The sequence below is a fragment of the Streptomyces sp. NPDC060366 genome (assembly GCF_042725135.1).
In the GTDB taxonomy this organism is placed as follows: Bacteria; Actinomycetota; Actinomycetes; order Streptomycetales; family Streptomycetaceae; genus Streptomyces.
Window position 1 is genome coordinate 1 of sequence record NZ_JBHXDC010000033.1, and the last position, 45,609, is coordinate 45,609.

A 45,609-nucleotide genomic window follows, 5' to 3' on the forward strand; every position below is an offset into this window, starting at 1 on the left:
GGGACGGATTCGCCAGGGCTTGACGGCCGGGGCTCCTGGAGTGCCGGGCAGCAGAATGGACCGGCGAGGACCAAGCGGCGCAAGCCCTGGCTCTGACCTGAGAGGCAGTGAGTACGTTCGCTCGCGTGGGGGGCACTTGCGACTTAGTTATGGGGTGGCAGCCGCGGAATGTGACGCGGGATCCCGCGACCGACCCCTTGTTCACGTGCCGACGGCCCTTCGGCCTCGCCTGGCAGATCGGCTCCTCCGCCCGGATGAGAGGCAGTAGGTACGCCGCCCCGTGCCACCGCGCAGAGGTACTCACGTGAGTACCCGTCCCGCCACCGCAGGCCACGGCTTCCTCGGCAGCCTCGCCGCCCGGCCGCAGCTTGCGGCCGGGCCAGCCCTCGAGTCGCGGCGTGGCGTACCCGCCGCCGCGAGCGGGGTTGTGTGCACACGACTTGGCCACCAGGAAGCCGGTGCCCATGGTCGTACTCAGCGCCGGTGTCCGGGGCACTACTTGAGCAGCAGGTGCAGAAGAGTCATCACGCCGATGCCGACAAGGAGAGCGACGCCGACGGCCGGGTGCAGGAACGCGATGTAGGTTCCGAATCCGCCAGCGAGAAACAGCAGCGCCGTACGCAGGTCGATCCCGTTTCCGTTGTTCATCGGGCACCCGCCTTCGGTGCGGAGAGTCGGCCGTAGAGCGGTTCGATCTCGCCTTTGGCGACCAGGAGCCTGACGCGAGCACGCAGCCGACGCATGTGTCCTTCGACGGCCCGGGAGGTCATCCCCAGCTCGTCGCCGATCTCCTTCTGGGACATCTTGGTCTCCCAGATGCACCCGCAGATCGCGCGGACCTCCGGTCCGGCGTTCTCCAGAATCCGTTGGATGGTCTCCTGGAGCACCGTGGCGTCCTCGTACGAGCCATAGGGGGAGTACAGGTCGGCGTGGACCAGGGGGTCGGCGGCGGAGAAGAGGTTTCGGCGGTACCTGTGGGACCAGTCCTTGAATGCCTCTCGGAAGGCGTACATGCAGGTCCGGATGAAGTAGGTACGCATCGTGGCGCCCTTGCCCGGATCCCAGCGGCCGTCCGGGAGGTACTCCTCGGTGAAGGTCCTCACCGCCAGCTCGACGGCGTTGTGGGCGACCTCGTCACGGAGGTCGCCGCGTCGGGCGAGCGTCTCGGCTTCAGGCCAGCGGGCGGGGACGGCGATGCCGCGTTCACCGCACTTCGCGAAGATCGAGCCGTCCTTCATCCATGCGCGCAGGCACTTCCAGCCGTAGAGCCACAGGTCCTCGCGCAGGAGATCCATCTCCCAGCCGGTGAAGCCGCACCGCTGGAGCCTCCCGTGCAGGGCGCGGTCCGCCTCCAGTTTCTCGGAGTTGCCCTGCTTGCCGCGCTCCGCTGCAGGAGCCTCCTGGGACCCGTTCGGCTCGTAAATTTGATCTTGCATAATCGCGCATACCTCGTCCCATACATAAAGTTCTACTTGCATCGCCCTATGGAAAGTTCATCGATTCATCCCACGCACTTTCTAGAAAAATCTGCGACGAAATTTGTTCCTGCTGGTCAGGGCGCTTCTGTGGGATGTCGGTCCGTCGGAGGATCTTCGGCCGACACGGACCATGCGAGCGACGGTGGTCCCGGCGTACCCGCCGGCTGTGCAGGGATCGAGGCGTAGCAGCGCGGACCTGTTGGAAGGCCGGCGCGTCGATAGGTGTATCGGTAGGTCTATCGGTATACGGCTCACCAGATCGGCCTGTCAGTTGGCTATCGCGATCGTGGTTGGCGATGCGGGTATGGATCGCGGCATGAACCAACTCACCCAACGTCGCTGGATCTACTCGCCCATCACCTCCTGGCAGGCCAGGCGGATTTCCCGTCTGACCGGCCTGGCTCACGAAGAGGCTTGCCACCCCTCTCGAGCTCTGACACACGCAGCAGCCCCCGGACCACGGTGGTCCGGGGGCTGCTGTGCGTCTCGGGTCAGCGGCTGCTGTCGCTGGGGGCGAGCAAGCTGGTGACTTCGGCGAGGGCGGCCGCGCCGGGCTTGAAGTACTTCCGCGCGGCGCTGACGGACTTGTGGCGCGACTTCGCCATGAACAGCAGCAGGGAGACGCCCTGTTCGCCGAGGTGGGTCAGTCCGGAGTGGCGGAACTCGTGCGGGTCCCAGCCGCTGCCTTCCCCGCCGCCGACGCAGGTGTGACGGTCCAGCAGCGCGCGCAGCTGGCCGTAGGAGAGGCGGGCCAAGCCCGTATCGGGGCAGACATCGCGCGGGGTGAGGACCTTGCCGGGGCCGGGCCTGCGGTGGGTGACGAGCAGCGGGCCGCGGGTCCGTTCGCCGATCAGGCGGGGCAGCAGCCGGGCGGTGCCAGCGTCCCAGTAGACGGTCTCGGTGGCGTAGTCCTCGCGGGCGTGGCCGCGGCGGCGGACGGCCTTGGCGCCCTTGGCCTTCACCTGGGCCTGGCGGGCGGGGAGGTTGAGGTCCTCGATGTTGACGCCGAGCAGCTCGTCGGCGCGGGCGACGGTCTCGTAGAGCATCCGGTAGGTGACCTTCTCGCGCAGGGCGATGTCGCGCCGCGCGATCAGGCGGTCGATGGCGGTCTTGGAGCGGACCGGGGTGTCGGAGCCGGGGTCGGGCATCCGCTTGCACCAGGCCGGGATGTGCGGCGGCTGCAGTCCGCTCTCGTGGCACCAGGCGAGCCAGCCGCCGACCGCGCCGCGCCGTGCGTTCCAGGTGCTGACGGCGGCGGTGCCCCAGAGTTGTTCGAGCGCCTGGCCGATCTCGTCGTCGGCGACGGCCGACAGGGGCCGGGACTCGCCGAGTTCGGGGACGACCTTGCCGAGCGCCGTGGTGTAGGCCCGGCGGGTGTTCGCCACGGTGAGGGAGTCGAGGTAGCGGTCGGCGGCGGTGCGCACGGTCGCCGCTCCGGAGCCGGTCTTGAGAGGGACGACGGTCGCCACGGATCTCCTTGCCACAGATAACAGGTGCTCGCCGTGTCGGAGAACGGGCGCGTTCTCCCTGGTCGATGATCACCTTAGTGCAGATAACAGAGCAGTTATCTGCGTTATCTATGCGGGTCGGGACAGCGTTCTCCCTGGAAGACTCCACCCGTCAGAGCAGCCCGACCTCGCCGAGGTCGGCGGCGGCCGCGCTCAGGAAGGCGCGGTACGCCGCGCGCGCTCGCTTCCCAAGGAGTTCGAGATCGGGCGTCTCCGGGTCGAACCCCTCCGCCGCCAGAAGCTCGGCGTATCCGGGTGACGGCGGCGAGAGGGGCCCGCCGTCCAGGTCGTTCCCTTTGAGGTCCGCGATCGCGCGGGCAGTTGCCCGGCTGAGGAGGACACACCACTTGGCCACCTGCTGCGCGGCCTCGGCAACCGGCGGTGCGGCGTCCAGCTGCAGCAGAACCCTCTGGGTGTCGACCTCGCCCTGCCGGTACGTGAGCGCCTCCCTCCAGCGCTTGTGTGCGTTCTCGGTCCACATCTCGCGCTGCTCCGGGAAGCGCTCAACCCGGGCCAGGGGGATCAGCGTGGTGGAGAGCTTGTCCAGGTAGTGGTCGATCGTCTTCGCGTAGCTGACGTAGGTGGCCCGCCGTGACTCCCGCAGCGCCCGGAGGGTCTCGGTCCTCACCTGATGGCGGGCCGTGCTGCGGCTGAGGAGCGCCGCGGTGGCGCCGGCCGCCGCTGTGCCGACGGCTCCGACGGTGGCGCCGAGCACGGCGGCGAGTCCTGCGTCCATCGCGCCACTGTGGCGGCCGCCGTCCGGACAGCGCGAGACGATGATCAGCCATCCACATCCGGACAGCTGCCCTCCCGTGAGTCCGCGGCCGCCGACCCAGGGACGACGACGAGGGCTTACCGCACAATCTGCATGGATGTATCAGCCCCCGGAGAGGGGAGGCGCAAGTATGGTGCGGCCCTGATTGGCTCGCGATCACATTTCCGCTGGTCGCCGATTGGATGAGACGTTCCAGGGCGGCAGGGGGCGTAGGCGGCCGATTAAGCCCCCGCGACGCCCCCGCAGCGCTATGGAACTGGGGGCAGCCAAGCGGAAGAAAGGACGACTCCCGAACGAACAGGCGTGCCGACGGCAGCGAGAACCCCCTGGGGAGCCGGACCCGTCGCTGCGCTGAAGTCCACCGTGGCGCCGGAGAACCTCGCGTTAGTGAAGTTCACAGTGCTGTCGTCGGAGAACGTCGCGCGGCGGAAGTCCACCGTGCCGTCGTAGAACTTCGCGCCGCGGAATTCCACCGTGCCGTCGGAGAACGTCGCGTCAGTGAAGTCCACCGTGCCGCCGGAGAAATCCGCGACGCTGAAGTCCACCGTGCCGCCGGAGAACGTCGCGCCGCGGAAGAACACCCCGCTGTCGGTGGAGAACGTCGCGCCGAGGAAGTTCACCGCGCCGCCGGTGGAGAACGTCGCGCCGCGGAATTCCACCGCGCCGTCGGTGGAGAACGTCGCGCCGATGAAGTACACCGTGCCGCCGGAGAACGTCGCTTCAGTGAAGTCCACCGTGCCGCCGGAGAACGTCGCTTCAGTGAAGTCCACCGTGCCGCCGGAGAACGTCGCGCCGCTGAAATCCATGCTGCTGTCGATCGTGACGTCTGTGAGGTCGAGGTCACAGCCTTGCCAGGAGCGGTGGGTTCCCCGGGGGCGTCGGTAGTGGTCGCCGATGAGACGCAGAATCGTGTGCCGGACCTTGCGAAAGGCCAGGTAGCGGTGGTGTTCGTCTTGGTGGGCGGGGTCGTTGCCGGGGTCGGGGGCGAAGGGGAGTTGGAGGTAGGCGCACAGGACGTCGATGCAGGTTTGGCGCAGGTCTTGTGTGGGGGCGTCGTCGGCAAGGCCAGCCAGGGCATGGACGCCGCCGAGCCGGACGGCTGGGGAGTCGGATCCCAGTTTGTCGACGGCCTGGGAGAAGCGCTCGGTGTGCAGCCGGGTGGCTTCGCGGTGGGCGCCGGCCTCGTCGACGCGCTGGCGGCGGTAGGCGACAACAAGGGCGACGAGCGCACCGGACCCGGCGACCACCCCGAAGGAGAGCTTCACCAGGTCGAAGAGCGTCTTCGCGTCGAGCTTGGCAGTGGTGCCAATCTCCTCGACTTCGAGCAAGACCCACAGGCCGCCGAAAACGCCACCCGCGACCAGGACCGCGGCGCCGAAGGAGAAGGTCAGCGCCCGGCCGATCCTCGATAACCGAAGCTCTCGCTCATTCGGGGCGGCCGGAGACCGTCGATTGGCTGTCATGAGGATGAGGACAAAGCGTGGAAGCCAGCGGTTGCAGCCCGCCCGTTGAGCGCGGCGGTCGGGCTTAGCGACCGTTTTCGCCCCCGCTCGCCAATGGATGACCGTGCCGCCCGGCTCGGACAGGAGCACCATGGAGATATGGCCATGAGGAACGTCCGGCGGTGCAGCCAGTACGGTGCCCTGTCGTCCGAGGGGCGGCAGGAGGCCCGTCGGTACGTTCGTCGGCCTGTTGTACGAGAGCCTGGCGAGCGATGTCGGCCTGGTCCTGGGCAGGAGCAGGTCCGTCCGGCGCCCTCGTCGCGCGCCCGCGCGTAGAGGGGTCCAGAAAGTCCAAGAACCCCCGCGGCTTCGAACAGACCGCGCTCCATCCCCGCCCCGCCCTCACCGTTGCCGAAATACCCGATCTCCAGCTCCCGGCCCCCACCTCGCCGAACTCTCCACTCCTCTGCCGAACTCCCAGCCCAGCCCTGACCAACTCCTCATCCATCCCCGACCTCTGTCCTGCTCTCCGTCCCGACCTTCACCCCTGGAACCTCCGAGACCACCCACTCTCAAGGGACGAAGGGAGCGGGTGGTCTCGGAGGCGGAAGGGCGTTCGTGCAGGTCGGGACGGAGAGCAGGACAGGCCGTGTGACAGGCCGGTGTACGGGTGGCTGTACACCCCCGGCGGTGGGGCGTTCACTGCACCGCACGGCCGTATCACGGACGTCGATAGGGCTGTACCCGCAGAAGGTGCGATGAACAGGCGAAACGGCCGGACCCGTACCCCCGCTGTGCCGACTGGGGGAGGGGTACGGGGCGAGAGGGTACGGACTGTTTCCCCTGATGGACCGGGCTTTCGCGAACGCTCCAGCCGTAGAACGGCAAGACGGCGCCGACGAAGCAACAGGGCATAAGGGGATCTGATACTGAACCGCGCGGGTCGCGCCTCAGGTCGCGCCTCAGGTCGCCTCTCAAGTCGCGCCTCAGGTCGCGCCTCAGGTCGCCTCTCAAGTCGCGCCTCAGGTCGCGCCTCAGGTCGCATCGGACCATGTTCCCGGAGCAGATGAACGCGCAGGTCAACACCGCGATTCAGCGGCACGGCGGGCGCCGACTACTTACCTACGAGGGTGTCTGCGGAAGAACTCGCCCCGGACCGAGCGGCCTTCGTACGGATGTGACGGCCGCCGCCTGGTCGACGTCGACGTCCGCCAGGAGCTCGCTCTGCTCAGCGCGTTCGGCGGGCAGGAGCCGCGGCGCGGTCCCGGCCGGCGCCGCCGCCGTGGTGTTCGGGCCGGTGCCGAGAGGACGTCGCACGGTGCTCATGACGGAAGTAGATCACCGTGTGCGGCCTCGGCTCGGCGGCGGCTGCTGCTGCTCGGGGGCGCTGGGGTGTTCGACGCGGGGAGCCTTCTGGGCCTGCTGCCGCCGGAACTCGCTTCGCTGGGCGGCCTCCTGGCGGTGCAGGTCCGGGTGCTGGTCCGCGATCCGCTCCCGGAGCGCCTGCTCGCCCTGTACGCCCGTGACGATGCTGCGGTGCTCCACCGCGTCCCTGCGCTGCTCGATGGCGCGGCCGTGGGCGCGGGCGACCTTCTCCAGGTCCCGGACGTCCATGCGGTGGCCTCTGCGCGGTACGGCGACGCGCATTTCGTCCAGCTTCTCGGCGAGGTCCTCGGTGGTCTTGGGCCGGTACTGTCCGGCCACGAGCGAGCTGGTGGCCGCGTCGGTCCGCAGCAGCTCCCACGCGGCGTCGCCGGCGTCGCGGGAGGCGTTCTTGGCGCGGGCCTGCTCCTGCCACGCGGCGGCCCGCTGCCCCTGGTACTCCAGGGTCAGTTCTTTGGACTCCTTGCGCGAGGTGCCCGCGAGCCGCAGGGCCAGGCGCCCCTTCTCGCCGTGCTCTTTGACCTGCTCGATGTATCCGGTGAGCTGTGTGGCGGTGGCGGCGGCCGTGGTGGCTGCTCCGGCTTCCCGCCGTGCGGTGGCGAGCAGGTCCTCAGCTTGTCCGAGGACTTCGCGCGCTTCGCCGACGTACTTCTGGCCGCGCGTCTGCCCGTCGGCCTTCTGCTGCTCCAGGCGCTCCCGGATCTCGGTCGCCTCCCGGTCGGATTCGACGGCCGCCCGGTCGCACCACCTGGCGGCTTCCTCGTTGTCGCGCAGCGCCCCGGCGAGCCTCTGCGCGCTGAGTCGGCCGTACGGACGCGTCTCCCACGACGGGACCGCCCGCTCCTCCCGGTCCTTGTCCATCGCCTCCAGGCGCGCGAGGTGCTCGTCACTGAGCCGGTCCGTGGACGGGCCGGAGACGGCTTCCTGCGGCTCGGGGAGACGGACGGAGGGGGATGTGGCCGCCGCCGCGTCCGCACGCCGCTCCAGGGCGCGCTGCCGGGCCTCGAAGTCGTCGTCGGCGCGGACGACTTGGGCGGGCAGACGAGCGGGCTCCGGGGGCTCGCGCAGCAGATCGGACACCATGGAGTCCGGCCGCGACTGCCCCAGGAAGCGGGCGAACGCGGTGACGGCGCGCTCCAGGCGCTCCTTCTCGCTGCGCGCGGCTCCGAGCCGGGCCTGCGTCGTCTCGTCCTCGATGACGGCGAGCGGCAGCCACAGGTGATTCTCCCGGCGGGCCCGGGTGATGCCGGGGTACGTCGCGAACGCGTTGGCGCCGTGCCCGTACAGCAGCGACGTGTCGCAGGTGAGTCCCTGGCTCGCCGCGATCGTCATCGCGTAGCCGAGGGACAGGTCACCGCGTGCGATCTGGTCCGGCGTCAGCCACGCGGACTCGTATCGGTGGCCGCCGGCGGCGCGCGTGCGCCAGGTGATCTCGACTCGCCGGTCGGCGTCCATGTCGGTGACGATCGCCCGGTAGCCGTTGAGGAGGTTCGGCCCCTGGCCGCGTTTGCTGCGGTAGTCGTTGGCGCGCACCCGTACGGCGTCGCCGACCGCGAGGGTCAGCCGGTCGCCGCCGGGCAGCGCGTAGTTGTGCTCCGTACCGAGTTCGCCGGCGGCCCGCCGGATCTGCTGGGCACCGAGGTTGAGGGCGTCGACGTCCGCGTTGCGCGCGGCCAGGACGACCAGGGCGTCGACCAGGTCGTGTCCGTCGGGCCACCGCTTCCGCAGTTCGTCCCAGGCGGTGAGGATCTGGGAGAGGGCGTCGTCCGCGCTCTCGGATGCGTGGACGCGCCCGCCGGCGGCGAGCATAGTCAGGGCCTGCGCGTGGTCGCCGGTCCGCCACACCTCCAGCGCGGCCCGCTCGGCGGCGTCCTCCTGGCGGTGGTTCTCGGTGAGGGTGAGCCCGCCGACCAGACGATGCGTCTCACGGAACCACCCGCCCGGCCCGATCGCCTGAAGCTGGAGGTGGTCGCCGATCGCCGCGATTTTCGTACCGGTCTTCGCGGCCTCGGTCATCAGTACGGCGGCGGACCGGTCGTCCACCATCGTCGCCTCGTCCACCACCAGGACGTCGACACCGCGCAGGCCCTTGCCGCCGTCGACGTCCTTCAGCCAGGCGGCGATCGTCTTCGACGGAATCCCGGAGGCGTTGCTCAGATTCTGAGCGCCCACCGCGCTCAGGCAGGCCCCGGCGTAGGTGGTGCCGGTCGCGTCCCAGCCGATCCGGCACGCCTCCATCAGGGTGCTCTTGCCCGCCCCGGCGACGCCGACGACCGTGTCGATGCCGTGCCCGGCCGTCAGCAGCCGCGTTACGGCCGCGCGCTGTTCGGCGGACAGCTCGTACCCGGCGGCGACCTCGAACACGTCGATCGCCGCGGCGGCCTGGTCGGCGGACAACACCGCGGCGTTCTCGCCGACCCGGGCGAGCGCCTGGGCGGTCACGACGTCCTCGGCATCGAGGATGTCCTGGGTGGTGTAGCGGGAGGTCGCCGTCATCACCGTGGATCCGACGTCCGGCACCCGCACCGCGTAGCCCTCCACCGCGAGGACCTCGTCGGCGAGTTCGTCCAGGAGGCCCGGCTCGTCGGGGAGCCCGTACTCCAGAGCGTTGCCGACTGCGGCGAGCAGCTGCGCGCGGCTGAACGTCTTCTCGCTGCGGGTGAGCCCGGTGTCCGGGTCGAACACGATCGCGGCGAGGTCCGCCGGCGGCGGGATGCGCGGTCCGGCGGGGCCGTCGACACCCGAGCCTCCGTCGTACGGGCCGGGCGGTCCGGGGGCCGCTGCGGCGACCATCGCGTCGACGTCGATCCCGGTGTCCTCGGCACGCTGCCGCCAACTGGCGCGCATCGCCGACGCGTCCGCCGCGTGCTTGGCGCGCTTGCTCTCTGCCGACACCCGGTCGCGCTCCTGCCGGGTGGCTTCTTCCCCGGCCTCAGCCACGATCCCCTCGTGACGCCGCGAGAACTCCGATCGCAGTTCCTCCGGGATTCCGGCGACCTCCCACGCGCCGGTCCGCTCTGCCAGCTCCCGCCGCACGCCGAACCGCTCGTAGGTCAGCGCCCGCACGCGGGCCTTGAAGTAGGCGTCCAGCGCGCTGGCGTGGCGGTGGAGGTCCTTCCCCGAGTTGGCGATGCTGCGCCACTCGCCGTCCTCGCACAGCGCCATGTTGGGGATGGTCACGTGGACGTGCAGATGCGGGTCGCCCGGCTGCCCGTCGCCCAACGGCCGCGCCGACTGGTGCTCCACCGACCACGCCATCAGCCCGCCGGCCGCGAGCCGGACCGGCTGCCCGTCCTCGGAGCCGACCGCGTACCCAACCCACTCCTCGAGCTGCCGGAAGGTGTCGGCCTTGGCCTGGTGCACCAGGTCGCGGTACTCCCGCTCGCCCGGCTCGGGCATGAGGCCCTGAAGCGCGCTGTCGCTCTTGGGGAGATCCAGGACCAGGTCCCAGCCGCGTACCCGGTCGTCCGTCCGGACGTCCTTGTGCGCCCACGCTTCGGCCAACTCGGTCTCCCCGTACACGTCCGCGAGGTCGAGGCCGGCGGCACGGGCGAGCTTGTGGAGTGTGCCGACCTGCATCCGGTGCCGCTCGCCCTGAAAGTGCACCATCCGCTGCTGCTGCGCGAGGACCCTCTGCTGCTTCGGCTTGCCCTCCAGCAGAGCCGCGGGCTCCACACCGCGCTCCTCGGCGGCGGCCACGATCGCCTCGATCAGTCTGGCGGTGGTCAGCTGCGCCAACGGGTGGGCCCGTACGGAAGTCCGCGTACGGATCAGCCGGGCGCCGGTCGCCGGGTGACACCCGGCCATCAGCCGCCGGGCCGCGTCCTTGCCCGCGTCATCGAGAACCGCGCCGTCGACCAGGCCCACGGCCGCGAGACCGCTGCCCATCCACACGAGCGCCGCGTCGCCCTCCGGCCGCAGCCGGTACTCCAGCGCCTGGTCGACGTCGTCCACGGCGACCTCGGCGTGTTCCGAAACGGAACAGCCAGCCTGCTCGCGCAGCCGGTACTCCACCTGCTCATCCGCCACGATCTTCGTCAGCCAGGCCATGGCCGCCCCCCGTGTCCCGCGTTGTGTCGCGCCCTGTGTCCCACCTTGTGCGCTTGTGCTTTTCCGGCTTGCCGGGGTTCCCCGACAGGGGAACCCCCTTCGTGCTTCTCCTCTTTCCGATCATGAACCGGATAGGTCGACACGGTACGGAAAGCTGGTCCATCACCGTACGACCAGATTCCCGGTACACGAAAAAGTCGGACGGTGATGCATAGGTGTGAGGGATTCTCGACGACTTCGGGAGGCGCGTCTTATGGGGCGGTCGGATCGGGAGCTCCGGCGACGTCGGCGAGCGCCTGGTACTCGGTCTCGTCGCGCCAGCGTCGACGAGCCGGACCAGGCACACATCCATCCGGGACAAGGAGAAACAGACGATGACCACGCGGTGGCGAACCATCCTGTCCGCACTCATACCGCGGCCGCGCAGAACCGCTGACGCGGCGGCAACCGCCGTCCCAGATGACGACGGGCAGCCGGAGAGCTGGGTGTACTTCCCTCAAGTCGCCGATGGCGGCTACCACCAGATCCGGGTTCAGACCGCCGACGGCTACGACTTCGCCCGTCTGACCTGGGCCACCTGCTCACGCTGCCGGATAGGGCTCGTTGCCAAAATCCGGGTTACCGACCTCTGGCAGCGCAAGGGCTACGGCACCCGCATGATGCGGCGAGCGATGCACGGCTACGAGACCTACACCTGGGGCACCACTCCGCAGTCCCCCGACGGCAAACGGTTCTTCCCTGCCGTGGGCAAGACCACCAGCGCCGCCTTCACCCCCAGGGCCGGATGGTGCTCGCACATGCGTGACGCCCGCGGTGCCGGCCTCGGCAAGGCTCAGCCCGAACCAGCACCGACGGAGTGAACGTCGCCGATCGGTGGCAGGTTTCCCCATCACGTCCACGCTGATCACCGGTGTGCGAAAGCCGCGCACCGTCGGGAGGGAGAACACCTTGGGAATCATCAGCAGCTTGTTAGGCGGCAAGGATCCGTACAACAACTGGCCCAAGAGCTACGACAGCTACCGCAGCGACATGGCCAAAGCCGCCGGCGTCGGGGTGGCCCGGGTCCGCTGTCACCGCAACACCTGGGCCTACCTGGAGGAAAGCGTTCCCAGGGACATCGAGTCCACCATCATCGGACCCGACAGAGGCCCCGGCACCGCGTTCCGTCCGCCCGCCGAAGACGAGATCAGCTCGGACCAGGACGGCATGGTCACCGTGCCGCTGTCCGGCACCACGCTCGCCGCGGTGCTCAGCTGGTGCCGCAACGTCCAGCCGGATCCCGTCAACAGCCCGTGGACCGCTGTGGACCGGTCGATCGCGCGGCGTGTCGGCTCGGCGATCTCCCAGGCCCTGCTCAACGTGGTGCCGTCCAACGGGCAGGACGGGCCGACGGCCGTTATCTACCTCGACGACCGGATCACCGCGAGGGACAGCGCCGCGTAGACACTGTGCCGGTGCGTTCCGGCGCACGTACCCCCGGAACGCAGAAAGGCCCCCGCTCCGCACCGATGATCCGGTGCGGAGCGGGGGCCTTTGGGATACGGCGGGCTGTTACCCGACCCAGACGATGTCAATGACACGCAGGTGACTGAGGCTTCTGTTGACGAAGTAGACGACGGTCAGCGGGCCGATCGACGCGCGCCGCAGGTCTTCGCCCTCGGGGTCGGTGCGGTCCCACTGGGGCCAGGACCACGGAGAGCGGGCAGCGATGTCCAGGACGTCGCGGACCATCTCCTGGACGGCGGGATCGAGGTCGGCGAGGTAGACGGAGGCCGGTGGTGGCCAGCCGTACGGGCCAGGCGTCGGTCACGGGCGTGCCCCGATCACGTCCTCCAGGGCGACGCTGTCGGTGTCCTCGTACCCGCCCGCGACGAACGCGGCGACGGCCGGAGAGGTCGACAAGCGCCCCTGCCACTCGCGCACGACCTCGTGCAGCGGGCTGATGTCGAAGGTCTGGCGGGATTCCTCCAGCGCGTTCGACCACTCCCGCTCGAAGGCGGGCAGCCACCGCGCAGCCGCGTCGTGCTCAGCGATCTGCCTGCGCAACTGCGCGGCCGCGCCCGGGGCCGGCGGGGCTTGGTGGTGATGTACGGGCTGAGCGCTCATGCCGGGTTTCCTTCCCTACGTGCTGTCGAGTCTGGCGGGCGCGGCCGGGGCCAGTCGAGTCCCCGGCCGGGTGTCATCACCGGTACGGGCCGGGCACCTCGTACCCGTTGGCGTCCAGCCAGTCGAGCACGGCTTCGCGCTCCGCCTTGGCCTGGTCGTACTGCTCCCTGCTCGCCTTGCCGCTGATGGCGTCGGAGCCGATGCGTGAGGACCGTTCGGTGAACCACCCGGCCATCTCCCAGCCCTGCTTCATCGCGCCGACCGCCGGCGGGAGCTCCTGCCGTTCGGCGAAGGCCGCAGCCGCCTGCTCTGCCTCGGCGCGGGCGGCGTTGGCCTTCGCCGCCTCGGCGCGGGCCTGCGCGGTCCGCTCGGCGAAGAACGCGCCGAGCGACGCCGCGGCGTCGATGCCGTTCGTGTCGGTCACCGCGGTCACCACCGGTTCCGGCGAAACGGGTCGGCGATGTCGCCGCGCAGTACGCGGTGCACGAGCTCGGCGACCTCGCGGATGCCGTCGGCAGTGACCGGAGCGTGGATCGTGTGGACCGTCGTACGGGCGGCGTTGACCATCAGGTGCCATCCGCTGTCCGAGTAGAGCGCGACGGTCAAGCCGCCGTTCATTCCCCACGTCGGCCCCCCGGGCAGCGGGGCGACGCCCGTGCCCATCGGGACCTGGGTGGGCACGACCTCCAAGCCCTCGGCGATCAGCGCAGTGTTCAGCTCGCGCACGAGCTGGCTCAGCTCGGCGGACGTCCGCTCGGTCTGCGGCCGGCCGTACTTCCGGGCGATCGCCTCGGCGGCGCTTACCGCGAGCCACCCTTCCTCGTCGGCTGCCTTGCGGTCCAGGCCGTGCTGCTCGGCGGTAGCGAGGTAGGCGTCCAGCAGGGCGGCGGCCTCGGTGACGAGACTGTCCGCGTACAGCCCGGCGTGACCTTCGTAGATCCGGCGGACCCGGGCGGGTGAGTCGGTGGTCGGGGTGGGCATCGTGGTGTTCCCTTCATGGGTGAAGCCCGGGGCCGATTCCAGCGGCCCCGGGCTTCACTGTGTCGTGCTGCCGTGAGAGTGCGGAGGCGAATCCGTCAGATGCCTTCGCCCGGGGGGATCGGGACGTGCCAGGCCGCGTACTCCTGGCGGACGTAGGCCCGCGGTCCGCCGGCCCCGTCGACCTCGATCGAGTCGGCGGCGAACTCGCCGCGGCCGATGTGGTGGACACCGTCGAACGTCATCAGGATGCGCGCCTCGCGGATCGCGCGGCTCTGGGCCTCGATGTCGTACGAAGCCGCGAGGGCGAGCCTGTCGGTGAGTGCCGCCCGCTTGAGCAGTAACACCCGTTCATCGCCGACGTCTTCGGTGCCGGTACGGACGGCCTGCAGCAGCGCGGTGGACAGCTGCAGGATGTCGGCGAGTTCGCCGTCCAAAGGCAGCGCACCGGCGTACGCCTCTTCCGGGCCCGGTCCGTCGAACGGGACGGCGACCGGGGCCGGGAAGGTGAAGCGGATCGGGGCGCCGCGCTCGGCGAGCAGCGCGTTGAGCGCCTGGACGTGGTTGTCGGCCTCGCGCTTCCACGCCCGCTCGCGCAGCGTGTAGCCGTCGGTGCCGACCGGCTCGGTCGTCGGGGTGAGCACTGCGCGCGCGGTCATTCGGACACCTCCGGCAGGACAACAGCGAGGATGTCGGCGTGGTCGAACGCCAGCGGCGGCAGCGCGTCAAGGGGCCACCAACGGGCGGCGGTTGCGTCATCCCCCGCCACCGGCGGAACGGCCTCGGGCAGGGTGGCGGCGTAGGCGACGGTGACGTACCGGCCGCGCGGGTCACGGCCGGGGTTGTCGAAGGTGCCCACCTGCCGGAAAGCGGCGGTGGACAGGTTGATGCCGGTCTCCTCGGCCAACTCGCGGGAGGCGGCGGCCAAGCTGGTTTCCCCGGCGTCCACGTGACCGCCAGGCAGTGCCCAGCACCCCTCGTACGGGTTCCAGCCGCGCTCGATCAGCAGAACGCGCCCAGCCGCCAGCAAGATGACGTCGGCGGTGTAGCGGATGGTCTCGAAGGTCTCGGTCACTGTCCTGCCTCCTGGGCGTGGTCTTCAAGTGCCTGGCGGGCGCCGTCGATGCGCGGTCCGGCGTAGTCCTGGAGGTACGCGGCCGCCTCGTCCAGCTGGCCGACGGCGTCGGAGATGTCCATGTCGTCGATGTCCTCGGCGCCGATGACCGAGACGCTCAGCGCGGCCACCAGGTCGCGCAGCGGGTCGATGACGCCCTCCTCCGTAGCGGTGGCGTCGTGCAGGAGCCGCAGGATCTCGACGCGTACTGCGGGGCTGGCGGTCTCCTTCGCCTCGGCGAGCAGCTGCTGCAGTCCCAGGCGGACCACGGCGGCCGCCGACCTCACCTTGGCGATCTGCCGGTCCGCCGACAGCCGGTTCTCCTGGCGCGCGGCGACGATGTCCAGGGCGGCGGCCGCCGTGGCGGCGAGCGTGTCCCGTACGGGCACGCGGTGCCGCTCGGCGACGTAGACCAGGTAGCGGTTGCGCTCCGGGTTGGGGCAGTCGGCCGGTGCGCCGAGGACGGCCTTGCCGGTCGCCACGTCCAGTCCGAATTCGACGTTCGTGGTGAAGCCGGGGAGCGTCGCCAGGTCGCGGGGGATCCAGAACAGGATCGCGTCGGCGGCGGCGCGGGCCTCGGTCTCCCAGCCGACCTGGTCGTCGTAGTGCTTGGCGCGGATGCCGCCGCGCGACTCCGGGGTGAGCACGGTCAGCGGCTGCTCGCCGCTCCAGCGGGCGGCGAGCTCCTCGATGGCGGCGGGCCGCCAGGAGGGGACGTCGCCGCCGGCGCGCGGGGTGGGTCCGGCGAGGAAGACGCTCGGGCCCGGGGCGGGGATCGGCTCGCGGGCGTAGATGACGGTGGGCGTCAGACGGCTCATGCGTCGAACACCCCCGCCGCCTGCTGGGCTCGGACGTACTCGGCGACCGAGCGGGCGGTGCCGCCTTCGAGGGCCTCTCGGACGTAGTGGGTGCCCATCTGGCTGCCCGCGTCCTCGACCCGGTCGGCCAGCACGCTGAGCTTGTTCAGCGCGGCGTCCCGCTCGGGCACAGCCGGTCCCAGTCGGACTGGCCGGTCCAGGGGAGCGCGAGCCCGTCACCGTCGACCCGGGGCACCACGTGCACGTGAAGGTGGAACTGGGTCTGCGTGGCGATCGAGCCCTTGGACGTGATGATGTTCGCGTTCTCGTGCTCCGCCATCAGCTCGGCGGCGCGGGCCATGGTCCGGGCGGTCACCTCGGGGTCGACCCCGGCGTCCGCGACGTGCGTGCGGGGGATGACCAGGACGTGACCCTCGGTGCAGCCGCCGCGCGGCAGGATCGCGATGGTGTCGTCCCACTCGCGGACGACCGTCGCCGGGAGCTCGCCCGCCACGATGGAGCAGAACACGCAGTCGGCGCTCATCGGCGGCCGCCCTTGCGGAGCGTGATCCAGGTGGTGACCAGGGCGGCGGCGACGCCGATCGCGCGGTGCGCGGCCTGGTCCAGCTCCATCAGCGCCGTGCCGGGTCCGGAGACGTCCTGGACGGCCTTCGGGTACTCGGTGCCCTCGCCGCCGGCCTTGCGGACGACGGTGGCGTGCTTGATGTAGCCGCCCTTGCCGGTCTTCTCGGCGAGCCAGAGCAGCGGGTCGCGCCGGTCGATGATGCCGTGGGTGATCGCGTTGATCGCGGCGCCGGTGAGGAGCGCGGCCGCGGGGACGCGGTAGCCCAGCGTGCGGGTGACGGCGAGGGTGGAGGCGAGCTGCACGGCGCTGTAGCTGGCGACGTGTCGGCTCACCGAGCGCCTGCCGTAGGCGCTGGCGGTGCAGGTGCGGCCCTCTTTGCCGTGCCGCCACGGGTTCTCCTCGGCGGGGGAGCCGTCGTTGCGGTAGACGAGGTGGGAGCCGTGCATCCCCTTGGTCGTCGCGTCGTGGCTGTTCTGTACGAACTGGTCGCACAGCGGGTGGATCTCGCCGAAGACGCTGGTGAGGGTGGCGACCAGGGCCAGGCCCTCGATGGCGCGGAGTCGATCGGTCATTCTGTGGCTCTCCTGTTTCGTACGCGGGATGGGAAGGGCTCGGGGGCGGCCGGTCTGCTTGGCGGTAGGTGCGGCCGTCCCCTGGCCGGGGGTGCGGGGCCGGTCGGTCGGCCCCACACCCCCATAATGCATCCTTGGAGGATGCATTTCTAGAGTTTCGCATCTTCGGAGGATGCTTTTTTCTTGGTGCGGGCGGTGCGGGGATGGTCAGCTGGCGACGGCGAGCGGCCGGTGGTCCGGGCGCTGACGCCAGGCGGCGAGCACGTCCTTGGGGATCTGGCCCCGGTCGGGGACGGCCAGCTGCTGCTCGCGGGCCCATGCGCGGACTTCGCGGGGGTCGTAGTCCCGCTGCTTCCCGGGCTTCGCGGCGGGCCGCAACTCGCACTCGCGGGTGCGCAGTTCGGTCAGCCGCTTCTCCAACTGGGTGGCCTCGGTGGTGATCTGCTCCAGTTCGGCGTCGACCTGGCGGCGCTCGCGCAGCGCGCCGAGGACGGCGGCCGCACGCTCGCCGTCGGCACGGACCGCCTTGTCGTCGTGGGCGGCGGCCCATGCGAGCAGCTCGGCAACCCCGGGTATCGCCTCGGGGGCCGGTGCCTGCTGCTCGATCCGCTCGGCGGGAACCTGCGGCCGGCCGCTCTGGTCCGCCTTCGCGACGTCGATGATCTGGGTGACCTCGGCGCGGTCGATTCCGAGGTGGTCAGCGATCTGCTGATCGCTGTAGTTGTCGCTGTTCATGGACAGGATGACGGCGTCGTAGGCGTTCACGTGACGGTTCTCCTTGCTGCGCGGATGGATTCGGCGGGGCGGAAGTTGGGGGGCCGGCGGACGCACGACGTCGGGCTGCACCTCATCGAGCAGGAGGCGCAGGGCGGCGATCGTCATACCGCGAGGCGGAAGCGCTGCTGGATGTGGCGGCGGACCGTGGCGAGCGTGGGCGCCAGGAGGCGGCGGCCGCCCCGGGTGCGCCCCTTGATCCGGTACATCGCGGTGTCGGCCGCCTTGAGCGCAGCGGCCAGGGTCGGGGTGTCCAGTTCGGCGAGCCGGGCGGCGCCGATGGAGGCGCCGACGCGCAGCTCGTGCCCGTTGTGGTGGACGGGCTGACGCAGGAGCTCCGCCAGGTCGGCGAGCCGGTCCGGCAGGCGGACGTCGTCGGCGAGGACCGCGACGAATTCGTCTCCGCCGAGCCGTCCGGCGACGTCGTTCCTGCCGCACCAGGCGGCGAGCCGTTCGCCGGCGGCGGCGAGGACGGCGTCGCCCGCGTCGTGGCCGTGGCGGTCGTTGACGGCCTTGAAGCCGTTGAGGTCCGCAAGGAGAACGGCCGCGCGGCGGTGCCGGCGGATGGCACGGTCCGCGGCGCGGCTCCAGCCGTCCCGGGTCAGCAGCCCGGTCAGCGGGTCGCGGCGGCCGCGGTGCAGACGCTGGTAGAGGCGGTGCGCGTGCAGCGCCCACCCTCCCGCCAGGAGCGGGATCAGGAGCTGTAAGAACGGTTCCGATTGCGTCATCATGGGGTTCTCCGTCTCGTCTCGTACGGGATGGATGGGCCCGGGGCGGCCGGTCTGCTTGGCCGTAGGACGGCCGCCCCGGGGCGAACTCAGAACTCGTAGGTCTCGTGCCAGATGGCCTTTATGGCCTCGGGCCGGGCCTCAGCACCTCGGCGGTGCCGGATCGCGTCCGCGCTGTCGACGTCCCTGCGGGCCTGACGCTTGGCCAGGAGCTGCAGCGGATACGTCTCTGCGGGATACGTGAATACCTGGACGCCGCTCCGCTGGTCTGCGGTGACAGTGGGGATCCTGATCTCCCAGTGCGCCATGGCGTCCACCTCCTCTGTCTGATCTCGTCGGGGGCCGGGCTGTCCGGTCCCCCGCACCGGCCGGCCCATCAGGGCGCCGGTCGGCACGGGGCATGGACAGATCAGTCGCACTCGCAGCCGACGACCAGTTCGATGGCGGCGTCGGTGCAGCCGCTGAGTTTCGCCTCGTCGATCGCCGCGTTCAGCCGTTCCTCGTGCCACTCCTTGACCATCGGGCGGGCCAGGAAGGGATTGGCGAAGCGGCGGCAGAGGTTCTCGTGGGTCAGCGCCTCGCGGGCCTTGCGGGCCTGCCGCTCGACGTCTTCGAGCCGGTACTGGCGGACGACTTCCGCCAGGGCCTCCCACAGGACGTCGTCGCGGCCCCACTCGGGGTCGATGAGCGTGAGTTGCCATGCCCCGGCGACCTTGCCGAAAGCGCGACGGCCGATGATCTCCGGCTGCCAGACGGTTTGCAGGTCGCGGACCGGCAGGAAGCGGCCGAACCAGGTGTAGTCGTGACCGCCGGACTTGGTGACGGGGATGCCCTCGGCGTGCCGACGGGGCGTCATGTCGTGCTGGACGACGGTGAGGCCGGCCATCTTCGCGGCGGCCACCAGGCGGTCGCGCAGCTGCGGGTCGTCGACCAGGCCGGAGACGGCGGCGCGCTGGAGCCAGCGCTGCCCGTCGTCGCCGGGCCCGTCGAATCCGGGCTGGGAGCCGTCGGTGACGTAACCGAGCCGGTTGACGGCCACCAGCACCGGAATGAGGTGCCAGGTCTCCTCGTCGGGCCCGCATTTGGGCTGGTAGCCGGGCTGGCTGGCGATATCACCGATCAGCCAGGCGGCGACGAGGGAGCCGAGGTCCCGCAGTCCGGCGGCGGAGCGCCAGCACCGCTTGTCCTCGCGGCTCATCCAGGGAAGTCGCAGCTTCATGGTCACCGGCCCCCGATCCTGTGGAGCTCGTTCGTGTGGCACAGGACCGGACCGATGAAGGCGCTGATCTTCTGTACCGTCCACCGGCCCTGCGTGAGCGGGCCGGGCGGCACCTCGTCGACGACCGTGCCGGTCTTCCCGGCCGCGCGGGGGTCGTCCGCGCAGCTCACGATCTTTACCTTGTCTCCTGCGGTGAACATCGGGTTCCTCCTCTGGCTCAGGCGGTGCGGCGGTCGGCGTCGTGGACGACGGAGAGCTTGGGGAGCTGGCCGGTGGCGCGGAGCATCGCCATCGGGTCGACGGCGCCGTTCTCGTCCAGGGCGCTGCGGTGGGCGCGGGCCTCTTCGAGCGCGGCCATGGCGGCGCTCTGCTCGCGGGCGGCGTCCACCAGGGCGCTGGCCTCGACCTTCGCGACGGCCAGGTCGGCGTTGCGCTCCAGGTTCCGGGCCTGCATGTCGCTGAGGTGGGCCCGCCGGACGCGGTGGTCGGTGCGGTGGGAGCGGCCGATCATCACGCAGGAGGTGATCAGGGCGACCGCCCAGATGATCAGGGCCGGGGTGATGGGGTCGGAGTAGACGCCGACCGACAGGGCGCCGAAGGTCATCGCGCCGGAGGCGAAGACGGCCTGTGCGGTCGGGTCGTCCAGCCGGACGGCGAACAGGGCGGACGCGCCGCCGAAGGCGAGCATCAGGGCCGCGGCTCCGACGCTGTGCTCGGCGCCCTGCTCGTTCCAGATCCGGGCCAGGGCCAGCAGGGTTCCGGCGGAGACGGCGGTGGTGGTGTAGGCGGCGTGCTCGCGCAGGAAGGTGGCGGGCGTCTTCGGGGCCGGCATCTCGCCGGGAGCCGGGGGGTACTGGGGCATCGGGCCCTCCTCGGGGGCGTCTCCCGGCGGGTGCCGTCCCGGCCCGAGGGGGGGCGGGCCGGGACGGCGGCCGGGGGTCAGTCGGCGGCGGGCTGGTCGGCGGACCGGTAGCGCTTGGTCTGCCGCAGCACCTGGTTGCGCTTGATCTCCAGGGCGTCGGCGATGTCCTGCTGAGCGCCGTGGTAGCTGCCCTGCAGGGCGTCGATCGCCCGCCAGAACTCGGTCTCGACGCGCTCGTGTTCTTGGTCGCGGCGCTTGCTGGCCTTGGCGACCAGGTCCCGCAGTTCGGTGCGGTCCTGCTCGTCGGGTCGCGGTGTCATGGGTGGCTCCATCTGGATACGAGGGACGATGTGTCTGCCCCCTGCTCCTCTTGGAGCGGGACGGGAGGCCCGGGGCGGCCGGTGAGTTTGGCGACTAGGCGGCCGCCCCGGGGCGAAGTCACCGGCTGCGGTGCTTGCCGGAGACGGTGCGCACGCGCTCGTGCAGCTGGCCGGTGCCGCGCGTGGTGACGTCGCCGGAGACCGTGGTGGCGTCGATCGAGCCGTCGGCCAGCGGGGTCGCGCTGACGTGGATGTCGCCGCTGACCGTCTTGGCGCGGAACTCGGTGCCGTTGTACGCGCCGATCTCGATGTCCCCGGAGACCGAGGTGACGTCGACCCGGCCGTCGACCCGCTCAACCTCGACGTCGCCGGAAGTGGTGCTGGCCCGCAGCGTGTGCACGCCCCTGGCCTCGACGTCGCCGCTGACGGAGTGGACGTCCAGGACCTGGAGGTCGCCGTGGACGGTGAGGTCGGCGCTGGTGGTCTCCAGCCGGAGCGAGGACAGCTCACTCGGCACCCTCACGTCGACGGTGATGGTGCCCGCCCCGCCGCCGCTGACGACGGTGCCCTGCTCGGCGACGACCCGGCCGTTCGAGACGACCTTGCGGCCGCCGATGATGACGTCGCCGTTGCCGACAGTCATGGCGGACACGGAGCCGCGGACGACACCGAAGTTCTGGCCGACCACCACGCTGCCGCCGTTGAAGCTGAAGGTGGAGGTGCCCATCGTCATCACGTTGCCCCGGACCTGGGGAACGTCGACGGTGAGGCAGTCCAGGCTCTTGTACGTGCTCTCCCTCATCGTGGTGCCGCGCACCGCGTCGGCGAGCGGGCCCTCGTCGTCGCCCGTGCTCACCGTGACGACCGTGTGCTTCAGGGTCTTGTCGATGGTGACGGTGACCGTGCCGACGTGACTGATGACGTCGGTCCAAAAGGCGCCGGCGGCGGTGGCGGTGAAGGTCTGAGAGGTGGTCAAGACGAACTCCTTGGTCCGGAGAGTGCGGGGCCGGACGGCCCCCGCACATCAATAATGCATCCTTGGAGGATGCATTTCAAGCTTTCGGCATCTTCCGAGGATGCTTTCTTTGTTGGTGCAGGTCAGGCCGCGTACGCGAGCGGCACCTGCGGAACGGGCACGGTGGCGTGGGTCGCGGCGGCGAGCTCGGCGACGGCCCCGTGCAGCGTCTCGGCGACATCGACCAGGCGCTCGGCGAGCTCGGTGTGGCCGTTGCTGCGGGCGGCGGTGACCAGCGCTTCGGTGTACAGCGCGAGGTCGGCGGCCGTGGCGCGGGCGTCGACCAGGCCGGGCTGGAAGGCGAGCAGCTGCTCCAGGTGCGCGGTGCGCTGCAGGTGGGCCGGGAGCCGGGTGTCGTGGACGCGCGCGTACTGCTCGTCCAGGAGCTGGATGACTTCGCCGGTGGTGTCGTACGCGGCCCGCTTGCCCTGCAGGCGGGCCAGGATCTGGGAGACGGACACGGTGCTCCTTCATCGGTGTGAAGGGCGCGTCGGTCGGGGTGACCGGGCGTCCCCGCCGGACCCGGAACGGTGAGAGGCGCTCCGGGGCCGGCGGGATCGGCCGGGCTACGGCGCCGTTCGGCTGACGCTCACCGACGGCGACGGGGCGGGCGGCTGCGGACCATCGGCGGAACCGTTCTCACGGCCCTGCAGATAGACCACGGCGGCCACCGCCAGGACCACGACGGTCCTGAACTTGTTGCGGGCCCACCAGCCGGGCGGATCGGGCTCGACTATCACGTACTTGACGCCCACGAAGGGGGTCTCCTTCCGATACGTGGCACGGGGTGAGGCGGAGCTGAACAGGCGGAAGACGCCTGTCAGCGGATCACTGACAGATCGGAAAAAGGCTGTCGTCTATGCCGTCTGAATCGCTGTCGGTTGCGCTACCCAGTCAGGTAGCAGCTTCGAAAGCTGATCAGCACGTTGAAAAGAGATCCTTTCCGCTAGCAGAAAGGCGAGAGTTGAAGCTCGCGTGCTTGCTTGTCAGAAACGGATCTCGGCGAGCATCTGCGCGGCGCTCTCCAGGCCGCCGTAGAACGAGGGGCCCGCTGACGTGGCCGCGAGGTAGAGGGCGGCGATGTTGCAGACCGCCGCGTGCCAGAACTTCAGCCCGCCTTTCCAGATCAGGCCGATCTCGGCGGCGATGAACACGGTGACGGCGGAGACGGTGATCACGGATTTTCCTTCCGGGTGGCGCGGGTGGAGTGGGCCTGGTCGCCGCCGACGACGTTGTTGACGACGCTGTTGTTCTCGCCGTGAATGCGGACGCCGCTGCCACCCATCTGCTGGGTCTGGCGCTGCGCGTCGCGGACGGCACGCTCGGCGCGGGCGGCGACCTTGCGGGGCACCCGGCCGCCGGAGGTGACCGCCTGGCCGCCGTTGTTGCTGATGACCTGCTGGTTGTCGCCGACGACCACGATTCCGGTGTTGACGATGCCGTCGTTGCGGTAGACGCGGGTGCCCGGCGCCGACCGGGTCACCTCGTCGGCGGCCTGGCGGGTCGCGCGCTCCGACGCCTGGGGTGCGGGGCGGCGCTTGCCGGTGGTGCTGCCGGCCGTGGCGCGGGCCGGTTCGGTGACGATCTCGCCCCGGCCGACGACGATCCTGCGGTTCTCCGTCCGGCTGCGGTGACCGGTCCGCATCCGCGGGGCCGTCGCTTCCCCGGGGGCCGGGACGGCCTTCGGCTCAGCGGGTTCGTCGGGGGCCGGCGGCAGCGGGCCGGTGGCCCGGTCGGGGTCCTCGGCGTGGACCTTCGCCGTCCAGGCCGGGTCGGTTTCCTCGCCCGCGAGGAACGCGAGCCGCTGCTGGAGGTCGTAGCCGAGGATCTCCAGGAGCTGGAACTTCCTGCCGCAGGTGCAGGTGATGTCGGCCAGTTGATCGAGCCGGGAGGAGTCCGTTTCGAAGATCAGGCCCTTCTGGTTCTCGCAGAACGGGCAGGTGACGTACTCGCCGAGGAACGGTCCGAGGACGTCGGCCAGGCGCCACCTGCCGTCGACCCGCAGCCAGTACGGGGTGATCGCGCCGAACGGGTTGTCGGGGCTCCAGTCCTCCATGTCAGCGCCCCGCGTCCGGTCGGCTCTCGCCGAGGGCGAGTTGACCGGGCATTGGCAGGGCGGGCAGCAGGTCGTCGACGGCCTGGCGGTGCCCGGCGTCGTCGGCGTCGCAGATCACCCGGCCCTCGGTGGTGATCAGCCACCCGCAGCTCCGCACGATTTCGCGGGCTTCGACGTCGTCGTCGAAGTGGACGCTGTAGTCGTCGGGTTCGTACTTCTGCGGGCACACGTCGCAGGCGACGGTCACGCAGGTCACGGGTATGAGCGGCACGCGGTCTCCCTGGTCAGGCGCTGCGGCGGGCGGCGGACTTCGTGCAGCGGATGGATCCGGCCCATGTGCCGTCCGCGTGATGCTTGGGCAGCACGCCGGTGCCCTTGCAGGCCGGGCAGCCCTTGTGACCGGCGGCGGTGACGTCGCCGGCCTTCTTCGCGGCACGGCGGTTGAGGCGGTCGTCCTCGCCCTTCGCCCGCGCCCTGATGACGGCGGACTTCAGCAGGCGGCCACCGCCCTTCACGCCGCGCCAGACGACGGTGGTGACGACCAGGAGCACGGCGAGGGAGGCGGTGAACGGGTGCTTCCGGGCGTACTTCACGCGCTGGTCGAACTTCTTGGCCCGGCTGGTGCCGGCCTTCGCCGCCGAGATGCGCACCGGCTTCTTCGCCGTCTTCTTCCTCGGCGCCGTCTTCTTCGCGGGTGCCCTCTTCTTCGCCGCCGGGGCGGCGGGCACCTTCCTGACGGTGGTGGCCTTCCTGGCCGCCGCCTTCCGGGGTGCCCTGGCCGGGGCGGGGGCGGAGTTGGCGAGCAGCTGCTCGGCGTCGAAGCCGGGCTGCTGCTGGCGGGCGGCAATCGCCTCGGCGAGCGCGACCGGGGTGGTCGGGGCCGGCCTGGGAGCGGCGGACTTGCGGGGCGCCCTGGCGGCCGGAACCGCCTTCTTCACGGCGCTCCTGGGTGCCGCCGTCGTCTTGGCCGCCGTCTTCCTCGCGGCCGGAGCCGTACGGGTACGTGCGGTGCTGGCGTCGCCCATCGCGGGCCTCCTTCAAGATCACGGGGAGTCGGAGAGCATTCCGGGCCTTTCGGGCCTCTCGGACGCTCTACAACCGCTCTACAAGGACGTTCATGCAGGTCAGCGGCCTCTACGGCGATCTCTACCGGCTCTCTCGCCTGTTCTACGTAGAGCAGGCGAGGGGGTGAGAGCGGGGTGTAGAGAGGTACGTAGAGGCCGCTGACCTGCGGCTCTACAGCGGGATCAGGAGCTCTCGTGCTCGGATACGGTCTCCGCCGCGTCCTGGGACTCCTTGATCAGTTCGGCGATCTCCTCACCCTTGATGCCGGAGCGAGGACCCTCGGAGCCGACGCGGACGGAGCCGTGGACCTTGACGCCGACGGCCTTGAGCTCCCTGGACAGGCGGGCCTGGTCCCAGTCGCCGTAGACGTCCGGGTACTCCGCCGCCATCCACCCGGCGAGGGTGTCCAGGTGCCCCCGGCCCTGCCCCTTCTGGTTGGTCACGCCGACCGCGTCGATGCCGTCCAGCGTGTCCATCAGCAGATCGAGCTGCGGGTCGTTCAGGGCCTGCGCCTCCTCGATCTCGGGCGCCGGCGCATCGGCCACCTTGGGAAGCTCCGGAACCTTGACCCCGGCCGCGGCGAGCGTGCGGCGGTCCAGTTGCGGCAGGCCGACCTCGGCGCGGGCGACGCCGCGGGCGTAGGCCACCTTCGGGTCCAGCGGATAGGAGCGGTAGATCAGGGGCTCCCGAGAACCGCCGCCCATGATGTAGCAGCAGCCGACGTCGGACTTGTTCGGGTCCTCGCCCTCCACCAGCGGGTGCAGCCGGTCCGGGCGCCAGCCCTGCGCGCCCGCGCCCGCCCCGAAGACGAGCTCGATGTCCTTGTGGCGGCTCGGCAGCATGATGCGGACCGCGACCGCCGTGGCGACGGCCTCGCCGATCGCGTCGGAAGTGCCGTACAGCGAACCGATGATGACGGTGACGCGGGATTTCCGGCCGACGCCGAAAATCTCGATGACCAGTTCCTTCGCGTACGCGGAAAGGGACTTGTACTCATCGAGCATCACGACCAGGCCGGGCTCCTTGGCGGACGGCCGCCAGTTGTCGCCGTGCCCCCAGGCGAGAACGTTCGTCGCGCGGGCCCTCGCGATTTGCAGCGCGTCTTCCAGCAGCGCCTCGATCGCCTTTTCGCTGCGGGCCTTTCGGGCGACCGCCGGCCCCAGGGCGTCCAGGCCGGGGCCGACCGGGTCGACGTCCCACAGCTGCGCGTCGTAGCAGTCGGAGATCCGGCTGCCGATCGCACGGAGCAGCATCGACTTTCCGGAGCCGGGGCCGCCGACGACCAGGACGTGACTGCCGAGCGCGGGCAGCAGGAACGGCTCGGCGTCCATGCGGCGGGCGATCAGCAGCGGCTCGGTGATGGTCAGCGAGCCCGGCTTCACCTTCTCCAGCTCGCCCATCCCGGCGAACGGGTTCTTCATCACCAGGCGCAGCGTGGAATCCGACCGGACCTCCTTGTGCGGCTGGACCAGGAGCCGGTCGACGCCGAGCCCCAGGGGGGTCTCCATCGCACCGGCCTTGGAGACGATCTCAGCGGGCGTGCCCGCCTTCTGACGGACGGTGATCTCCCAGCCCCAGCGGTGGCGGTGCGGCTTGACGACCGCGCCGACCGCGATGCCGTTGGCGGTCAGGGTGCGGCGGATGCAGTCGACCGCTTCGGCGCGCGAGCGGGCGTCGGCGATCGGGAACGGGTCGTCGTCGGCGACGTCCGCCTCGTACGCCTCGCCGTCGACCGGCGCGACCCGGGTACGGACGCGGTCGGCGACCGCTCCGATACCCACCAGCGTCATCGCTGTCGCCAGGGCCGGCCCCCAGGCGAAGGGCCGCATCCACTCGGGGCTGAAGTACCAGATCGCTCCGAACTCGATCGCGGTCACGACCGCGGCCGCCAGCCCCAGGCCCGCCGCCTTCACCGCGCGGCGGCCGCGCTCCTTGTACATGGCCTTGGTGGTCGACATGATCAACGCGGCGTTCTTCTGCTTGGCCGCCCACGCCTGCTGGACCAGCAGCTTGTGCTCGCGGGCGTAGACCCACTGGGCGGTGAGACCCACCCCGCGGCCGTAGAACTTCGCGGCCCGCTTGACCTCGCGCCCGGCGTACTTCGGCGAGTGGCTCACCGCGTGGAAGACACCGTGCCTGGTGTCGTTGCCGAGGTCACGCACCGACTGGGCGAACGCCGCCTTCGAGCGGAAGGTGGCCGGGACCTGCGGCAGCTCGCGCAGCCGCTCCCGGAAGTCCGGCTCCCAGTCCTCCGCCGTCACCGCCGCCGGAGCCGGCGCCTCGTCGTCGTCGACCAGGACCTCGTCGTCCTCGCCGTCGTCGTCGACCAGGTCCTCGTCGGCGTACTGGTCGTAGACGCCGCCCTCGTCGCCGTCGGGCTTGGTGAAGTCGACGGCGGGGATGGTCACGGCCGGGTCGGCCGCGACCCGGTGCTCGGCGAGGAGGAAGACGTTGCCGTCGATGCTCTTGCCGGGGAGGTCCGCCGGGGCCGGCGGTTCGACCGCCAGGCGCTCCAGGAAGTCGGGCAGGTCCCACGTCTTCACCAGGACCTTGCGGGCCTTGGACCCGTCGGAGGGGCCGACGATGTCCAGGTCGTGCAGACGGTCCATCAGCGCGCACGCCTCGGCGAACCCGACGCGCATCTTGCGCTGGAGCATCGAGGTGGAGCCGAACTGGGTGGAGACGACCAGCTCGGCGGCGTCGATCACCTTGTTGCGGGCCTGGCCGTTCGTGGCCGGGCGCTCGTCGATCTCAGTCATGCTGGTCCTGCCTCCTGTGCGAGGTGAGCGCGGGCCCCGGCACTAGCTGCCAGGCGGGGGCCAGGGCCCGCGCGGTTCGGTTGGTTCAGGCGGCGGCCGGAAGGCCGTCCGCGCACGTCGTGCACTCCTTGAGCGCGGTGGAGATCGTGTACTCGCGCACCTCGCCGCAGGTCGGGCAGGTGCGGCGCTTGCGGCGGGCCGCCTCCAGCGAGGCGATCTGACCGGGAGAGCGCCTCTTGGGCGGGCCCGCGAGCGCGATGTCGTACAGGTACGCGCGGCGCACGCCCAACTTCTTGTTGTTCCAAAGGATCTGACCGGCGACCGGCTGGTGGGGCCGCAGCCCCATATCCACCAGCTGGTCGCGGGTCTTCAGATGCGATGGCGCGAGCTTCCAGGGCCACGTCGGGATGTCGAACCTCTCGGCGTCCGGGTCCCAGAATCTGACGTACCCGCGGCCCATCAGCCGACCAGCTGCAGCGGCTTGTCACCGCCATGCTCGGCTTCGGCCTCCTTGATGCGCGTACGGCACCAGGTCTCCCCGCGCACCATCCGCTGCTGGAGCTCGGGGATCTCCTTCTCGAAGTACCGCTGCACGTCACGCCAGTGCGGCGTGGTGCCCGCGCGCAGCCGCTCAAGCACCCACTCGCGAGCCGTGCGCTTGGCCTCCTCGGCTTGCTCCGGGGTGGCCGCGCGGGCGGTCTCCGCCGCGAGCGTGCGGGCCGCGCGGGCCTGCTTCCCAAAACCGTCCTGAAGGCCCTTCTCCCGGCCTCGCGCGGGCGGGGGGTTGTTGGGCGTGACCTGCGTCTTCGCCGTGCGCGCACGGGCCTCCTGCGCGCCCTGCGCGAGCGGTTCAGCGGCATTGCCGCTAGCGGAAACGCTGTCCTTCACGGACGCCGTCACGCGAGCCGTGCGGGAGGTGTTCGCGGGGTCCGCGAGGATCCGCGCGATGGCCTGCGGGTCGATCGCCCACACCTTGTCGGCGGGCACTTCGCGGACCGGTTCCAGCGGTGCCGCGAACAGATCGAGCGACGCGGTGAGGCGCGGCTCGCACGCCTTCTCGGCGTGCTCGGCGACCTTGCCCGCGAGCTTGTTGTGCCGCTTGAGCGTCCGCTTCGTCAGCCCCGGCTCGGTGCCCCGTACCTGCCGCCACGCGATGGCCCACGCGTCGCTCTCGTTCAGCGCGGGGATCGTCGCCGTGCGCAGCCACGACGCCCGGCGCGAGACCCTCGGGTGCCGGAACCGGCGCTGCAGCGCGAGCTTGATTTCGGCGGCGTCGCGGCCGCCGGCGGCGTGCTGCTGGGAGTGCATGTAGATCTCCCACACCGCCACGCCGAACAGCGAGCTGGCGGCGAACACGACCGCGAGCTGCAGCTCGTCCAGGTGGTGCCAGGCGTTCAGCCCGGCCGCAGTCGACGCGAACAGCCACGTCATGACCGTGTAGAGCTTGGCGGGCTTGTTGTTGGCGACCGCCCACTTGCGCAGCCAGGCCATGGCCCACGTCGCGCCCTCGATGAACACCGGCACCAGCAGCGCCAGCAGCCAGAACACGCCGAGGCCGGTCATCGCCGAGAACTGCCCGGGGAACGCGAACGCGATCGAGGTGACCACCACCGTCATCACCCACGGCAGCGGCTGCCCGATCGCGGCGGCGACCCGCTCGTTGCGGGCCTTGCGGGCGAGGGCCGCCTTCTCGCGGCGCTTCGCCTTCTCTTCCGCCTTCTTCGTCTTCGCCGCCGCCCGGCGCAGTTCCTTGCGCTCGCCGGCCTTCTCGCGGGCCTCCTCGATCTCGATCGAGGTCAGCGCGTTCGTACGCCGGGACGTGGCGGTGGCCTCGGCCTGTGCCGCCTTGGCCTTGACCGCGTCCATCTGTTCGCGGCCGCGGTAAGTGGTTGCCTCGCTCATCGCAGGCCCTCCAGGTTCGTCGCGGCGAACGCGGCCTGAGCCGCCCGCTCGCGGGGGGTCGTGACGGTGTGCAGGGACGGCGTGCGCGAATCATCGGGCGTGCGCCCGTGGGCCTCGGGGCCGTCGGGGAACTCGGGAAACTCGGACCACCAGTCGCCGCCGCCGTGCTCGTCGCAGCAGGGGCAGACCGTGTCCTGCCAGATCCGGCCGCGCTGCCACAGCGAGTGGGTGGCGTTGCCGACCGTGTCGGTGCCGAAGCTGGCGACGCCGTAGACCACGGCGACCGTCCAGAGCCAGTACGGGCTGTACCCGCCGAAGTAGGCACCGCCCGCGACCAGGGCCAGCGGCACGAGGCCGATCCACGGGTGGTGAGCGCGGGCCAGCAGCCACTGCTTCGGCTGGCGGATCATCAAACGGATGCCGTAGACGTCGACGACGTACGGCAGGAGCCAGCGGACCAGCCGCCGCACCCCGTTCACCGGACGCTCCTGGCGACCGGCGCGGTCATCGACCGCTCGAAGAGGATGACGGTCAGGACAGCGGCCGCGAGGGTGACGCGGCCGGCGACCGAGAGGGTGAGACCCGCGATCCAGGCGCCGCCCGCTATGGCGAGCGGCCCCCGGATCCACGTCGACAGCGAGTCGAGCCCGTGGGCGGCACGCTCGCGCAGCTCGGAGACGACCGCGGTGTGCGCGGCGTCGGCGACGGCCAGGCCGACCACGGCGGCCACGGCCAGAGCGCGCTGCCACCAGGCGGTCTGGAGTCCCAGCACCCAGGCGCCGCCGCAGAACACGAGCAGCAGGTAGATCCAGGTTCCGAAGGGGGTCCTCATGCCGCCCACCCCTTCCGGTCCTCGGCGAGGCCGGCGCCGCTGCGGGGCCGGGGCAGCGGAACGACGGTGCCGTTGGCGGTCCGGGGCCTACTGGCCCGGCGCCGGGTCGGCTTGTGCCGACGGAAGTAGAAGTCGTTCTCGGCGTCGACCTCGTTGCGCTGGTCGGCGGGGCCGTAGCCCTCGGCGGCGAACTCGGCGAAGTCGGCGAAGTCGGCCTCGGTCGGGGTGAAGCCGATCGCGGCCTCGACGAACTCGGTCTCGCTCACGATGCGCTGTCCTGCGACGATGACGTTCACGGGTCGTTTCCTCTCGCTCTGACGGGTGGTCGGACGGCCCGTGGGCTCCCCGGTTTTGCTTGCAGGCGGCCGGGGAGCCGTACGGGGGTCGATGGGATTCGCGGCGGCCGGACGGCCACGGCCACGGCACATCCCGAAGAGGCGATGCGCCGGGCCGAATCAGCCCGGAATACCTTGGCGCTGGTAGCCCACATGGCTACGACCAGCGCAAATAGCGGTCTTTCTCTCTCAGCACTCTGTTGAGTTCTTCTCGGTACACCGGGCTCGGTACAGCTCCGAGTCGGTCCGATGTCGCCGTTTTGGACATGGCTGTGCCGCGACGCTTCGTGAGCTGCCTCACTCGGCGTTGCCTTGCAGGAACGACATTCCCAGTATTGCGAACCTCTGTCAATCATCCTTACCGGCGCAATACTGTTATTGCATGGCGGCGTGATCTAGTCCCATGACTATGATTCACTGGGGTCGCCGAGACAGAGGAGAGCAGCGGAATGCCGCCCAAGTGGAAAGAGCTCGCGGACGCGCTCGCCGCGCAGATCAAGAGCGGGAAGTACACGCCGGGCGACCGCCTGCCCAAGATCGAGGAGATGGCGCAGGAGAAGGGGTGGGCGAAGACCACCGTCCACCAGGCGTACAAGGCCCTGGAGGCGGAGGGCCTGGTCACGTCGTCACGTGGCCACGGCACTGTCGTGCGTGAGCGCCTGCCCCTGGCGACCGGAGCCGAACGGGATGAGCGCAGCAAGCTGACCGGCTCCTCGTGGCGGGCCGGTGAGCGCTCGGACTCCCACATGGCCGGGATCGTGGCGGCGCCTGCGGACGTGGCGGAGGCGCTGGAGATCACGGCGGGGGAGAAGGTGCTCCGACGCTCCCGTACGTACCGCGATGAACACACCAACGCGGTCATCTCCCACTCAACCTCGTGGATCCCGGCCGCCTTCGCCGACGGGCTGCCGGAGCTGCTCATGGGCAGGCGGCTGGCGAGCGGAACGTCGATCGACGCGATCACACGCCACACCGGACGCCCGGTCGCCCGACGCGTCAGCGCCATGTGGGCTCGCATCACCACTCCTGCCGACGCAGAACCCCTGGAGATCCCGCAGGACACTCGGGCCGCCGTCATCGTGCTGACGGTCCAAGTGATCGACAGCGGCGGCGGCGTCATCGAGTACGGCGTAGACGTCGGGGGGCCCGACCGCCGCTGGACTAAGGAGGAGAGCACCGAATGACGCTCGCATTGGCGGATGACACCCTTATCCATGTCATTGAGGAGCGCCTGGGTGCTCTCCTCCAGACACAGCGCCTTGGTGAACTGACCTCAACCGAACAGACGGAGATCACGCGCATCATGCGGACACTGGCGGGACGGCCCGGCTCGGCCCGGTTCATCCTGATGGTCGGCCTCCCTGGCTCGGGGAAGACCACGGTCGCTCGCGAGCTTGAAGCCCAGAGGTTCCTGAGGGTCTGCCCCGACGAGCGAGTCTTCGAGCAGCACGGCCACTACGGGCGTGACTTCCCCCGCGGCTCCTACAAGATCAGGGAGCGCCCGATCCTCGCCGAGGTCGCCGCCGAGGTGCACACTGCGCTGGCCGCCGGCCGCGACGTCGTCCTGGACCACGGGCTCTGGACACGTGACGAGCGCCAAGAGTGGCGCGAGGTCGGCGAGAACGTCGGCGCCGCCGTGACGCTGGTGTACCTGCCTGCCAGCCACGACGAGCTGTGGGGGCGGATCAAGGAACGCAACGCGTCCACCTTCGACGACCCGAACGCCATGTACTTCAGCCAGGAGGACCTGCTGCGGCACAGCGCCCGATTCGAGCCGCCCGCCACCGACGAGCCGCACGTCATCTACGCCGGGAGTCTCACCCCCGTGATCGAGGACTCCGCATGATCGCGAATCGTGCTCCACAAACTGCGGGGGCGTCTCATGTGATGGGCGGCGAAGGGAAGTTCCTTCCCGCCTGACGGGAAATCGAGGCCTTCGCAACGAAATCCCGTGTCCGGCCGTTGGGCTGGCAGGTAGGAAGAGGAAGATGTTCGAAGCGCGTGTCGCAGCTATCAACTCTCACTGGTTGCGCCACGTAAAAAGCCCCGTCGACCGACGGGGCTAGTACGGACGGGCCGGGCTCTCACCCCCGACCAGTCGAAGCTCTCCAAATGCCTGGAGGCCGCTCTCTATGAGCGTACGCAACACCGTGGGGCTGAACCAGCCCGACTCTTCATCCGTCAAGGTCACTACGACGCGTTTTGACCGGTTCGGCCGACGTTTCTCCGTGGGGTTCCCCACTCCGGCCGGTGCCGAAGTCCGCGCTCGCGGGGGTGTCCGCTTTGGCGAGTACACCCAGCTCATGACGAACATGCCCCCCCTCTCATTCACCGTGCTCGACGGCGGCGCCCCGGTTTCGGGCGGTGCTCGATGAGTAACGAGGCTCAGACGTACGCCGCCACCCTCGCGGTGGGGGACATCACGGCGAAGTTCGTGCTCTGCCGTCTGGCGGACCGGGCGGATGAGCGTTTCTCGTGCTTCCCCTCCGTGCCGCTGCTGGCGGCCGAGGCGGAGAAGTCCGAGCGGGTGATCCAGCGGGCGCTGGCGAAGCTGCGCGAGATGAAGCTGGTCTCCGACAAGGAGCGGACCCGGCCGGACGGATCGACGGCGTCCAGCCGGTACTTTCTGCACGGTCCGTGGGACGACTACGGCAGGACCGGGGTGCCGTTCGCGACGATCACCACGCCGAAGCAGAAGCGTGCCGAGCAGTGGGCGGAGCCGCCGTGCGAGGGTTCGTTCCGGAAGGGGACGGCGGCCGCCGAGGCCCTGTCCGGCAAGGCACCTGCGCCCGCACCTCCCGCTCCGGACGCTACCCCCGACCCGGCTCCGGAGCGTGCACAGGCGGCCGATGCCCCAACTCCGGACCGTGCTCGTGAGCAGGAGGGGAGCAGTGGGGTTGGTCGCCCGGTTTCGAAGCCGCCGGGCAACGCGTCGCCCGCGAAGAAGCAGAAGGCCCAGACCGGGAGGCGAATGACCCGGGAGCAGGCGGCCGCAGTGGCTGCGGTGGAGGCGGCCTGGCCCGCCGAGCTGGCGGAACTGTTGCCGAAGTACCGGCCGGACGTGATCCGTGACGCGGTCCTGGACGCGGTGGCGTACGGGCGTACGGCGGACCAGCTGGTGGAGCGGGTGCGGCGGCGGTGGTCGACGCACGGCTATTCGGACGCGCTGTCGCACGAGGGCAAGGGCATCGGCTCGCCGGTCGGCGTGGCGGTCGCCCTGGTCCGTCCGCCGGCGGACTGCCCCGACCCGATGTGCGAGGACGGCACGCTCCTTCACCTGAACTCGGCGTGCGTGAAGTGCGAGCAGCGGCGTCTGGACCGCCGGGCCGACCGGCGCCAGGGGCAGGTGCCCGGTCCGCGCGCGGACCGGCGGCCGCGTGGGTGGACGTGTGAGAACCCGGACTGCCGGAAACCCGGCCGGGGCGAGGCTCCGGGGGACGGTCTGTGCTCGGCGTGCCGCCAGGAGCTCCAGGCGTCGGCCGCGCGGCTGTCGGACCAGCTCGCGGCCGACGAGACCGAGCGTCAGCGTGCCGCTGACGCCGCTTCCTGGGGCCTGGTCCTGGAGGACGCGTACGGCGAGCACCAGGAGCGAGAGGACGAGATCCACGCCGCCGCCGAGCGCGAGCACCAGCTGGAGGCGGAGGCCGCCGAAAGCCGCCGAATCCAGGCGGAGCTCCTGCGCGAGCACCCGGAGCTCGCGCAGTACGCCCAAGCCTGAACCGCGGCTCAACAGCCGTATCCGCACCGGCGGGTACGGCTGTTTGCCATGCTCACCGGCCGCCTGGCGCGGCGGGCTGGGCGGTCGAGGTCTCCTGGTCGCAGCCGCAGGTGAAGGGCCCGCACTGCTTCCTGAGCCACATCGTGTCGACCAGCGGCAGATCCTTGGTGTCCTCTTCCAGGGCCTGGCCGTCCTCGTCGACGCGGACGAACGGTTCCTCGTACCGGGCGTTGCAGATGGTGCACCGGGCGTCGAACCAGTAGGACAACTCGCTGTGCCGGGGAGCGGGGATCACGGGGTACCGGGCGCCGCCGTCATGGAGCTGGACGGTGAGGCCGGCAGCGCAGTCGCAGGGCATGGAGCCAGCCTGCCGGGCACTGATCCGGCAGTCGGGACGGCTCGCCAGAAGCAGCCGGACGAAGGCGTCCACTCCGGGCATCCGGGATCAGAATCGACGAGTGAGCCTCTGGCAGCCCTAATTCGATCGTTTCCCCAGGTCAGACGTGGGGTGACGTGTACGACACCCCACCATCCCGTAAATCACACTTTGCTTAACTCGACCGTTTTCGCAGGTCAGTATGGGGTGACGCACACGTCACCCCCCCCGGTGACGCACACGTCACCCCCCCCGGTGACGCACACGTCACCCCTTTAACCAACAGCTACTAACCCCCACCTCAGAACCACCAGTAGCGCCTTCGGCGCGTTGCGCCGCTGACGCCCGGAGGGCTATCTGCGGGTCGTAGCGCGTGCGAGCGCGCGAGGCGGCTCCGCCGCGTCCGGCGGCGCAAGCGCCGGAGAGGTTGCTCGGTCGGGGGAAGCCGACAAGGCCGGGGCCGTGGTGCAGGAGCCGCGGTGGGCCACATGGGCAGCGGGCATCCGCACGTCGAATCGGGGAGCATCTTCGTCGATCCCCTAACAGGCCCTTGCTCCGGCTCTCGGTGGGTCCAGTCCTCCCGGTACTGGACCCACCGCCACTTCGCAGACCGACCCCCTCACGCTGAAAGCGCAGGTCGGAGCCGCAACCATGGCGCGGCCGCAGGAAACCGAACAGCGGAGCGACCGACAGGCCCGCTTCGCGGGCGCGAGGGCCTGTTAGGGGTCAGGAGAGGGGGCGCGGGGCCCGTCACCCGTTCGGGTGAGGGCCGGTTCCGGGCTGACCGCATCGTCGTGGCCGGGGTATTGACGGGCCCCGCGCCGTGGGGGCTGGCCTGAGTGCATACGTGCAGGTCAACACGTAGAAAGGACGTCCCTCCGGGACGGCTCAACACAGCCAATCGGCTTCGCCGGGGCGCCACAGGCGCCCCGGCTCCACCGATGGCAGAACGGACGCGCTTCGCGCGGCAAGCTGGAAGAGCTGGGGTCACGCGTCCGCAGATCGCCGCCTGACGGCCGTTTGTGGGCTCGGGGTGGAACCGGGCCCATGTCGCGTGATCGTCGATCTCCGGGCCGCACAGGGGCCCGCCTGGGGCTTTCTGGCGCGTTGCCCGGCCCGGACGTGGGGATGATGGGCGGATGGTGCGCCCGGCGGCTGACCTGGTGAGGGCCGTGAGGCGGCCTGTGCTGGCGCGTGCCGGACGGCCACCCGGGCGAAGGTCCGCCGGGAGGGCCGGGGTGCTGCCAGGCGCTCCAGTGGCCGCACGCGGCTGTCGGTCCGGCGGAGTCCGCGGGCCGCGGGGCCGACGTATCGGAATCCGTCACCTCGCCGCCCGGGCCGGCACCGCTCACGGGCGGTGTGCACCCACCGTCACTCTCGTCAGCGTTCCGCTGACGCCTATTCCGCAACTGGTAATGCGCGCTTTTGAAGTGAGCTGATTCAATCGCGTTCCAGATCTCTATCCACATAGCCAATTCGCTACAGGCGAATCACACTTAAAAGATAGCTTTGCGTGCTGCATATCAGCTACTCGTAACAAAGCGTTTTCGCTAGCAGAAACTTGCCCACGCGAGCGTGCGTCAGCGTTTCGCTGACGCGTTCATTGTGGGTCGTGCAGCGGATATTTTTGACAACGACCACGGCTCGTGTGACCTTCTTTCCGTCGACCCCGCAAGGCCCAACTTCTTTGAAGAAGTTGGGCCTTCCTTCATGTCTTCGGCCCTTCGACCCAGAGAAGGGGTGGGCGACCTGCACTCGCGGTTGCCCAGGTTGGGCCTTGCCGCCGAGGTGCGGAAGGCCGGATGAAGGGCCGTCCCTTGACGAATGGACACATCGACACCACCGCCGTGGTGCTGCTTTCGCTCGGCGCCGTAGCTATCTACATCGCCTACCGCAGCGAACGCCTGGGTTCCTCCATCGCTGTGGGTGCGGTGGTTATCGCCGCGCTGTACATGCTGCTCGATGCCGGCAGTTCGGACTCGACCACAGAGCCCCCCGCGACCGTTCCGTCCGCACCTATTGCGCCGACCCCTTGAGGACCTTGTTCTCGTGCCCGATTCTCAACCGGCCGTCGGGACCTCGGCTTCGGCCTGCCGGGCGCGCCGCTGCGCGCGTAGGCCGGTGCCCGGCCTGTCCGGGGCCGACCAGTCCGGCTCGTCCCCGGGGTCCTTCGTCGCCACCTTGGTCACCTGCAGCCCGGCCGCCCGGCCCCGGGTGTGCTGACTCGTATCGCACGTCAGCAACCGAACGTCGCGGCCGGCCAGGCCCTGGATGGCCACCGTCCGGTCGATGATCTCGATATCGGGGCGGTCCAGGCGCACGTGGCCGGGGGGATCGAGGACGATCTCCACGTTGACTCTGCCGCGGGTCTCACCGTCCTGAACGGTGTGCTCTCCCTCATGCAGGACTCCGTGGGTGTCGCCGTTGAGGACCCCGTCGAGGAGACCGAGCGTGTGGGCGGCACGCCAGCGGGCCCGCTGTTTGCTGGCGTCCTTGAGGTCGTCCAGTTCGTCGACCACCGCGATCGGGAACAGCAGGCGCACGAACTGCCAGCGCCTCACGTCGAGTACCTCGTGCAGGTCGACGTCGGCCAGCTTCACCTCGTTCTGGATGTAGAAGCTGGAGTCGGCCACGACGAACACCTCCCGCCGCTGGCTCCACCGGCCGATCCGCGTGTCCAGCGCGTCCACGGCCGCCTCGAACGCCTCGATCCGTTCGGCGACCTCAAGTTGGACCAGGCCGTTCACGAGGCGCTGCTGGTCGGTCCCGGCGAGGGTTCCGCAGCTGCCCAGCAGTGCCCGGTAGCGGTCGGTGAACACCAACTGGTTGAGGTCCCGGTCGCTGATCTGGGAGCGCAGCATCCGCGCGGACTCCGTGGCCCACTCCAGATACGTCAGCAGCCCCTCGAAGGCGCTGCCGTACGGTCGCTGCAGGTTCATCGCCGCGGTGTGGACGCCGCTGAGGGCCTGCCGGATGTTCTTCCGGTCTGCGCCGGGGCGCGGTGTGATGAGCATGCGGTGATCCTGCCAAAGCGCGGCCCGTTGGTGCGCCTTGGGTTTCCGACGTCGCCGCCGTCGACCAAGACGGAGGAGAAACACAACGGCGGCCGCGCCTTCCCGACCCGGCGCAACTCCAAGCTGAAGACCGGTCCGCCCATCAACTGAGCGAGCAGTCCGGCGATCCGGATCATCCCGATACCCCTGGTCACGCTGTTCGTTGGGACGGTATGGCGATCGAATCTGACCAGCAGGATCAGGAGTTCCTCGCGGCGCTCGCGCTGCCGGAGGGCCTGGTTTGGGTGTGCCGGGGGTGCCCCATGCAAGGGCGACTGGTGCACACCGCGCTGGACTCGGCGCGGCACGACGCAGCGGGCCACGCAATCGGGGTACACCGTGATCGCGTGGCGCTGGCTGACATCACGCTGCGCCTGGTGGGCGAGGAGGACGTCACGGTGCGGGCCGCCGCGCGCCATCCGGGTGACGTGGTGGCGCTCATGCCGCCGGTGGAAGACGCGTGGAACGCTCCGGCCCTGACGGACCTGCAGCAGGACCTGGTCTGCGAGGCACTGGGGTGCGCGCCCGACGCGCGGCACCGCCGGCGGCGCGGGTCCGCCGCCGACGCCGTGCGGCGCTGGTCCACGAAGCCGGTGCTGTAGTCCAGCGGCACGGGGGCGGCGCGAAGCGAGCGGAAGAGGCCACCTTCCAGGAATAGGACGCACGTTCGAACGTGACATGGATCCCGGCGGTGGGACCCGGCCTCGCCACGAGGCGGATGGAGCGAGCGCGCGATGCTTTTAGCTATCTGCATTGCTCGCATATATACGAACAATGCCGAGCAACGTGAAAGCTTTCTTTCCTGCTGCTGTCTTAGCTAGCAGAAAAGGCCCTGGCGCTCTGTGCGTCCAGGGCCTTCGCGCCTTACAGGAGACGGAGTTCACACGGCGTCGGCCGCCTTCGAGGGGCGGCCCCAGCCCTGGCCCCGGTCGATCGCGGCGAGCAGCACCGGCTCCCATCCGGCGGCCGCGAGCGACGCGTCGTCGGGCAGGCCCGCCCCGGCGAGGACACGCAGCTGGACCGTGTGCTCGATGCCTTCGCCCCACGCCTCGCGCACCGCCTGGCGCACCGCGATACGGGCCTGCAGCTCGGCGGTGCCGCCCTCTTCCCCCGCCCGGCGCAGCTCGGCGAGGGCGCGGCCGCGGGCGGCGACGTCGTCCAGGAGCACGGCGGCCTTCTCAGCGTCCGGCACTATCGGCGCCCGGACGGCGGTCGGCGTCACGCCCCGGCGCAGCTGCTCCATGCGCGTCGGCAGTGGCTCCCAGGACGGCTGTCCGGCCATCTCGATGTTCGTGTCGACGACCGCGCGGGTCCAGGCGCGGGCCAGGCCGCGCGGCATCAGCGGCGTCCCGGCCGGGACGGCCTGGCCGTCGTGGTGGTTGCCGTGCAGGGAGACCCACAGCGCGGTGGCGGTGCCGCCGACCCGCTCCAGCAGCCGCTGGCGGTCGGGAAGCCACCGCTTGAGTGCCGCCCGGGACAGGCCGGAGAGGGCGAGCAGCTCGGTGAACGCCTCCGACTCGCTCCAGCCCTGGGGCCGGCGCACCACGCGCAGTTCCTCCAGGGTGGGCGAGAGGTCCTCGATCGTGCGGGCGCACATCTCACCCGCCCGGATGCCGGTGTCGGAGACCACCGCGCCGACCGCGAGCATCCGCAGCTGGCTGGTGATCGCGTCGGGGGAGTCGGCGAGCTCGGTCAGTTGCGCGCGGAGCAGGGAGCGGGGCCGTTTGGCGACGGGAGGCTTGCTCGGGGGGTCCGGCTGCGGCGGGAGCTCGGCGTAGTCCTCGGCGCCGCACGCGGTCACCAGGAGCTTGAGGACCTCCAGGCGGATCTGCTCGGAGTTGTCCGAGCCCTTCGACGGGTCGGCGGCCTTGCGGACGCGCAGCTGCCCGGTGCGGGCCAGGAGCAGGTAGACGTCGACGGGCTCGGCGGTGAAGACCTTCGTGACGCCGGCGTCGTCGGCGAGCGGGTGCTCGGCGTGGGCCAGGGCGCGGGTGTACTCGCCGACGACCCAGGTGACCTGGCGGGAGCGGGCGGCGGAGACGGCGGGCCATGACTTCACTTCGGCCCCGGCCGCGGCCAGCAGCTCGGCGCCCGTGAGTGCGTGGTCGACGCGGACGTCGTTCACGGCCGGCCCCCGCTGCGGGCGCGGCGGACCTGGTGGCGCACGGTTTCGCACTCGGCGACCAGCTCCAGCATGTCGGTGCGGGCCGTCGTGGCGGCGTCGGCCTGCTTGCCGGTCGGCACCGGCGCCGTCTTCTCGCTGTACGGGGAGAGCGTGTACCGCAGGCTCTCCATCGCGTCGTACAGGGTCTTCGCGGCAGCGTCGGAGGCGAGGTGGGCCCCCATCAGGTGGAAGTAGCTCTGTGCCGTCGGGTTGTCGGAGACCGTCTTGCCCCAGGCTTCGGAGCTGTCGACCAGCCGTTCGCAGACGTTCCGGATGCGGTCGGCGTGCTCCTCGCACCAGGCGTCGGCGGCCCGCTGGCGTGCATTGTCGAGCCGCTGGGAGCCGACGTCGCGGCCGCGGATGTTGTAGCCCTGCACGGCGCGCTCCAGGCGCAGGGCCCGGGTCTCGGCGGACTGCCGGGTGCCCAGCCCCAACGAGTCGGCGACCTTCTGCCAGGACGCCCCGCGCTCGCGGGCGGCTGTGATCAGCCGCAGCTCCATGCGGTCCAGACGCTCGCGGGCCTCCTCAATCTGCGTCAGTGCGGCGAGGGCCTCGTCTTCCGGCACTTCGCGCGGCTCCTGGCCGTACGGGGCATAGCCGCCGAGGGCCAGGCTCACGGCGTCCAGCGCCTGCTGACCGGTCACCGCCAGACCGTTCTCCTTGCCGTGCCGCTCCTGCAGGAGCGCCTCGGCGGCCTTCTTGATCTCACGCCGCTTCATGTGGTCGATCGCCATGAGTGTCAGCATTCCACTGACACACCCGTACGTCAGCGAACCGCTGACGCGACACGAGATTATGCGAGCAAAACCAGACAGCTGAAAAGATCGCATTTTGGCGATCTTTTCAGCTAGCGATAACCGCCGCAGTGCTGGTCAACACGAAAGCGTGCTTCTCTGCGGGCCCTCGCGCTAAGGATCACGCGAGCCGTCATGATGACCGATAACGCTCGCCTGCAGGCGGGCGCAGACGCGTGCTGTGGGGCCCGGTCGGCCTGCGTCATGCTGATCAACACCTATGAGCTGGCCTGCTGAAACGAGTCGGGCGAGCGGAATGGAGGAGATATGGCCCGACGAGTCGCCAGCGTCAACAACAAGGGCGGCGTCGGCAAAACGACCACGACCGTCCGCCTCGCCGAAGGGCTGGCGAAAGCAGGCAAGCGGGTGCTCGTCGTCGACATGGACCCGCAGGGCAACGCCTCGCAGATGCTCGGCTGGGACTACAACCCGGCGGAGAAGCAGCCCACCATCAGCCAGGCCATCAAGGCAGCGGAGGACCACGAAGGCACGGCCCGGGACGTGATCCAGCCGATCGGCTGGACGTGCGACTACGCCGAACGCATCGCTCTCGCGCCCGCCCGGCTCACCCTGGAGAACCGGATGAGCGAGGCCGCCGAGCCCGGCGCCTGGCAGCGCCTGGACGCGGCCCTCAAGGGTGTCGACGACTCGTTCGACTACACCCTCATCGACTGCCCGCCGAGTCTGTGGCACCTCACCCAGCTGGGACTCGTCGCCGCGCAGGACGCGGTCATCGTGACCGAAGCCGACATCTACTCGATCGACGCGGCCAAGCGGACACGCGACTTCATCAAGAACAAGGGGCCCAAGCTCGGGAACCCGGAGCTCACCCTGCGAGGCGTCGTCATCAACGCCTTCGACGAACAGACCGTCCGCCAGGGCGAGCAGCGCGACTCGGTGCGCCGGATCTTCGGAGACCTGGTGTGGGACCCGATCGTGAAATTCCGCGAGGGCCTGGCGACCGGCAACAACAACGCCGTCTCACTCGCCGAGGCCCACCGCGTCACGCGCATCTCCGAGATCCGCGCCACCTACGAACTGCTCACCCAGACCTTCCTGAAGGAGATCCCGCTCCCGTGACACCCCGGCCCCCGACCCGCACTGCCGACGACACGAACCCGCCGCTGCCGGACGACGACGAGGACATCCACGTCGGCGACGACGTCAAGGCACCCAAGAAGAAGCGCGTCCCCGCGACGCCGACCAGCCGCAAGCAGCTCGGGCTTCCGCCCCGCAAGCCCGGCCGCCCTGCCGGGCCGGCCCGCGTGATGATGAACGTGCGCGTCCTGCTGGAAACCGACGAGCTCGTGACCGAGATCGGTACACACACTGGCATGGGCCCGCAGCACGTCGCCGACGCGGCAATCGCCCACTACGCCAAGTACCTGCGGCGTACCGGGAAGCTGCCGAAGGAGCCGGAAAGCGACACCCAGGAGCAGCCCGAGGCGTCCTGACCCCATCCCGCCCCGAGCGGCCCCGTGCACCTGCCACGTGGGCCGCTCGCTCGTTCCCGGCGGCGGGCACAGCGCATCCGGGGCCCTCGCACGCATCCGCGGCCGCCGGGGCACTCCCACGTGCACGACTGGGGCCCGCTAGAGGCTAGAGAGCAGGTCAGAGCCAATTCAGCCGCTAGCGGGGGTGCTAGGTCTAGCGAGGTTCGCCGCTAGACCTAGCACCTCGACACACCGGTGCGTCAGCGGATGACTGACACACCCCAAAGCGAATGCCAAAAACCGATAAGATCGCATTATCGCTAGCGGAAACAGTCGCAACAAAGATCACATCAACGAGAGCTGTAATGCGATATTTACAGATAGCTTTACAGCTAACTGAGCCGCTTTCCATTCGGCCACCAATAACGCTCGCTATATAGAGCCGTTTAGCACTGGCTACCGTGTCAGCGTTCCGCTGACGTGCCCCGGGCGCCGCGCCAGCCGCGCCGGAGCCCGCCGCGACCAGGACGAGACCCCCGGGTCGCCGGGGGCCTTCTCCGGGGGGCAGCTTGCGGCTGCCGCCGTTTCGTCCGACCGACGTCACAACTCGCGTACAGCGCACGCCGAATTCCGGCGGCGTGACCGGCGTCACATGTCGATTCTCAAGATTCTTTGCCGGTTCGGGTCCGCCGACAACGCCAATACGTGGACACGAATTCACTACCGGACCAAGGACACTCATGCCGATGCCGTTACCGCAGCAGGAGCACCACCTCAACCACCACTTCCTCGCAGGGGAGTTCGCCCGCTTCACGGATCGCCGCCTCGCTCCGGTGCTTCGGGCCTTGGCCTCAGAGGAGGCACTGCTCGCCCTGACATGGGCCTACGGCAAGACCAGTTGGGAGCGTGCCGCCGCAAGTGCCGGCCTGCCGGAAGCATGCGGGGAACGGGTCCGACGCAAGCTCAAACGGCTCGGCGCCCGCTACCTCGACCGTGCCGCCGCAGCCGAAAGGCGGACCGAGTGGAGCTGATCACCAACGCGCTGCCGGAGTTCCTCGGCAGCCTGGCGGCCACGCTGGTGCTCGCCTCCGGCCGGTGGAGCGCACGCAGGTTCCGCGCCCGCCGGACGACGGAGGACGACTCCGTGAGCTGACGCCCGCAGTGCGCCCCTGTCCGGCACGATCCCTGTCCCGGGCAGGGGCATCGCCCCGTGTGGGAGGTCATCAACAAGTCGGCGGACGAGACCCTCGTTCCGAGGACGTCGTGCCGAAGCTCCACGCCGGCGGAAAGTTCGGCAGGCTGTACGCGGCTTGTGGCTCTAGGCGGTCCGATGCCCTCGGGCGATGCGTCGGTCTCGCACACGCGCCGCCCGAGCGACCGCGGCAGAGAGCATCATGCGGCGGCCAACGTCCAAGCGGTCCAGATCGGGAACGAAGGAAGCCACACGCTCCGTGAGCGTCCGGCACGTGTCATCTGTCGGGATCGACTCCCCCGCCAGGTACCTCTCGACCCGGAAACAGAAGCTCCCGAACAGGAGCCACGGCTCATCTTCCAGCCCGGTCTTCCCGATCAGATCATTCAGCTCCTTGATGAAGCGCTGCTGCTCTGGAGGCACGGCGATGTCGACGCGTGCCGCGCGCGGACGGAAGCCTCGTTTGTCGAGGACATCCCTGGTCAGCCTCTGATATCGGTTTCGCCACTGGTCCGCGAGCTGTCGCCCCTCGTGATCATGAGGAAGCCTGTCGATCCAAGACCAGATGGGTTCGAGGTAGTAGTCGTCGAGATCTGGATCCTCATTTGCCGGGTCGCCGGCCCACCAGCGCAACAAGGTGCTCACCGTCTCGCTCTTGGGCAATCGCGTGCCGGACAGCGCCGCGTACAGGGCCGCCTTGGAGGCCGTGGTCTCTTGGTGCCCGGCAATCCATGCGACCGAGACCTTCCCCTCTCCCAGTTCGCGAAGGTCGTACGCGAACAGCTGAAGCTCCCCCTCTTGGGGGTTCGGAATCCTTGGGTGTGCGGGCATATGCCAATTCCCTCTTAGTGTCCTGTCGCTGATGTCTCGCGACATCTTTTTACACGAATCTATTGTCAGTGCACCCCTATAGGCTTCTTCGAAGTGGAGAGAGCAGCCCCTGGAGGGACCGGAGTTGACGGTCTTTCGAATTGGGGGCAACCGCGCCAACGGGCTCTCGCCGCGTAGCAGTCCGATGCCGGTCACGTACCTGGAGGTGACATGACTGCGGCCCCCCGCGCCAACGGGGGGCCGCACAGCAGTCCGACGGGTCTTGCACCCGAACAAGAAGCACGTCAGCACTTCAGTGATAGGAGAAGAACCATCAGTTCCAACCCCGAGACTACGGGGCAGTCTGACCTGCCGTCGAGCCGGAACCCTCGCTGGAAGTCATCGTTGGCTGCCATCCGTACCTTCTCTTCTCAGCATCGAGCTCTGACCGCAGTGCTCGGCGCTGTCGTGCTTGGTCTGATCAGCGGCGCCTGCCGCGTCTTCGGTGAGAACTTCGCCGAGCAGATCCTGACCTGGATCATTCAGCGCTGAGTCGCGTAGCGGTAGCCGCATCCACCGGCCACCTCAAGAACGCCGAGTTCATCTCCATCCCCTAGGCCCTCACCTCCAGGTGAGGGCCTAGGCGCTCCCGACCGGGTTCCCCGACGAGGTGTCGTACGACATTGAGGTGGTCAACGAGATCGACGACATCAGCAGGTTTCCGCCGATGAACATCCTCGCCATCGCCGACTTCACCAAGCGGGCCAAGAGGCAGGTCCCGCGCGAGCGGTACGTGCACTCCGAGGAGTGCACCACGACATCGGCTCGGTCCACGAGTACAAGGGCGACAACTTCCGCAGGGACTACAGCGAGATGGTCATCCTCCTCCTCGGCAACCCGCAGTTCGTGATGATCTGTCCGGCCGCCTCGCTGACCTCAGCGGGTACCCACCACAATCTCGCCATGCCCAACTGGATGCCCTCGTTGGGCACGACCGCGCTGATCTCGATCGTGACGTCCCTGCTGACCCTGATCGTCACGGGGCGGTACGTCTCGCCCCTGCTCGAAGTCACGGGCGGCGCAGCAGGGCGACGGCGGCGGCCACGGCGGCCACCACCGCTGCCACCGCCGTCAGAGCGGTCAGCGCGATCGTCAGGGGCGCTTCGAGCGCGGGGTGCTGGTAGGTGAGGTAGGCGACGCTGCCGCAGGCTAGCGACACCACCAGGACCACCACCAGGACCAGCGACACCACCAGGACCACGACGGCCGTCGACGCCGGGGCGGGCGCCGGCGGGAGCGGCTCGGGGACAGGGGAGGACTGGTAGGTCGGGACGGTCGGAGCAGACATGGCGGTTCCTTCAGGTCGGGCGTACGAAGGCCGTACGCAGAGTGGAACTGGAGAGTGGAGTGCTT

58 protein-coding genes are annotated in these 45,609 nt (G+C 70.0%); 13 read left to right on the plus strand and 45 right to left on the minus strand.

The window, feature by feature from the left end; translation table 11 throughout:
- Window positions 1–495 precede the first annotated feature (495 nt).
- The 7 genes from ACFWHU_RS37285 to mobF form a co-directional block, all read right to left on the minus strand.
- The gene (locus ACFWHU_RS37285; RefSeq protein ID WP_387230645.1) at window positions 496–648 is read right to left on the minus strand and encodes a hypothetical protein; all 153 of its coding nucleotides are present in this window, start codon (window positions 646–648) and stop codon (window positions 496–498) included.
- Complete coding sequence (locus ACFWHU_RS37290; protein WP_387230647.1) at window positions 645–1,436, minus strand: hypothetical protein; 792 nt, start codon at window positions 1,434–1,436, stop codon at window positions 645–647. Before ACFWHU_RS37290 ends, ACFWHU_RS37285 begins: the two co-directional genes overlap by 4 nt.
- Before the next feature lie 533 nt (window positions 1,437–1,969).
- On the minus strand, window positions 1,970–2,947 hold the full coding sequence (locus ACFWHU_RS37295; RefSeq protein WP_387230649.1) for a tyrosine-type recombinase/integrase: 978 nt from the start codon (window positions 2,945–2,947) through the stop codon (window positions 1,970–1,972).
- Window positions 2,948–3,098: 151 nt separating this feature from the next.
- Window positions 3,099–3,722: a hypothetical protein gene (locus tag ACFWHU_RS37300; protein WP_387230651.1), complete on the minus strand. Its 624-nt coding sequence runs from the start codon at window positions 3,720–3,722 to the stop codon at window positions 3,099–3,101.
- 287 nt (window positions 3,723–4,009) lie between these two features.
- Complete coding sequence (locus ACFWHU_RS37305; RefSeq protein ID WP_387230757.1) at window positions 4,010–5,224, minus strand: pentapeptide repeat-containing protein; 1,215 nt, start codon at window positions 5,222–5,224, stop codon at window positions 4,010–4,012.
- Between the two features lie 1,101 nt (window positions 5,225–6,325).
- Window positions 6,326–6,529, minus strand: a complete 204-nt coding sequence (locus ACFWHU_RS37310; RefSeq protein WP_387230653.1) for a hypothetical protein — start codon at window positions 6,527–6,529, stop codon at window positions 6,326–6,328.
- 12 nt (window positions 6,530–6,541) lie between these two features.
- Window positions 6,542–10,636, minus strand: coding sequence for a MobF family relaxase (gene mobF, locus ACFWHU_RS37315; protein WP_387230655.1), 4,095 nt, complete (start codon window positions 10,634–10,636; stop codon window positions 6,542–6,544).
- Window positions 10,637–11,010: 374 nt separating this feature from the next.
- Between mobF and ACFWHU_RS37320 the strand changes: the two genes are divergently transcribed.
- Complete coding sequence (locus ACFWHU_RS37320; protein WP_387230657.1) at window positions 11,011–11,496, plus strand: hypothetical protein; 486 nt, start codon at window positions 11,011–11,013, stop codon at window positions 11,494–11,496.
- Between the two features lie 88 nt (window positions 11,497–11,584).
- A complete protein-coding gene (locus ACFWHU_RS37325; RefSeq protein ID WP_387230659.1) occupies window positions 11,585–12,079 on the plus strand; it encodes a hypothetical protein in 495 nt (164 codons plus the stop codon).
- 108 nt (window positions 12,080–12,187) lie between these two features.
- Here the strand turns inward: ACFWHU_RS37325 and ACFWHU_RS37330 are convergent, their stop codons facing one another.
- The 30 genes from ACFWHU_RS37330 to ACFWHU_RS37475 all read right to left on the minus strand — a co-directional run bounded on the left by ACFWHU_RS37330 (window position 12,188) and on the right by ACFWHU_RS37475 (window position 30,617).
- Window positions 12,188–12,367, minus strand: coding sequence for a hypothetical protein (locus ACFWHU_RS37330; protein WP_387230661.1), 180 nt, complete (start codon window positions 12,365–12,367; stop codon window positions 12,188–12,190).
- Window positions 12,368–12,442: 75 nt separating this feature from the next.
- The gene (locus ACFWHU_RS37335) at window positions 12,443–12,742 is read right to left on the minus strand and encodes a DUF6247 family protein (RefSeq protein WP_387230663.1); all 300 of its coding nucleotides are present in this window, start codon (window positions 12,740–12,742) and stop codon (window positions 12,443–12,445) included.
- A 76-nt stretch (window positions 12,743–12,818) separates the two neighbouring features.
- The gene (locus ACFWHU_RS37340; RefSeq protein WP_387230665.1) at window positions 12,819–13,166 is read right to left on the minus strand and encodes a hypothetical protein; all 348 of its coding nucleotides are present in this window, start codon (window positions 13,164–13,166) and stop codon (window positions 12,819–12,821) included.
- Window positions 13,167–13,171: 5 nt separating this feature from the next.
- Window positions 13,172–13,723 (minus strand): hypothetical protein, encoded by a 552-nt coding sequence (locus tag ACFWHU_RS37345; RefSeq protein ID WP_387230667.1) that lies wholly within the window; start codon window positions 13,721–13,723, stop codon window positions 13,172–13,174.
- Between the two features lie 95 nt (window positions 13,724–13,818).
- A complete protein-coding gene (locus ACFWHU_RS37350; protein ID WP_387230669.1) occupies window positions 13,819–14,379 on the minus strand; it encodes a hypothetical protein in 561 nt (186 codons plus the stop codon).
- A complete protein-coding gene (locus ACFWHU_RS37355; RefSeq protein WP_387230671.1) occupies window positions 14,376–14,795 on the minus strand; it encodes an NUDIX domain-containing protein in 420 nt (139 codons plus the stop codon). The genes ACFWHU_RS37350 and ACFWHU_RS37355 overlap by 4 nt, the downstream gene beginning before the upstream one ends.
- On the minus strand, window positions 14,792–15,652 hold the full coding sequence (locus tag ACFWHU_RS37360; RefSeq protein ID WP_387230673.1) for a nucleoside 2-deoxyribosyltransferase domain-containing protein: 861 nt from the start codon (window positions 15,650–15,652) through the stop codon (window positions 14,792–14,794). The genes ACFWHU_RS37355 and ACFWHU_RS37360 overlap by 4 nt, the downstream gene beginning before the upstream one ends.
- On the minus strand, window positions 15,649–15,822 hold the full coding sequence (locus ACFWHU_RS37365; RefSeq protein WP_387230675.1) for a hypothetical protein: 174 nt from the start codon (window positions 15,820–15,822) through the stop codon (window positions 15,649–15,651). Before ACFWHU_RS37365 ends, ACFWHU_RS37360 begins: the two co-directional genes overlap by 4 nt.
- A complete protein-coding gene (locus ACFWHU_RS37370; RefSeq protein WP_387230677.1) occupies window positions 15,798–16,175 on the minus strand; it encodes an HIT family protein in 378 nt (125 codons plus the stop codon). The genes ACFWHU_RS37365 and ACFWHU_RS37370 overlap by 25 nt, the downstream gene beginning before the upstream one ends.
- A complete protein-coding gene (locus ACFWHU_RS37375) occupies window positions 16,172–16,789 on the minus strand; it encodes a hypothetical protein (protein ID WP_387230679.1) in 618 nt (205 codons plus the stop codon). Before ACFWHU_RS37375 ends, ACFWHU_RS37370 begins: the two co-directional genes overlap by 4 nt.
- A gap of 207 nt (window positions 16,790–16,996) precedes the next feature.
- A complete protein-coding gene (locus ACFWHU_RS37380; RefSeq protein ID WP_387230681.1) occupies window positions 16,997–17,671 on the minus strand; it encodes a histone-like nucleoid-structuring protein Lsr2 in 675 nt (224 codons plus the stop codon).
- Entirely contained in the window at window positions 17,668–18,294 is a 627-nt protein-coding gene (locus ACFWHU_RS37385; protein WP_387230683.1) for a GGDEF domain-containing protein, read from the minus strand. The genes ACFWHU_RS37380 and ACFWHU_RS37385 overlap by 4 nt, the downstream gene beginning before the upstream one ends.
- Before the next feature lie 86 nt (window positions 18,295–18,380).
- On the minus strand, window positions 18,381–18,599 hold the full coding sequence (locus ACFWHU_RS37390; protein WP_387230685.1) for a hypothetical protein: 219 nt from the start codon (window positions 18,597–18,599) through the stop codon (window positions 18,381–18,383).
- A 101-nt stretch (window positions 18,600–18,700) separates the two neighbouring features.
- Window positions 18,701–19,510: a DUF6919 domain-containing protein gene (locus ACFWHU_RS37395; protein WP_387230759.1), complete on the minus strand. Its 810-nt coding sequence runs from the start codon at window positions 19,508–19,510 to the stop codon at window positions 18,701–18,703.
- A 2-nt stretch (window positions 19,511–19,512) separates the two neighbouring features.
- Window positions 19,513–19,710, minus strand: coding sequence for a hypothetical protein (locus tag ACFWHU_RS37400; RefSeq protein WP_387230687.1), 198 nt, complete (start codon window positions 19,708–19,710; stop codon window positions 19,513–19,515).
- A 17-nt stretch (window positions 19,711–19,727) separates the two neighbouring features.
- Window positions 19,728–20,372: a hypothetical protein gene (locus ACFWHU_RS37405; protein ID WP_387230689.1), complete on the minus strand. Its 645-nt coding sequence runs from the start codon at window positions 20,370–20,372 to the stop codon at window positions 19,728–19,730.
- Between the two features lie 77 nt (window positions 20,373–20,449).
- A complete protein-coding gene (locus ACFWHU_RS37410) occupies window positions 20,450–20,692 on the minus strand; it encodes a hypothetical protein (RefSeq protein WP_387230691.1) in 243 nt (80 codons plus the stop codon).
- A 118-nt stretch (window positions 20,693–20,810) separates the two neighbouring features.
- Window positions 20,811–21,668, minus strand: a complete 858-nt coding sequence (locus ACFWHU_RS37415; protein ID WP_387230693.1) for a DUF4097 family beta strand repeat-containing protein — start codon at window positions 21,666–21,668, stop codon at window positions 20,811–20,813.
- 122 nt (window positions 21,669–21,790) lie between these two features.
- On the minus strand, window positions 21,791–22,168 hold the full coding sequence (locus tag ACFWHU_RS37420) for a hypothetical protein (protein ID WP_387230695.1): 378 nt from the start codon (window positions 22,166–22,168) through the stop codon (window positions 21,791–21,793).
- A 105-nt stretch (window positions 22,169–22,273) separates the two neighbouring features.
- On the minus strand, window positions 22,274–22,462 hold the full coding sequence (locus tag ACFWHU_RS37425; RefSeq protein WP_387230697.1) for a hypothetical protein: 189 nt from the start codon (window positions 22,460–22,462) through the stop codon (window positions 22,274–22,276).
- Between the two features lie 231 nt (window positions 22,463–22,693).
- Entirely contained in the window at window positions 22,694–22,885 is a 192-nt protein-coding gene (locus ACFWHU_RS37430) for a hypothetical protein (protein ID WP_387230699.1), read from the minus strand.
- On the minus strand, window positions 22,882–23,763 hold the full coding sequence (locus ACFWHU_RS37435) for a hypothetical protein (RefSeq protein ID WP_387230701.1): 882 nt from the start codon (window positions 23,761–23,763) through the stop codon (window positions 22,882–22,884). Before ACFWHU_RS37435 ends, ACFWHU_RS37430 begins: the two co-directional genes overlap by 4 nt.
- A 1-nt stretch (window position 23,764) precedes the next feature.
- Window positions 23,765–24,034, minus strand: a complete 270-nt coding sequence (locus ACFWHU_RS37440) for a hypothetical protein (protein ID WP_387230703.1) — start codon at window positions 24,032–24,034, stop codon at window positions 23,765–23,767.
- A 13-nt stretch (window positions 24,035–24,047) separates the two neighbouring features.
- On the minus strand, window positions 24,048–24,788 hold the full coding sequence (locus tag ACFWHU_RS37445; RefSeq protein WP_387230705.1) for a hypothetical protein: 741 nt from the start codon (window positions 24,786–24,788) through the stop codon (window positions 24,048–24,050).
- A 222-nt stretch (window positions 24,789–25,010) separates the two neighbouring features.
- Complete coding sequence (locus ACFWHU_RS37450) at window positions 25,011–27,587, minus strand: DNA translocase FtsK (protein ID WP_387230707.1); 2,577 nt, start codon at window positions 27,585–27,587, stop codon at window positions 25,011–25,013.
- Between the two features lie 85 nt (window positions 27,588–27,672).
- Window positions 27,673–28,047, minus strand: a complete 375-nt coding sequence (locus ACFWHU_RS37455) for an RRQRL motif-containing zinc-binding protein (RefSeq protein ID WP_387230709.1) — start codon at window positions 28,045–28,047, stop codon at window positions 27,673–27,675.
- Window positions 28,047–29,489: a hypothetical protein gene (locus ACFWHU_RS37460; RefSeq protein WP_387230711.1), complete on the minus strand. Its 1,443-nt coding sequence runs from the start codon at window positions 29,487–29,489 to the stop codon at window positions 28,047–28,049. Before ACFWHU_RS37460 ends, ACFWHU_RS37455 begins: the two co-directional genes overlap by 1 nt.
- Window positions 29,486–29,968: a hypothetical protein gene (locus tag ACFWHU_RS37465; protein ID WP_387230713.1), complete on the minus strand. Its 483-nt coding sequence runs from the start codon at window positions 29,966–29,968 to the stop codon at window positions 29,486–29,488. Before ACFWHU_RS37465 ends, ACFWHU_RS37460 begins: the two co-directional genes overlap by 4 nt.
- Window positions 29,965–30,321: a hypothetical protein gene (locus tag ACFWHU_RS37470; protein ID WP_387230715.1), complete on the minus strand. Its 357-nt coding sequence runs from the start codon at window positions 30,319–30,321 to the stop codon at window positions 29,965–29,967. The genes ACFWHU_RS37465 and ACFWHU_RS37470 overlap by 4 nt, the downstream gene beginning before the upstream one ends.
- Complete coding sequence (locus ACFWHU_RS37475; RefSeq protein ID WP_387230717.1) at window positions 30,318–30,617, minus strand: hypothetical protein; 300 nt, start codon at window positions 30,615–30,617, stop codon at window positions 30,318–30,320. The genes ACFWHU_RS37470 and ACFWHU_RS37475 overlap by 4 nt, the downstream gene beginning before the upstream one ends.
- Window positions 30,618–31,105: 488 nt before the next feature.
- Here ACFWHU_RS37475 and ACFWHU_RS37480 point away from each other — a divergent pair, with 488 nt between their 5' ends.
- The 3 genes from ACFWHU_RS37480 (at window position 31,106) to ACFWHU_RS37490 (ending at window position 34,374) form a co-directional block, all read left to right on the plus strand.
- Window positions 31,106–31,840: a GntR family transcriptional regulator gene (locus tag ACFWHU_RS37480; RefSeq protein ID WP_387230719.1), complete on the plus strand. Its 735-nt coding sequence runs from the start codon at window positions 31,106–31,108 to the stop codon at window positions 31,838–31,840.
- Entirely contained in the window at window positions 31,837–32,502 is a 666-nt protein-coding gene (locus ACFWHU_RS37485; RefSeq protein ID WP_387230721.1) for an AAA family ATPase, read from the plus strand. Before ACFWHU_RS37480 ends, ACFWHU_RS37485 begins: the two co-directional genes overlap by 4 nt.
- 525 nt (window positions 32,503–33,027) lie before the next feature.
- A complete protein-coding gene (locus ACFWHU_RS37490) occupies window positions 33,028–34,374 on the plus strand; it encodes a helix-turn-helix domain-containing protein (RefSeq protein ID WP_387230723.1) in 1,347 nt (448 codons plus the stop codon).
- A 52-nt stretch (window positions 34,375–34,426) separates the two neighbouring features.
- On the opposite strand, the gene ACFWHU_RS37495 is transcribed toward ACFWHU_RS37490, so the two are convergent.
- The gene (locus ACFWHU_RS37495; RefSeq protein ID WP_387230725.1) at window positions 34,427–34,813 is read right to left on the minus strand and encodes a hypothetical protein; all 387 of its coding nucleotides are present in this window, start codon (window positions 34,811–34,813) and stop codon (window positions 34,427–34,429) included.
- Between the two features lie 1,739 nt (window positions 34,814–36,552).
- Between ACFWHU_RS37495 and ACFWHU_RS37500 the strand changes: the two genes are divergently transcribed.
- Entirely contained in the window at window positions 36,553–36,786 is a 234-nt protein-coding gene (locus ACFWHU_RS37500; protein WP_387230727.1) for a hypothetical protein, read from the plus strand.
- A gap of 24 nt (window positions 36,787–36,810) precedes the next feature.
- Here ACFWHU_RS37500 and ACFWHU_RS37505 read toward each other — a convergent pair whose 3' ends face one another.
- Window positions 36,811–37,689, minus strand: a complete 879-nt coding sequence (locus ACFWHU_RS37505) for a PIN domain-containing protein (RefSeq protein WP_387230729.1) — start codon at window positions 37,687–37,689, stop codon at window positions 36,811–36,813.
- Between the two features lie 9 nt (window positions 37,690–37,698).
- Between ACFWHU_RS37505 and ACFWHU_RS37510 the strand changes: the two genes are divergently transcribed.
- A complete protein-coding gene (locus ACFWHU_RS37510) occupies window positions 37,699–37,914 on the plus strand; it encodes a hypothetical protein (RefSeq protein WP_387230731.1) in 216 nt (71 codons plus the stop codon).
- Between the two features lie 62 nt (window positions 37,915–37,976).
- Window positions 37,977–38,405, plus strand: coding sequence for a hypothetical protein (locus ACFWHU_RS37515; RefSeq protein ID WP_387230733.1), 429 nt, complete (start codon window positions 37,977–37,979; stop codon window positions 38,403–38,405).
- A 278-nt stretch (window positions 38,406–38,683) separates the two neighbouring features.
- Here ACFWHU_RS37515 and ACFWHU_RS37520 read toward each other — a convergent pair whose 3' ends face one another.
- Complete coding sequence (locus ACFWHU_RS37520; protein ID WP_387230735.1) at window positions 38,684–39,928, minus strand: hypothetical protein; 1,245 nt, start codon at window positions 39,926–39,928, stop codon at window positions 38,684–38,686.
- Complete coding sequence (locus tag ACFWHU_RS37525; RefSeq protein WP_387230737.1) at window positions 39,925–40,701, minus strand: hypothetical protein; 777 nt, start codon at window positions 40,699–40,701, stop codon at window positions 39,925–39,927. The genes ACFWHU_RS37520 and ACFWHU_RS37525 overlap by 4 nt, the downstream gene beginning before the upstream one ends.
- Before the next feature lie 327 nt (window positions 40,702–41,028).
- On the opposite strand from ACFWHU_RS37525, the gene ACFWHU_RS37530 reads away from it, so the two are divergent.
- The 4 genes from ACFWHU_RS37530 (at window position 41,029) to ACFWHU_RS37545 (ending at window position 43,347) form a co-directional block, all read left to right on the plus strand.
- Complete coding sequence (locus tag ACFWHU_RS37530) at window positions 41,029–41,841, plus strand: ParA family protein (protein WP_387230739.1); 813 nt, start codon at window positions 41,029–41,031, stop codon at window positions 41,839–41,841.
- Complete coding sequence (locus ACFWHU_RS37535) at window positions 41,838–42,215, plus strand: hypothetical protein (protein WP_387230741.1); 378 nt, start codon at window positions 41,838–41,840, stop codon at window positions 42,213–42,215. The genes ACFWHU_RS37530 and ACFWHU_RS37535 overlap by 4 nt, the downstream gene beginning before the upstream one ends.
- 719 nt (window positions 42,216–42,934) lie before the next feature.
- The gene (locus ACFWHU_RS37540) at window positions 42,935–43,225 is read left to right on the plus strand and encodes a hypothetical protein (RefSeq protein ID WP_387230743.1); all 291 of its coding nucleotides are present in this window, start codon (window positions 42,935–42,937) and stop codon (window positions 43,223–43,225) included.
- Window positions 43,216–43,347, plus strand: a complete 132-nt coding sequence (locus ACFWHU_RS37545; protein WP_387230745.1) for a hypothetical protein — start codon at window positions 43,216–43,218, stop codon at window positions 43,345–43,347. Before ACFWHU_RS37540 ends, ACFWHU_RS37545 begins: the two co-directional genes overlap by 10 nt.
- 165 nt (window positions 43,348–43,512) lie before the next feature.
- On the opposite strand, the gene ACFWHU_RS37550 is transcribed toward ACFWHU_RS37545, so the two are convergent.
- Window positions 43,513–44,217 (minus strand): hypothetical protein, encoded by a 705-nt coding sequence (locus tag ACFWHU_RS37550; protein WP_387230747.1) that lies wholly within the window; start codon window positions 44,215–44,217, stop codon window positions 43,513–43,515.
- A 384-nt stretch (window positions 44,218–44,601) separates the two neighbouring features.
- On the opposite strand from ACFWHU_RS37550, the gene ACFWHU_RS37555 reads away from it, so the two are divergent.
- Entirely contained in the window at window positions 44,602–44,748 is a 147-nt protein-coding gene (locus tag ACFWHU_RS37555) for a hypothetical protein (protein ID WP_387230749.1), read from the plus strand.
- An 87-nt stretch (window positions 44,749–44,835) separates the two neighbouring features.
- Here the strand turns inward: ACFWHU_RS37555 and ACFWHU_RS37560 are convergent, their stop codons facing one another.
- The 3 genes from ACFWHU_RS37560 to ACFWHU_RS37570 are packed head-to-tail and all read right to left on the minus strand — an operon-like array spanning window position 44,836 to window position 45,544.
- Complete coding sequence (locus tag ACFWHU_RS37560) at window positions 44,836–45,030, minus strand: hypothetical protein (RefSeq protein ID WP_387230751.1); 195 nt, start codon at window positions 45,028–45,030, stop codon at window positions 44,836–44,838.
- Window positions 45,031–45,059: 29 nt separating this feature from the next.
- Window positions 45,060–45,269 (minus strand): hypothetical protein, encoded by a 210-nt coding sequence (locus tag ACFWHU_RS37565; protein WP_387230753.1) that lies wholly within the window; start codon window positions 45,267–45,269, stop codon window positions 45,060–45,062.
- Window positions 45,266–45,544, minus strand: a complete 279-nt coding sequence (locus tag ACFWHU_RS37570; protein ID WP_387230755.1) for a hypothetical protein — start codon at window positions 45,542–45,544, stop codon at window positions 45,266–45,268. Before ACFWHU_RS37570 ends, ACFWHU_RS37565 begins: the two co-directional genes overlap by 4 nt.
- Window positions 45,545–45,609: the final 65 nt, after the last annotated feature.

Excerpts from the sequence above, each read along its gene's own strand:
- ACFWHU_RS37490 (WP_387230723.1), top strand. The coding sequence starts at position 33,028 with ATGAGTAACGAGGCTCAGACGTACGCCGCCACCCTCGCGGTGGGGGAC.
- ACFWHU_RS37410 (WP_387230691.1), bottom strand. The coding sequence starts at position 20,692 with ATGACACCGCGACCCGACGAGCAGGACCGCACCGAACTGCGGGACCTG.
- ACFWHU_RS37305 (WP_387230757.1), bottom strand. The coding sequence starts at position 5,224 with ATGACAGCCAATCGACGGTCTCCGGCCGCCCCGAATGAGCGAGAGCTT.
- ACFWHU_RS37395 (WP_387230759.1), bottom strand. The coding sequence starts at position 19,510 with ATGAAGCTGCGACTTCCCTGGATGAGCCGCGAGGACAAGCGGTGCTGG.
- ACFWHU_RS37480 (WP_387230719.1), top strand. The coding sequence starts at position 31,106 with ATGCCGCCCAAGTGGAAAGAGCTCGCGGACGCGCTCGCCGCGCAGATC.
- ACFWHU_RS37500 (WP_387230727.1), top strand. The coding sequence starts at position 36,553 with ATGAAGGGCCGTCCCTTGACGAATGGACACATCGACACCACCGCCGTG.
- ACFWHU_RS37485 (WP_387230721.1), top strand. The coding sequence starts at position 31,837 with ATGACGCTCGCATTGGCGGATGACACCCTTATCCATGTCATTGAGGAG.
- ACFWHU_RS37335 (WP_387230663.1), bottom strand. The coding sequence starts at position 12,742 with ATGAGCGCTCAGCCCGTACATCACCACCAAGCCCCGCCGGCCCCGGGC.
- ACFWHU_RS37435 (WP_387230701.1), bottom strand. The coding sequence starts at position 23,763 with ATGGAGGACTGGAGCCCCGACAACCCGTTCGGCGCGATCACCCCGTAC.
- ACFWHU_RS37385 (WP_387230683.1), bottom strand. The coding sequence starts at position 18,294 with ATGATGACGCAATCGGAACCGTTCTTACAGCTCCTGATCCCGCTCCTG.
- ACFWHU_RS37515 (WP_387230733.1), top strand. The coding sequence starts at position 37,977 with ATGGCGATCGAATCTGACCAGCAGGATCAGGAGTTCCTCGCGGCGCTC.
- mobF (WP_387230655.1), bottom strand. The coding sequence starts at position 10,636 with ATGGCCTGGCTGACGAAGATCGTGGCGGATGAGCAGGTGGAGTACCGG.
- ACFWHU_RS37345 (WP_387230667.1), bottom strand. The coding sequence starts at position 13,723 with ATGCCCACCCCGACCACCGACTCACCCGCCCGGGTCCGCCGGATCTAC.
- ACFWHU_RS37460 (WP_387230711.1), bottom strand. The coding sequence starts at position 29,489 with ATGAGCGAGGCAACCACTTACCGCGGCCGCGAACAGATGGACGCGGTC.
- ACFWHU_RS37350 (WP_387230669.1), bottom strand. The coding sequence starts at position 14,379 with ATGACCGCGCGCGCAGTGCTCACCCCGACGACCGAGCCGGTCGGCACC.
- ACFWHU_RS37370 (WP_387230677.1), bottom strand. The coding sequence starts at position 16,175 with ATGAGCGCCGACTGCGTGTTCTGCTCCATCGTGGCGGGCGAGCTCCCG.
- ACFWHU_RS37495 (WP_387230725.1), bottom strand. The coding sequence starts at position 34,813 with ATGCCCGGAGTGGACGCCTTCGTCCGGCTGCTTCTGGCGAGCCGTCCC.
- ACFWHU_RS37530 (WP_387230739.1), top strand. The coding sequence starts at position 41,029 with ATGGCCCGACGAGTCGCCAGCGTCAACAACAAGGGCGGCGTCGGCAAA.
- ACFWHU_RS37285 (WP_387230645.1), bottom strand. The coding sequence starts at position 648 with ATGAACAACGGAAACGGGATCGACCTGCGTACGGCGCTGCTGTTTCTC.
- ACFWHU_RS37375 (WP_387230679.1), bottom strand. The coding sequence starts at position 16,789 with ATGACCGATCGACTCCGCGCCATCGAGGGCCTGGCCCTGGTCGCCACC.
- ACFWHU_RS37360 (WP_387230673.1), bottom strand. The coding sequence starts at position 15,652 with ATGAGCCGTCTGACGCCCACCGTCATCTACGCCCGCGAGCCGATCCCC.
- ACFWHU_RS37550 (WP_387230747.1), bottom strand. The coding sequence starts at position 44,217 with ATGCCCGCACACCCAAGGATTCCGAACCCCCAAGAGGGGGAGCTTCAG.
- ACFWHU_RS37445 (WP_387230705.1), bottom strand. The coding sequence starts at position 24,788 with ATGGGCGACGCCAGCACCGCACGTACCCGTACGGCTCCGGCCGCGAGG.
- ACFWHU_RS37525 (WP_387230737.1), bottom strand. The coding sequence starts at position 40,701 with ATGGCGATCGACCACATGAAGCGGCGTGAGATCAAGAAGGCCGCCGAG.
- ACFWHU_RS37405 (WP_387230689.1), bottom strand. The coding sequence starts at position 20,372 with ATGCCCCAGTACCCCCCGGCTCCCGGCGAGATGCCGGCCCCGAAGACG.
- ACFWHU_RS37300 (WP_387230651.1), bottom strand. The coding sequence starts at position 3,722 with ATGGACGCAGGACTCGCCGCCGTGCTCGGCGCCACCGTCGGAGCCGTC.
- ACFWHU_RS37570 (WP_387230755.1), bottom strand. The coding sequence starts at position 45,544 with ATGTCTGCTCCGACCGTCCCGACCTACCAGTCCTCCCCTGTCCCCGAG.
- ACFWHU_RS37505 (WP_387230729.1), bottom strand. The coding sequence starts at position 37,689 with ATGAACCTGCAGCGACCGTACGGCAGCGCCTTCGAGGGGCTGCTGACG.
- ACFWHU_RS37380 (WP_387230681.1), bottom strand. The coding sequence starts at position 17,671 with ATGACGATCGCCGCCCTGCGCCTCCTGCTCGATGAGGTGCAGCCCGAC.
- ACFWHU_RS37450 (WP_387230707.1), bottom strand. The coding sequence starts at position 27,587 with ATGACTGAGATCGACGAGCGCCCGGCCACGAACGGCCAGGCCCGCAAC.
- ACFWHU_RS37330 (WP_387230661.1), bottom strand. The coding sequence starts at position 12,367 with ATGGTCCGCGACGTCCTGGACATCGCTGCCCGCTCTCCGTGGTCCTGG.
- ACFWHU_RS37455 (WP_387230709.1), bottom strand. The coding sequence starts at position 28,047 with ATGGGCCGCGGGTACGTCAGATTCTGGGACCCGGACGCCGAGAGGTTC.
- ACFWHU_RS37310 (WP_387230653.1), bottom strand. The coding sequence starts at position 6,529 with ATGAGCACCGTGCGACGTCCTCTCGGCACCGGCCCGAACACCACGGCG.
- ACFWHU_RS37400 (WP_387230687.1), bottom strand. The coding sequence starts at position 19,710 with ATGTTCACCGCAGGAGACAAGGTAAAGATCGTGAGCTGCGCGGACGAC.
- ACFWHU_RS37290 (WP_387230647.1), bottom strand. The coding sequence starts at position 1,436 with ATGCAAGATCAAATTTACGAGCCGAACGGGTCCCAGGAGGCTCCTGCA.
- ACFWHU_RS37390 (WP_387230685.1), bottom strand. The coding sequence starts at position 18,599 with ATGGCGCACTGGGAGATCAGGATCCCCACTGTCACCGCAGACCAGCGG.
- ACFWHU_RS37320 (WP_387230657.1), top strand. The coding sequence starts at position 11,011 with ATGACCACGCGGTGGCGAACCATCCTGTCCGCACTCATACCGCGGCCG.
- ACFWHU_RS37470 (WP_387230715.1), bottom strand. The coding sequence starts at position 30,321 with ATGAGGACCCCCTTCGGAACCTGGATCTACCTGCTGCTCGTGTTCTGC.
- ACFWHU_RS37540 (WP_387230743.1), top strand. The coding sequence starts at position 42,935 with ATGCCGATGCCGTTACCGCAGCAGGAGCACCACCTCAACCACCACTTC.